At 70.2% G+C, this 57,671-nt stretch carries 22 protein-coding genes (1 of these 22 only partly in view); 8 read left to right on the plus strand and 14 right to left on the minus strand.

Going from position 1 to position 57,671, the window contains the following annotated elements:
- Nucleotides 1-364: 364 nt before the first annotated feature.
- The 4 genes from ACIRGA_RS22245 to ACIRGA_RS22260 all read right to left on the minus strand — a co-directional run bounded on the left by ACIRGA_RS22245 (nt 365) and on the right by ACIRGA_RS22260 (nt 7,777).
- Nucleotides 365-3,058, minus strand: a complete 2,694-nt coding sequence (locus tag ACIRGA_RS22245) for a LuxR C-terminal-related transcriptional regulator (protein WP_400943916.1) — start codon at nt 3,056-3,058, stop codon at nt 365-367.
- Between the two features lie 299 nt (nt 3,059-3,357).
- Nucleotides 3,358-3,999, minus strand: a complete 642-nt coding sequence (locus tag ACIRGA_RS22250; RefSeq protein WP_400943919.1) for an FMN-binding negative transcriptional regulator — start codon at nt 3,997-3,999, stop codon at nt 3,358-3,360.
- The gene (locus ACIRGA_RS22255; protein ID WP_400943922.1) at nt 3,999-5,540 is read right to left on the minus strand and encodes an FAD-dependent oxidoreductase; all 1,542 of its coding nucleotides are present in this window, start codon (nt 5,538-5,540) and stop codon (nt 3,999-4,001) included. The genes ACIRGA_RS22250 and ACIRGA_RS22255 overlap by 1 nt, the downstream gene beginning before the upstream one ends.
- Nucleotides 5,541-5,659: 119 nt before the next feature.
- On the minus strand, nt 5,660-7,777 hold the full coding sequence (locus ACIRGA_RS22260; RefSeq protein WP_400943925.1) for a HelD family protein: 2,118 nt from the start codon (nt 7,775-7,777) through the stop codon (nt 5,660-5,662).
- A gap of 76 nt (nt 7,778-7,853) precedes the next feature.
- On the opposite strand from ACIRGA_RS22260, the gene ACIRGA_RS22265 reads away from it, so the two are divergent.
- Nucleotides 7,854-8,423: a PadR family transcriptional regulator gene (locus tag ACIRGA_RS22265; RefSeq protein ID WP_400943928.1), complete on the plus strand. Its 570-nt coding sequence runs from the start codon at nt 7,854-7,856 to the stop codon at nt 8,421-8,423.
- Nucleotides 8,424-8,504: 81 nt separating this feature from the next.
- Here the strand turns inward: ACIRGA_RS22265 and ACIRGA_RS22270 are convergent, their stop codons facing one another.
- Genes ACIRGA_RS22270 through ACIRGA_RS22295 form a run of 6 tightly spaced genes read right to left on the minus strand, consistent with a single transcriptional unit; the run spans nt 8,505 to nt 46,923 of the window.
- Nucleotides 8,505-9,341: a family 16 glycosylhydrolase gene (locus ACIRGA_RS22270; RefSeq protein WP_400943931.1), complete on the minus strand. Its 837-nt coding sequence runs from the start codon at nt 9,339-9,341 to the stop codon at nt 8,505-8,507.
- 15 nt (nt 9,342-9,356) lie between these two features.
- The gene (locus tag ACIRGA_RS22275) at nt 9,357-17,120 is read right to left on the minus strand and encodes an SDR family NAD(P)-dependent oxidoreductase (protein WP_400943934.1); all 7,764 of its coding nucleotides are present in this window, start codon (nt 17,118-17,120) and stop codon (nt 9,357-9,359) included.
- Nucleotides 17,117-22,375, minus strand: coding sequence for a type I polyketide synthase (locus ACIRGA_RS22280; protein WP_400943937.1), 5,259 nt, complete (start codon nt 22,373-22,375; stop codon nt 17,117-17,119). Before ACIRGA_RS22280 ends, ACIRGA_RS22275 begins: the two co-directional genes overlap by 4 nt.
- Before the next feature lie 16 nt (nt 22,376-22,391).
- The gene (locus ACIRGA_RS22285) at nt 22,392-27,020 is read right to left on the minus strand and encodes a type I polyketide synthase (protein ID WP_400943940.1); all 4,629 of its coding nucleotides are present in this window, start codon (nt 27,018-27,020) and stop codon (nt 22,392-22,394) included.
- Complete coding sequence (locus ACIRGA_RS22290; RefSeq protein WP_400944023.1) at nt 27,017-32,149, minus strand: SDR family NAD(P)-dependent oxidoreductase; 5,133 nt, start codon at nt 32,147-32,149, stop codon at nt 27,017-27,019. The genes ACIRGA_RS22285 and ACIRGA_RS22290 overlap by 4 nt, the downstream gene beginning before the upstream one ends.
- Entirely contained in the window at nt 32,146-46,923 is a 14,778-nt protein-coding gene (locus ACIRGA_RS22295) for a type I polyketide synthase (protein ID WP_400943943.1), read from the minus strand. Before ACIRGA_RS22295 ends, ACIRGA_RS22290 begins: the two co-directional genes overlap by 4 nt.
- 291 nt (nt 46,924-47,214) lie before the next feature.
- Here ACIRGA_RS22295 and ACIRGA_RS22300 point away from each other — a divergent pair, with 291 nt between their 5' ends.
- Together ACIRGA_RS22300 and ACIRGA_RS22305 are read left to right on the plus strand one after the other, a co-directional pair.
- Nucleotides 47,215-48,024, plus strand: coding sequence for an SDR family NAD(P)-dependent oxidoreductase (locus ACIRGA_RS22300; RefSeq protein WP_400943946.1), 810 nt, complete (start codon nt 47,215-47,217; stop codon nt 48,022-48,024).
- Between the two features lie 76 nt (nt 48,025-48,100).
- Nucleotides 48,101-50,041, plus strand: a complete 1,941-nt coding sequence (locus ACIRGA_RS22305; RefSeq protein WP_400943949.1) for an NPCBM/NEW2 domain-containing protein — start codon at nt 48,101-48,103, stop codon at nt 50,039-50,041.
- A 199-nt stretch (nt 50,042-50,240) separates the two neighbouring features.
- Here the strand turns inward: ACIRGA_RS22305 and ACIRGA_RS22310 are convergent, their stop codons facing one another.
- Nucleotides 50,241-51,215, minus strand: coding sequence for a GlxA family transcriptional regulator (locus ACIRGA_RS22310; RefSeq protein WP_400943952.1), 975 nt, complete (start codon nt 51,213-51,215; stop codon nt 50,241-50,243).
- A gap of 72 nt (nt 51,216-51,287) precedes the next feature.
- Here ACIRGA_RS22310 and ACIRGA_RS22315 point away from each other — a divergent pair, with 72 nt between their 5' ends.
- Nucleotides 51,288-52,103: a dienelactone hydrolase family protein gene (locus ACIRGA_RS22315; protein WP_400943955.1), complete on the plus strand. Its 816-nt coding sequence runs from the start codon at nt 51,288-51,290 to the stop codon at nt 52,101-52,103.
- Nucleotides 52,104-52,149: 46 nt separating this feature from the next.
- Nucleotides 52,150-52,650 (plus strand): GNAT family N-acetyltransferase, encoded by a 501-nt coding sequence (locus ACIRGA_RS22320; RefSeq protein ID WP_400943958.1) that lies wholly within the window; start codon nt 52,150-52,152, stop codon nt 52,648-52,650.
- A gap of 10 nt (nt 52,651-52,660) precedes the next feature.
- Here ACIRGA_RS22320 and ACIRGA_RS22325 read toward each other — a convergent pair whose 3' ends face one another.
- Nucleotides 52,661-53,440 carry an endonuclease I family protein gene (locus ACIRGA_RS22325; RefSeq protein ID WP_400943961.1) on the minus strand — a complete coding sequence of 260 codons (780 nt, stop codon included), beginning with the start codon at nt 53,438-53,440 and terminating at the stop codon, nt 52,661-52,663.
- 175 nt (nt 53,441-53,615) lie between these two features.
- On the opposite strand from ACIRGA_RS22325, the gene ACIRGA_RS22330 reads away from it, so the two are divergent.
- Complete coding sequence (locus ACIRGA_RS22330; protein ID WP_400943964.1) at nt 53,616-54,056, plus strand: PPOX class F420-dependent oxidoreductase; 441 nt, start codon at nt 53,616-53,618, stop codon at nt 54,054-54,056.
- 171 nt (nt 54,057-54,227) lie between these two features.
- On the plus strand, nt 54,228-54,578 hold the full coding sequence (locus ACIRGA_RS22335) for a hypothetical protein (RefSeq protein ID WP_400943967.1): 351 nt from the start codon (nt 54,228-54,230) through the stop codon (nt 54,576-54,578).
- Between the two features lie 2 nt (nt 54,579-54,580).
- On the opposite strand, the gene ACIRGA_RS22340 is transcribed toward ACIRGA_RS22335, so the two are convergent.
- Nucleotides 54,581-55,756: an FAD-dependent monooxygenase gene (locus ACIRGA_RS22340; protein ID WP_400943970.1), complete on the minus strand. Its 1,176-nt coding sequence runs from the start codon at nt 55,754-55,756 to the stop codon at nt 54,581-54,583.
- Between the two features lie 17 nt (nt 55,757-55,773).
- Complete coding sequence (locus ACIRGA_RS22345; RefSeq protein ID WP_400943972.1) at nt 55,774-57,255, minus strand: MFS transporter; 1,482 nt, start codon at nt 57,253-57,255, stop codon at nt 55,774-55,776.
- Nucleotides 57,256-57,307: 52 nt separating this feature from the next.
- Here ACIRGA_RS22345 and ACIRGA_RS22350 point away from each other — a divergent pair, with 52 nt between their 5' ends.
- Nucleotides 57,308-57,671 carry the 5' portion of a TetR/AcrR family transcriptional regulator gene (locus tag ACIRGA_RS22350; RefSeq protein ID WP_400943975.1) on the plus strand. The gene runs 266 nt beyond the window's last position, so the window shows 364 of its 630 coding nt (coding positions 1-364); it begins with the start codon at nt 57,308-57,310; its stop codon lies off the right edge, out of view.

Here is a 57,671-nt window from a genome sequence, read left to right on the forward strand (position 1 = left end):
ACTCAAATATAACTCTCGTGGGGGGGGTGCGCGGGGGGGGGTTCTCGCGTTTGCCAAACACACTTTTGGCGCATATGTTTGTCCCCTTTGTGGGGTTCCCCGACACCCTGCACCTTTGCCTCACTCCTCAAGGGAAACGACCGGCGGACCGGCCCTTCCCGGAAACGATTATGTCGCCGTCACCGCGGCACCGTCACCATTCCCGCCGCCCCTAAGCGACCCCTACCCGACTCCTATCGGCCTTGCGGAACCACGGGGCTCCACAGCGGACGCAAGACTCGTGGGTGACGCGAAGGGAGCTTTCCCCGCATCGCGTGCGGGGAAAGCTCCCTTCGCGTCACCTGAAGGCCGGGCTATCCGACTCTTATCGGCCTTGCGGTGAAGCGGCGGACCGGGCATAGGCCTCCACCCGGCTTTGCAGATCGCGCCGGGTGGCCGGCCCCGCCTGGGCCGGCAGGCCGAGGTCGGCGGGCAGATCACTCCGGCTCACGTTGAGCTTGCGGTAGACCCGGGTGAGATGCTGCTCGACCGTGCTGATGGTGACGTGCAGACTGCGGGCGATCTCCCGGTTCGTATTGCCCCAGGAGGCCAGCTCGGCCACCAGCCGTTCGGCGTCGCTGAGCGATTCCAGCCCCTGCTCGGCTCCTGTGCCGCCGGCGCGGGCGGGCCGTTGCTGCCCGGTGAGCCCGGACACCAAGGGCTCGGCGCGGCACAACGTGGCCAGGTGCAGCGCGCGGCGGGTCACCATCCGAGCTCTGCGGCCGTCCCCGGAAGCGCGATGGGCGTCGCCCAGCACGGCCAGCGCCTTGGCCAGTTCCAGCCGGTCCTGCGCCGCCTCCAGATGCTCCACCGCCACCGCGGCGGTCCGGGCGCGGCTGCGGTCTCCCCGATCCGTGTTGCTCGCCCGGATGCGGGCCTCGACCCCGCGCAGCTTGCCGCAGTCACCGCCGGGCAGGCTCGCCTGCTCGTCCAGCAGCCGCACCACTTCCGCGCCCTCGCCGAGTTGCAAGTGGACCTCGGCGGCGTCGGACCGCCAGGGCAGCAAGACCGGGCTGTCCAGCTCCCATTCGGCCATCAGCGAACCGATCGACCGGAAGTCGCCGAGAGCGGCACGGAAACCCCCGGTGTGGAGGTAGTAGTAGCCGCGCGAGCGCAGATACCGCAGGCCCCAAACGGTGCGGAACATGGCGGCGGGCACCGGCCTGCCCAGCTCTGCGGCCGCGTCCTCGAACCGGCCCATGCCCACCAGCGCGGCGACGAGCGTGCTCAGCGGGCCGCCGATGGCGGTCCCCCAGCCTTCGGCGGGCAGGACGTCGAGCGCCCGCCGGGCGTGCGTCTCGGCCGCGGGCAGGTCGCCCGCCGTCAACGCGATATGCGCGCGGGACCCGAGAAGCGTCGCCTCCAGCGACAGGATGCCGCGCCGTTCCGCCTCTTCGAGCAGCTGATCACACCAATGCGCCGCACTGCCCAGCTCGTCGGCGTAGACCAGGGACAGCAACGCGAACAGGCACGGTTCGAGCGGCATCCGCCGGAGAGCGCAGACTTCCAGCAGGCGCAGCGCTTCGCGCACCAGATCCTCGCTCGGGCCGTTGACGATCACGGCACGCAGGACGTGCATCGAATGCAGCAGCGCGTCGCTGGCCCTGGTCACCACGTCGTTGCGGGCCTGCTCGGGATCGACGGAGGCGAGGTGCCCGGTCATCCCCGGATGGGTGATCGCGATATGCAGCGAGAGGGTCTGCACATCCGCGGCGTCGTCCGGGGCGAACTTGTCCTCGTTGGTGGCCAGCCAGTCCAGGATCGGGCCCGCCTCGTCGTACCAGCCGTGCCAGAGCAGCTGCCCGGCCAGCATGATCGCCTCGCGGGCGGTGAATCCGCCGCTTTCGACGGCCTCGACGGCACTTCCGAGCCAGCGCGGAACGGTCGCCGGGTCGAGCAGCCAGCCCAGCGAGATCGCGCGGGCGTCGACACGGGAGGACTCGCGGCCCGGGCGAGGGTGCGCCGCCAGATGCAGGTACCGGCGCGCGAGGTCGACGTCGCCCTCGTCGAGGCAGCGTCCTGCCGCGTCGAACAACGCGGTGACCGCCCATTCGTCCGGCGCGCAACCCGCTTCCAGCAGGAGCGCGGCGACCTCGCCGTCCTCCGCGCCACGCGAGCGCAGCGCGGAGGCCGTGCGGACTCGCAGATCGGTGGCACGAGCCGCGCTGACCACGGAGTGCACGGCGGCGGCCAGCCCCGGCGACCGGAACGCGGGCACGTCCCCGTCGGCGAACAGGCCGATGCCGCCCAGAGCGCGCACGAGCGCGGGCAACTGTGCTTCGTCGACACCGAGGACGGCGGCGAGCACGGCCGGATCCATCGTGTCGCCGAGCACCGCGACGCACTCCGCGAGCTCGGCCGCCTGCGGCGCGATCCGGCCGAGGCAGACCGACACCACCTCACGGAAGGCGTGGCCCGGTGACACCGGCAGCCGATCTTCCGGGTCGACCGCGAGCAGGTCTTCCACGAGAGCGCGTACCAGCAGCGGGTTTCCGGCGGTCATGGCGTACACCTCGGCGACGAGCTCGGGATCGCCGGGGCCGTCCAGGTGGCCGGAGAGCACCTCCAGCACCCCGGACGGCGTCAGCGCGGGCAGTCTGATCGACCGGAAACCGGGCAGCCGCAACAGTTCCGCGTACATCGCGGCCCAGGACGGCGTGGCCTCGACGTCACCGGCCAGCACGACCAGCACGCCGAGGGCACTCAACCGCGCCGCGGCGGCGGGCAGCCCCACCGGCGCGGCGCCCACCCGGTGCAGATCGTCCACGAACACGGCCAGCGGACCCTCAGCGACCAGCTCGGCGAGTGCCGCCACCGGGTCTTTCCCCGGGTGCCCCGCCGCGGCGGCCACCTCGGCCACAAGGTCCCAAGGGTCCGTACCGCTCGAAGCGGCCGCGACTGTGACACAACGCACGCCGGCCTCGGCGGCCAGCCGGGCGAATTCGGCCAGCAGCACGGTCTTTCCGCTGCCGATGGAACCGCGCACCGTCACGACACCGCCAAGGCCGGCTTTCACCATCCCTTCCAAGGTCACCAATTGCCGATTACGTTCGACCAGCGCAACCACAAAGACCCCCACGGCACATTTATTTTTGCACAGCGGAGCCAGACCGACATATTCGCCGGCCAAGAGACCCCAGACACACCCCAGTCATCGGGAAATTGAGACCCAGTCCCGATGCTACGTGTTGATCACGATACCAGAGGAGTTGCCGGGATGTCAGGTCACACAGAGCGATCCGACTTATCACCCATTTGATCTATTGATATGCGTCAGCCGATTCAAGCACGCCGATAAACGACTGTGCTTTACCTCATTCATGAATATTTGGGAAACGGGTTGTGCTGTTCCAGTGCTTCTGCCATGCGCAGCGAACTCTCCGTTCCCCGTGCCCGAAATGCCTTCGCTTGGGCGGACATGTCACGCGGTGTCTTGTTCTGCCCCAGTTTGAATATGCCGTCGATCCGGCCGATGAAGATCTCGAAACCCTGGATGAGTTGCAGATACTCGTCGAATAGCTCCGAGGACTCGCGAGGCAGCACGTACGGCTCTTTGGGAGCCAGACGGGCCTCCTGATCGGCGATCAGATCGGTCAGCTGACGCACTGTCCTCGCGTCGTCGAGCAGCCGTGGCCGCCCCTTCACGTGCACCGCCGCGTAGGCCCAAGTCGGGAAATGCGGCTGGCTTTCGTAGTGATCCGGCGAGATGTACGAACTCGGGCCGGTGAAGGCCACCAGCACTTCGACGTTCTCGGACAATGCCTTCGCGATCGGATTGCCCCGCGACAGGTGACCGCGCAGCTTGCCGTACGGCCAGGAATCGCGGTCGAGCACGAACGGGAGATGCACGGCGGCGGGCGAGCCGAACATGGACAGGGTGAGCAGACCGAACGGGTACTCCTCGATGAGGTCGTGCTGCGCCTCCAGATCGGGGGCGCGGAAGTACTCGGGCCGGTACATCAGTCCTCCACCAGTGCGAAACTGTCCAGAGCGGACAGATAGTCGAGTACCGCCTGAGCGTCGTCCGCGGGCGCGACGAGGCCGATGTAGCCGTCGGGCCGCACCAGGACGAGCCGGTCGTCCGGCGCGGCGTACGCCTCGGGATGTTCGGCCAGCAGAACCGTGCGCACGTCGCCGGGCTGGCTGTCGGCCACGACGCCGAGCGCGGCGGCGGTACTCGCGCCGACACCCACCAGCGTCAGATGCGGGCCGCGGAAGACATCGAACAGCGTGGTCGCGCCGTCACCGGCTCCCGGGCACGGCGAATCGGGCGCCCGGTCACCCGCGCGGAGGGCACCCCCGCTGACGAGGTCGCGGCTGAGCGGACCTTCCCGGTAGTTCAGGCCGAGTTGCAAAGAGGCCTCGGTCAGCCCCTTCTCGGCGCCTCCCTTGCCGGCCAGCATCGCCTCGAAGATCAGGTCGCCCGCGTCGCAGGCGGTCTTGAGCGTCCACTCGGCGATGGGCACCCGCTCGCGCTCATAGGTGTCGAGCAGCCCGTCCTCGGCGCCGCCGAGCACCCTGGCCAGCTTCCAGCTCAGGTTGTACGCGTCCTGCACGCCGGTGTTCGCGCCGAGCGCGGCCGTGACCGGGTGCACGTGGGCGGCGTCGCCCGCCAGGAAGACGCGGTCGACGCGCAGGGTGTCGACCATCCGCACGTTCCGTTTCATGGTCGACATCCAGGTCGGGTTGCCGAGCCGGATCGGCATCCCGGTGATCCGGTCCACCGCGGACTGCAGGGCCTCGAGCGACGGACCCATCGGCGTGCCGTCGGCGTCCATCGGCGGTGACGCCTGGATCTGCCAGGTGCCGGTGTCCGCGAGCGGGCACAGCAAGAGGATGCCGCGTTCCATGTCGTACCACTGGTACCAGGCGTCGGGCTCCAGCCCGTCGACCTCGACGTCCCCGACGAGCAGCTTGCGGTCTTCCTCGGTGAATCCGCGGAACTCCAGCCCGAGCGACTTGCGCACGGTGCTCGCCCCGCCGTCGCACCCGACCAGGTAATCGGCGGTGACCTCTTCGGACCCCTCGGCCGAGCCGAGCGTCGCCTTCACTCCTTCGGCGCCCTGCTCGAACCGAAGCAGTTCGACACCGGACTCGACCGTGTATCCGGTTCCCGCGAGCCGATCCCGGAGGATTCCCTCCACCAAGGACTGCCGGACGAACAGCAGCCGCCGGTACGGGGCGTCCGGCCGCGGATCGTTGGCCTCGTAAGGAACCGCTTCACTGACGATCTGATCGCGGTGATAACGCCGGAACGGCAACCGGGTGGTGCCCACGCGCATGACCTGGTCGACGACGCCGAAGTCGTCGAACACTTCCTGGGTGCGTGGCTGGATCCCGGCTTTACCGCGGGACGCGGTGGTGAACTTCGCGTCCCGGTCGATGATGCGCACCGAGACACCTCGCCGTGCGAGGTCGTAGGCCAGTGTGAGACCGGTGGGACCGGCGCCCACGACAAGAACATTGACAGAATTCATTGTTATTCCACATCCAGAATTCATGAGATCTCGCCGACAAGGAGAATCGCCTCAACGATTCACTCACGCTATCCAGCCGCCGAATCCAACCCCACCCCTAACCGACCCTTACGATCGCCGCCGAAACCGGATTCCACGGTGGACTAATGGACGTCGGCGAGCACGCGTTCGTCCGCGAGAGCCGCCGGGAGCGGCCGGGCGTGCACGACGTGAAGCCTGCTCACCGCCCGGGTCAGTGCCACGTACAAACGCTGCAGCCCGCGAGGCTCCGCGTCGACGATGCGGCTCGGCTCGATGACCAGGACCGTGTCGTATTCAAGACCTTTCGCCAGGGTCACCGGTGCCAGCGTCACGCGTTCCGCCTCCAGGGCGTCGCCGCCGAGGACCGTGTGCCCGATACCCTCGGCCGTCAAGGCCGCGTGCAATTCCGGAATCTCTTCGTCTGCGGCGATGAGGCAAACGGAGCCTTCACGGGCCAGTGCGTTTTCGCATGACTCGATGATCGTTCGGGTCCGCTCGTCCTCGCTGGTCCTGGTCACGTGCAGGGCGTCCGCGCTGTGCCGGAAGGAAGTCGGGCCCGTCAGGTCCGGGGCGATATGCGGCAGGAGGCGGGCCGCGTAATCCAGCACCTCGGCCGGCACCCGATAGCCGCGGTCGAGGACTTCGATCCGCCCGCGGAGACGGTCGAGGTGGGCGAGCACCTCCGACCAGTCCCGCACCGCCGACGGGCTCGTCGCCTGCGCCAGGTCTCCCAGCACCGTGCAGGCTCCCGCGACCCGGCGGGAGATCGCCCGGAAATGCATCGGACTGAGATCCTGGGCCTCGTCGATCACGATGTGCCCCAGCCGGACCGGCCGATCGACCAGGCCCGCGGCTTCGTCGAGCAGGGCCAGGTCGAGTGTCGACCAGATCATCGCCTTGGCACTGCGCGGACGCGGGCTCAGCAGAATGGTCTGCTGCTGCTCCGCCGATAGGACCCCGTCGGCCGCGGCGGCCAGCCGGTCCGGGTCGGTGAGAAGGTCGAAGACCAGGCGGGCGGGGTCGATGGCGGGCCACATTTGGCGGACGGCCTGGCCGATCGCCCTGTTCCGGCAGAGCTGGGTCAACGTGGTCCCCGCCCGGCCGACCCGTTCCATCTGGCGCAGCACGCGATGCGCCAGGCGCTGGACGAGCAGTTCGCGGCCGGCGCCGTAGCCGGTTCGCCTGCTGAGCACGTCCTCGAGTTCGGCGGCCTGCTCCTCGACGGACACCCGCCAGGTGCGGTGCTGGTGTTTGAGCTCGAGGGCCTCCGTCGGCTGAGTGATCTGAGACCACAGATGGCGCTTGAGCACCTCCGCCATCTCCAGGCTGCCCTTGACGCGTGCCGCCGCCGGGTCGTCGACGCGACCGACAGTGCGGCCCTGGCCGGTGAGGTCGTCGATGGTGACCTGGGAGACCTCGATCTCGCCCAGCGCGGGCAGGACGTTGCGGATGTAGGCGAGGAACGAACTGTTGGGGCCGATGACGGCGACGCCGCCCTCCTTGCGCAGCCTGTCTCTTTCGGAGAAGAGCAGGTACGCCAACCGGTGCAGGCCCACCGCGGTCTTGCCGGTGCCCGGCGCGCCCTGGATGCACAGCGTCTGGTCGGCGGAGGCGCGCACCAGGCGCATCTGCTCGGGCTGGATCGTGGCCACGATGTCGCGCATCGGTCCCTGGCGGGGACGCTCGATCTCCGCCGCCAGCAGGCCGCCCCCGTCGTCGGAGTTGTGCTCGCCGGTGAACGGTTCGTCTTCGTAGGCGGTCAGCACGCCGTTCTGGTCGAAGCCGTACCGGCGGCGGACGCGCACGCCCATCGGGTCCAGGGAGGACGCTTCGTAGAAGGCGCGGGAAAGCATGGCGCGCCAGTCGATCACGATGGGCTCGCCGTCTTCGTCACGGACACCGCGACGGCCGACGTACACGAGGTCGCTGTCCTCGGTGCGCGTATGGGAGTCGCCGCCGCGCACCAGGTCGGCCTTGATGTCGAAGACATCGCCCGCCGGGTAGTCGAGGCGGCCGAAGAACAGCGGCACGTCGTCGAAGCCGGACAGGTCCTTGACCACCTGCTTGCGGAACTCGCGCAGCGCGTGGTTGAAGTACTTGTCCGTGACGGCGTCGCCCTCGGCCGCGCCGCTGTCGAGCATCGCGGTGGCCTCGCCGCGCATGCGGTTCAGCTTCGCGCGGCAGTGCTCCATGAAATCGCGCTCGACGCGGATCTCCGGCTCGACGGCCTGCCCGTCCATGTTCGCCCCCTGAAGCCGTCCGTGCAAAATAGTACAATCAGACTATACTTGCCGGACCAAGTTACGGGGAGCAGGAGTGCGGACTCTCACTGCGCTGGGCCTCACGGTGCTGCGCCTGCTCACCGATCGGCCACAGCACGCGTACGAGCTGCGGCAGCGGATGCGGGAACAGGGCCTGGACCAGATCGTCAAGGTCACGCACGGCGCGCTGTACAACACGGTGGACACCCTGGCGAAGGCCGGGCTGATCGAGCCGGTCGAGACCGTCCGCGAAGGCAGGCGCCCCGAACGCACCGTCTACTCGATCACCACGGCAGGCCGCGAGCTCGCCCGCGAACGGTTGCGCGAGCTACTGGTCACCCTCACCCCGGAGTACCCCGCCTACTGCGCCGCGCTGGCGTTCATGTCCCTGCTGACGGCGGAGGACGCCGCGAGCAGGCTCGAGCATCGCTGCGTACTGCTCGAAGGCAGGCTCGCGGCGTCGCAGGCCGAGTACGACGCGCTGACCGGACGCGACGTGCCGCGTGTGGCCCTGGTGGAGATGCGACACTTGCGCGCCCATCTGCGGGCGGACCTCGACCTCACGCGGGCCCTCATCGACGAGATCCACAGTGGACGGCTGGAGCTGGGCACATCTGCCGTTTGAGGGCCTCTGGCCCAGTGGGTCGTGAGTGGCATTTCGGGTTCTAACCCGAAACGCCACTCACGAGGTCCGGCACCGCCGATTTCACGTGATCGACCGGACGACACGCGGCGCCAGCTCCGCGACGGTGACGCGGTCGACGAGCATCGTCGTCGGGAAGGCGGCGGGGTCGGGCTCTCCCGGCATGACCGGGCCGCCCGGGCTGCCGACCACCACGAGCAGTCCGACGAAGACCTCCTGGTTGAACAGCCAGCCCTTCGGGGTGGTGTCGGCCGGGGTGAGCCGCAGGTATTCGTGGCCGTCGAGGTACCAGGTGATCGAGTCCGGGTCGCGGGTCCACACGACGGAGTAGGTGTGGAAGTCCTCGCTCAGCGGCCGTCCGTCCGGCGTGGCGGTGGCGGTGCCCATCCCCAGCGACGGCAGCTGGTGGCACTCGGGCGAGTGCACGACGCCGTACACGTTGGCGGGCTCGGAGTTGACCACTTCGAAGATGTCCAGCTCGCCGGAGAGATACCAGCCCTGCAGCGGTTCGGTGTCCCCGAGGTGGCGCATCCGGTTCGCCCACGCGAACATCGCGCAGTCGAGGCCCAGTCCCGGCGCGGTCTTGACCACGGCCTCGACCTTGAGCGCGCCGCCCGGCGCCGGGACGAAGTCCTCGCGCACCGTCTCGATCCAGGCCGAGACGTAGCCGTCTTCTTCGCTGTGCGTGGCCGTCATCCGCAGGTGCCCGTCGCCGTCCAGGCTCAGGTGGCCGGTGTCGTCCGAGTAGGACTCGATCCCGGCCGCCCACGGCTTGCCGGTGATCACCTTCCAGCGGTCGCGGTCGAGCGGTGCGCCCCGCGGGCCGTCGAAATCGTCCTGCCACAGGATCTGCCAGTCCGCCGAAGTGGGCTGCGAGCCGGGCGAGTTCAGCGTGTCCATGATTCCTCTTTCTTCTTACGGGGTGGCCAGCTCGGCACGCAGGTAGCGCATGAGCTCGAGGGGGGTCGCGTGGTCGAAGACCAGCGTCGGTGCCAAGTCCAGGCCGGTCGCCGTGGCCAGCCGGTTGCTCAGCTCGACCGCGGTCAGCGACGCGAAGCCGAGGTCGAGCAGGTCGGCCTCCGGTGGCACCTCGTCCGGAGAGTCGTGGCCCAGCACGGCCGCGATGGCGGCTCGCAGCAGGTCCAGCACGGCCTTGTCGCGGCCGCTCTGGTCCAGTGAGTCGAGCTCCTGGCGGAGATCGGCGACGACGACTTCGTCCGGCTCAGTGGCCGGGCCGACCGTGGCCGGCTCGGCGTCCAGCCAGAAACGCTTGCGCTGGAACGGATAGGTGGGCAGCTCGACCCGGGGAGCTTCGATTCCTTCGAGTACCGCGGGCCACTCCACGCCGACGCCGCGGACATGCAGGGCGCCGAGCGCGGCCAGCACCGACTCCGGTTCGGGCCGGTCCGCCCGCAGCAACGCGGTGGCGCCCGGCGTCAGCGCGGAAAGCGGCCCGTCCGGGCCGATCTCGACGAAGGTCGTCACGCCGGCGGCCTTTGCCGCGGCCACGCCGTCGGCGAAGCGGACCGTCTCGCGCACGTGGCGGACCCAGTACTCGGGCGAGCGCAGTTCCTCGCCGCCCACCTGCCCGGTCAGGTTCGACACGATGGGCATCGACGGCTCGCGGAATTCGACGTCGTCGAGCACCCGGCGGAAGTCGGCCAGCATGGGCTCCATCAGCGGCGAGTGGAACGCGTGGCTCACCCGCAGCCGCTTGGTCCGGCGGCCCCAGGCGCGGACGGTCTCGGCGATCCACGTGACCGCCTCGTCCGCTCCGGAGACGACCACCGCCGACGACCGGTTCACCGCGGCGAGGCTCACCGACTCGGTGAGCAAGGGCGCCACCTCGGCTTCGGTGGCCTCGACAGCGACCATCGCGCCGCCTTCCGGCAACGCCTGCATCAGCCTGCCGCGGGCCGCGACCACCCGGCAGGCGTCGGCGGTCGACCAGAGCCCGGCGACGTGAGCCGCCACGAGTTCACCGATCGAGTGCCCGGCCAGCATTTTCGCCGTCACGCCCCATGATTCGAGCAGCCGGTGGAGCGCCACCTCGAACGCGAACAGCGCGGGCTGGGCGAATTCGGTGCGGTCGAGGAGTTCGGGCTTCTCCCATACGACGTCGGCCAGCGGGCCGAATTCGCCGCAGATCTCGTCGAAGGTCTTGGCGAACACGGGGAACCGGGCGGCCAGTTCCCTGCCCATCCCGGCTCGCTGGGAACCCTGACCGGAGAACAGGAAACAGACCGCGCCGGGTTCGGGCACGCCGACGCTGACCTGCGCGGCCGGAGTGCCGGTCGCGATCGCGGTCAGGCCGCGCTCCAACTCGGCGCGGTCACGGGCGATCACCACCGCCCGGTGGTCGAAGACGGTCCGCGTGGTCGCCGACGACCACGCGATACCCGCCAGGTCCCGATCGGCCACGAGCCGGAAGCGCTCGGCCTGCTCGCGCAAGGCCTGCTCGCTCTTCGCGGACAGCAGCACGGGGACGGCGACATCGTCGCGAGGCTCCGGCGCCGACGCGACTTCGGCGGGCGGGGCTTCGAGGATGACGTGCGCGTTCGTCCCGCTGATGCCGAAGGACGACACCGCGGCGCGGCGCGCCCGGCCTGCTTCAGGCCATTCCTGTCGCCGGGTCAGCAGAGCGACCTCGCCGGCCGTCCAGTCGACGTGGGAGGAGGGCTCGTCCACGTGCAGGGTCTCGGGCAGCACGCCGTGCCGCATGGCCTCCACCATCTTGATGACCCCGGCGACGCCGGCCGCGGCCTGGGTGTGCCCGAGGTTCGACTTCACCGAACCCAGCCACAGCGGGTGTTCGCGGTCCTGGCCGTAGGTGGCGAGCAGCGCCTGTGCCTCGATCGGGTCACCCAATGTCGTACCCGTGCCGTGCGCTTCCACGGCGTCCACGTCGCGGGCGGACAGGCCCGCGCTGTCGAGCGCCTGACGGATGACTCGCTGCTGTGACGGTCCGTTCGGCGCGGTGAGGCCGTTCGAGGCGCCGTCGGAGTTGACCGCGCTCCCCCGCACGACCGCCAGCACGGGATGGCCGAGGCGCCGGGCGTCCGACAGCCGTTCCACCAGCACGGCGCCCGCGCCCTCGCCCCAAGCGGTCCCGTCGGCGGCTTCGGCGAAGGATTTGCAGCGGCCATCCACCGCGAGCCCTCGCTGGCGGCTGAAGTCCACGAACGCCGCGGGCGTCGCCATCACCGTCACACCGGAGGCGATGGCGGAGTCGCACTCCCCCTGCCGCACGGCTTGCGCCGCCAGGTGCAGTGCCACCAGCGACGACGAGCACGCGGTGTCGATCGTGAGCACGGGACCTTCGAGCCCCAGTGTGTAGGCGAGCCTACCGGAGGCGACGCTGCCCGCGTTGCCGCTGCCCAGATAGCCCTCGACGTCCTCCGGGACGACCAGCAGCCGGGCGGCGTAGTCGTGGTACATCATCCCGGTGAACACGCCGGTCCGGCTGCCGCGCATAGAGCGTGGGTCGATCCCGGCGCGCTCGAAGAGCTCCCAGGTGATCTCCAGCAGCAGCCGCTGCTGAGGGTCCATCGCGATCGCTTCGCGCGGCGAAATGCCGAAGAACGCTGCGTCGAACTGGGCCGCGTCGTGCAGGAACCCGCCTTCGCGGACGTAAGACCGGCCGCGGCGATCCGGGTCCGGGTCGTAGAGCCCCTCGACGTCCCACCCGCGGTCCGCCGGGAACGGCGTGATCGCGTCCCGGCCCGCCGAGACGAGGTCCCACAGCTCCGACGGCGACGTGACACCGCCCGGATAACGGCAGCTCATCGCCACGATGACGACCGGATCGTCGTCGGCGGGTGCCTGCCGTGCCCGCTCGGCCGGCTCGGGCGAGGCGCCGTGCAGTTCCCGGCGCAGGTGCTCGGCCAGCGCGGCCGGCGTCGGATGGTCGAAGACCAGGGTCGCCGTCAGCCGCAGGCCGAGCGCGGCGTTGAGCTGGTTGCGCAGCTCGACGGCGGTCAGCGAATCGAAACCGAGCTCCTTGAAGGCTCGGTCCGGGTCGATGGCGCCGGCGCCGCCGTGGCCGAGTACCGCCGCGACTTCGGCCAGCACCAGGTCCAGCAGTTCGGCTTCGCCGGGAACGCCGGTGGCGCGGGGCGCCGGAGTCCGGGCCGGGACCCGGACCAGGTCCCGCACCAACGGATGGGGCTCGGATTGGTCACGCAGGACGGCGAGGTCGAGTTTGATCGGGACGAGGGCGGGGTGGTCCGCGGCGCGCGCGGCGTCGAAGAGCGTGAGGCCTTCTTCGGCTGTCAGCGCGGCGGTGCCCCCTCGCGTCATCCTGGCCAGATCGTTCGCCCCGAGGCCGCCGGCCATCCCGCCCTGTTCCCATAGTCCCCATGCCAGGGACGTCGCCGGGAGGCCACGGGCGCGGCGGGACTGCGCGAACGCGTCGAGGAAGGCGTTGGCCGCGGCGTAGCCGGCTTGACCCGCTCCGCCGAAGACACCGGCGGCCGAAGAGAACACCACGAATTCGGTGTCGTCGTCGGTGAGCTCTTCGAGGTGCAGAGCACCGTCGACCTTCGCGCGCAGCACCCGGTCGACCTGGTCCGCGGACAGACCGCCGACGACGCCGTCGTCCAGGATCCCGGCCGCGTGCACCACCATGCCGACGCGTCCCACCCGGGACAGCGCGTCGGCCAGTGCGGCGCGGTCGGCGACATCGCAGGCGATGACCTCGACGCCGTCGCTGATCCCCTCCGGCACCGTGCCCGTGCGGCTGAGCAGCACGAGGTCGCGGACTCCGTGCTCGGCGGCCAGATGCCGGGCCACCAGCAGACCGAGACCACCGGTGCCCCCGGTGATCAGCACCTTGCCCCGAGGTCCGCGGCCGTCCGGTTCGTTCGGCACAGCGGCTCTGGTCAGCCGGGGCGCCAGCACCGCGTCGCCGCGGACCGCCAGCTGCGGTTCGGCCGAGGCGGGCACGATCCCGCGTTCGTCGAGGTCGACGAGCTGGAAGCGGCCGGGATGTTCGGTCTGTGCCGACCGGACCAGGCCCCAGACCGCGGCGTTGGTCAGATCCGGCTCGTCACCTGGCCCGGTGGAGACCGCGCCGCGCGTGGCGAACACGAGCCGCTCGGGGCGGTCTTCGGCCAGCCAAACCTGGATCAGGTGCAGCGCGCGGTTGGTCGCCGCGTGGATCTCGTCGACGGTGCCGCCACCGGCCGGGAACTCCTCGACGACAGTGTCCTGTTCCGCTGCTTCGCCCGGCTGGGCGGGCTTCCACTCGAGTGTGAAGAGCGAGTCATGGCCCGCGGGGAGCGGACGCGGGACCAGTGAGCCGATCGACAGCACCGGACGTCCGGCATCGTCGGTGGCGAGCAGCGAGATCCCTTCCGGTGCCGACGGCGTGATCCGGACCCGGAGCGCGGTGGCGCCGGTCGAGTGCAGCGTCACCCCTCGCCAGGCGAACGGCAGCCCGCTGCCCGCGTACTCCGCCAGCGCCGCGGCGTGCAGCGCGGCGTCGAACAGCGCCGGATGCAAACCCTGGCCGCCGCTTTGCCCGCCAGGCAGCCGAATTTCGGCGAAGATCTCCTCGCCGCGGGTCCACACCGCTTCCGCACCACGGAAAGCGGGCCCATACGCGATGCCATGGTCGGCGAACCGGCCGTACAACTCGTCGATGTCGGCAGGCTCCGCTCCGCGCGGCGGCCACTCGTGCACGGCGTCGAAGGACGAAGGATCGCCCGTCGCCGTCAGTGAACCGGTCGCGTGGCGGGTCCATGGCACGTCGCTCTGGCGCGCGAAGAGGTTCAGCTCGCGGCGCCCCGATCCGTCCGGCTCGTCAGCGGTCAGCTGGAGCTCCACCGCACCTTCGGCGGGCACGACGAGCGGGGCTTCGAGCACGAGGTCGTGGAGGTGGCCCGAGCCGATCCGGGCCGCGGCCTGCAGCGCGAAGTCGACGAGTGCCGTACCGGGAGCGACGGCCGCTCCGTGCACGGTGTGATCGCGCAACCAGGGCTGCCCGGCGACCGAGAGTTCACCGGTGCACACGAAGCGATCGCGGCCGGCTATCTCCACCACCGAGGTGAAGGTGGCGGGCTCGTCAGAGGCGTCGCGCAGCCAGTAACGCTCGCGCTGGAACGGGTACGTCGGAAGGTCGATCCGGCGGGCGCCGTCGAACAGCGGCGCCCAGTCGATCGGCACCCCACGGACGAACAACCGGCCCAACGCGGCCATCAGGGCGGGCTCTTCCGGGCGATCCGCGCGCAAGGCCGCGACGGCACCTTCGTCCGCCATCGCCGTCAAAGCGCCGCCTGGCCCGATTTCCAGGAACGTGGTGACACCGCGCGCCCTGGCCGTGGCGACCCCATCGGCGAACCGGACCGGCTCACGGACATGCCGCACCCAGTACTCCGGCGTGCACAACTCCTCCCCCGCCACCTCACCGGACAGGTTGGACACGATCACCTTCGACGGTGCGCGGAACTCCACTTCTTCAAGCACACGACGGAATTCCGCCAGCATCGGCTCCATCAACGCCGAATGGAAAGCGTGACTCACGTGCAACCGCTTCACCTTGCGACCGAGCCCGGCGAACTCCGCGGCGACCGCCAACACGGCCTCTTCCCCACCGGAGATCACCACTGACGCAGGACCGTTGACCGCCGCGATACCCACGCCGTCGATCAACAACGGGACGACTTCCGCTTCCGAAGCCTGCACCGCCACCATCGCGCCACCCGAAGGCAACGCCTGCATCAGTTTTCCGCGCGCTGCCACCACCCGGCACGCGTCATCCAACGACCACACACCGGCGACATACGCCGCGGCGAGTTCACCGATCGAATGCCCGACGAGAACATCCGCGACGACACCCCACGACTCCAACAACCGATACAGGGCAACCTCGAACGCGAACAACGCGGGCTGCGTGAATTCCGTGCGGTGCAAGTCATCCGAAGACCACACGACGTCCCGCAAAGACTCGAAACGGGAACACACCTCGTCGAAAGCCTCTGCGAACACCTGGAACCGAGCAGCCAGCTCACGACCCATCCCCACCCGCTGCGAACCCTGACCCGCGAACAGGAAACCCAGCCGGCCGTCCGCGATCGCGGTGCCAATGGTGCCGCCGTCGGCGATGGTGTCGAGGCCGAGCAGCAGCTCGTCCCGGTCGGCGGCGACGAACGCCGCCCTGCGTTCCAAGCCCGCCCTCGTGGTCGCCAGTGAGAAGGCCACGTCGGCGGGCTCCAGGTCCCGCGCGGCCGCGCGTACCCGCCGGGCCGACTCGCGGACCGCCGCGACGTCGCGTCCGGACAGGACCACCGGAAGAGGCGCCGCGACAACGGATTCCCTCGGCTCCACGGCTGGTTCTTCGACGGCTTCGAGGATCACGTGCGCGTTGGCACCGCTCACCCCGAACGACGACACACCGGCCCGGCGCGGCTCGGCGGTCTCCGGCCAGTCGCGTGCTTCGGTGAGCAGCCGGACATCGCCGGCCGACCAGTCGACGTGGGTGGAGGGCCGGTCGACGTGCAAAGTCTTCGGCAGCAAGCCGTGCCGCATGGCGAGCACCATCTTGATGACGCCCGCCATCCCGGCGGCGGCCTGCGTGTGGCCGATGTTGGACTTCACCGACCCGAGCCACAGCGGGCGTTCGCGCTCCTGCCCGTAGGTGTCGAGGATGGCCTGCGCCTCGATCGGGTCGCCGAGGGTCGTGCCGGTGCCGTGCGCCTCGACCACGTCGACCTGTCCGGCGGTCACCCGTGCGTTCGCCAGCGCCTGCCGGATCATCCGTTGCTGCGAAGGGCCGTTGGGCGCCGTCAGCCCGTTCGAAGCGCCGTCGGAGTTGATCGCCGAACCGCGTACGACCGCCAGCACGGGGTGCCCGTTGCGCCGGGCGTCGGAAAGGCGTTCCAGCAGCAGCACACCCGCGCCCTCGGCCAGGCTGGTGCCGTCGGCGGAGTCGGCGAACGTCTTGCACCGGCCATCGGGGGCGAGTGCCTGCTGGCGGCCGAATTCGGCGAACGTGCCCGCCGTGGCCATGACCGTCACCCCGGCGGCCAGGGCGAGGGTGCACTCGTCCTGTCGCAGGGACCGGCACGCCAGGTGCAGCGCGATCAGCGACGACGAGCACGCGGTGTCGACGGTCAGGGACGGGCCTTCGAAGCCGAAGGTGTACGACACCCGGCCGGAGGCGATGCTGCCCGCGCTGCCGTTGCCGACGTACCCGGCCACCCCGGGCGGGATCGACCGCAGCCGCGAGCCGTACTCGTTGTTGAGCACGCCCGCGAACACGCCGGTCCGGCTGCCGCGCAGGGTGCGGGGATCGATCGCGGCGCGTTCGAGCACCTCCCACGATGTCTCCAGCAGCAGCCGCTGCTGCGGGTCCATCGCGAGCGCCTCGCGCGGGGAAATCTCGAAGAAGGCGGGGTCGAAGTCCGCCGCGTCATAAAGGAAACCGCCGTGGCGGACTTCGCCGATGCCGCGTCCGTCGGCGCCCCAGCCGCGGTCGTCCGGGAACTCCGAGATGGCGTCGGTCCCGCCGGCCAGCAGGTCCCAGAACTGCTCCGGGGACCGCACGCCACCGGGAAACCGGCAGCTCATCGCCACGATCGCGATGGGCTCCTCGGCCGCGGCGGTGAGCTGCCGGAGCCGTTCGGTCTCCTTGAGCGAGGCTCGCAGTGCCTCGACGACCTTCTCCTGCGACGTGGTCATCGGCCCGCTCCCGCTTCCAGCGCCAGGTCGATCAGACCGGCGACGTCCAGTTCGTCGATCTCCGCCGCCGCGTCGCGCACGGGTGCCGTCACGGGGGCGGGCTCAGCCGGGAACAGCCGCTCGCGCAGGAAACCGGCCAGTGCCGCGGAGGTCGGGTGGTCGAACACGAGGGTCGCCGGCAGGCGCAGCCCGGTGGCCGAGCTGAGCCGGTTGCGCAGTTCGACGGCGGTGAGCGACTCGAACCCCAGGTCCGTGAAAGCGCGTCCGGACTCGATCTCCTGCGGCGACGAGTGCCCGAGCACGCTCGCGACGTGCCCCCGCACCAAGTCGACAAGTGCCCATTCCCGCTCGCCCTCGGGAAGCCCGGCGAGCCGCTGCTTCAAGCCGCCTTCGATGGCCACGCCCGCCGAGGCGCGGCGCACCGGCGCCCGGACGAGATCGCGCAGCAGCGTCGGGACGGTTTCCGGGCGGGCACGCAGTTTGGCGGTGTCGAACTTGACCGGCACCAGCACCGGGTGGGCCGAATTCAGTGCCGCGTCGAACAACGTCAGCCCGTCCCGCGAAGCCAGCGGGATCATGCCGCCCTTCATCATCCGCGCGACGTCGGTGTCGCCGAGGTGCTCGGTCATCGCGCTGCGCTGCGCCCACAACGCCCACGCCAGGGAAACGGCGGGGAGGCCCTGCGCGCGGCGGTGGCAGGCGAAGGCGTCGAGGAACGCGTTGGCGGCGGCGTAGTTCGCCTGTCCCACGCTGCCGAACGTGCCGGCCGCCGAAGAGAACACCACGAAGGCCGAGAGCCCGGCGTCCTTGGTCAGCTCGTGCAGGTTGACCACGGCGTCGACCTTCGGCGTGAACACCCGGTCCACCCGGTCCGGGGACTGGGCGGTGACGACGCCGTCGTCCAGGACGCCTGCGACGTGCACGACCGCGGACAACCGCCCTTCCAGCCCGGACAGCACCTCCGCGAGATCGGCGCGGTCGCCGACGTCGCAGGCAAGGATCTTCACCTTCGCCCCGAGCCGCTCGAGCTCCTCGGCCCCTTCGATGGCGCCGCGACGGCTGAGCAGCACGAGGCTCCGCGCCCCGTGCGCCTCGACGAGGTGCCGGGCGACGAGCCTGCCGAGCGTCCCGGTCCCGCCGGTGACCAGCACCGTCCCCGTGAGGTCGACGGGGTTGTCTTGGCCGGCCGAAGCGCGGGCCAGTCGCGGGCAGTGGATCTCTCCCGCGCGGATCGCCAGCTGGGGCTCGCCGGTCGCCAGCGCGGCCGGGAGCGCCGACGCGGACGCCGGATGCTCGTCGATGTCGAGCAGGACGAACCGGCCGGGGTGCTCGGTCTGCGCGGTCCTGAGCAGCCCCCACACCGTGGCCGCGGCCAGGTCCTGATCGGGGTCGCCGCTCCCGGTGAGCACCGCGCCGCGCGTGCAGAACACCAGCGTGCTCTCGGAAAGCCGGTCGTCGGCCAGCCACTGCTGGACGAGCTCCAGTGCCCGCCCGGTGATCGCCCGGGCCTCGGCCGCCAAGTCCCCGGTCCCTCCGGCCAGCGTGACGAGCACGATGGCGGGCGGGGACCCGGCCGCTTCCGCCGGCGAGCCGTAGCGCTCGACGCGCAGGCCGGTGAGCCCGAGGTCGTCGCGGAGCACGCCGATCGCCTGATCGTGTGGCAGATTCCCTTGCCGCACCGGCTTCCAGGCGACGTGGAACAGCGAGTCGTGGCCCGTGCGCAACCGGTCCTTGGTCACCGGGCGGACCGTCAGTGACTCGACGGTCAGCACCGGCGCACCGCTCTCGTCGGTCAATGCCACCTGGTAGGTCTCCGGTCCGGTCGCCGCGACCCGCACCCGGACCGCGGCCGCTCCGGCGGCGTGCAGTGTCACGCCCTGCCACGAGAACGGCAGATGGGCCTGGTCCTGTTCGGACGCGGTGAGCGCGACCGCGTGCGACGCCGCGTCGAGCAGCGCCGGGTGCAGGCCGTACTGCCCGGCCTGCCCGGCATGTTCTTCGGGCAGGCGGACCTCGGCGAACACCTCGTCGCCGCGGCGCCACGCGGCACGCAGACCCTGGAACGCGGGCCCGTGGCCGTAGCCGCGCTCTGCGAACGCGGTGTAGAAGCCGTCGACCGGCACGGGATCCGCGTCCGGCGGCGGCCAGGCCGCGGCCGTGTCGAACCCGGATTCGCCGGGTTCCGGACTCATCACGCCGGTGGCGTTACGCACCCATTCGCCCGCGTCGCCGTTCCGGGTGTGCACCTGGAACGCCCGGCCGCCCTCCTCGCCCTCCGGTTCCGTCACCACTTGGATCTGCACGCCGCCGCTTTCCGGAAGCACCAGCGGCGCCTCCAGCACCAGCTCGTCGACCCGGCCGCAGCCGGCGAGATCGGCCGCGTGCACGGCGAGCTCGACGAACCCGGTGCCGGGCAGCAGTACCGAGCCGAAGACCCGGTGCTCGGCCAGCCAGCCGTGGTCGCGCAGGGAAATCCGGCCGGTGAGGACCAGCGCGCCGTCCGGCGTTTCGACGGCCGCGCCCAGCAACGGATGACCGGCCTGCCGCAAACCGGCCGATTCGAGATCCGCGCCCGTCGATCCCGACACCGGAAGACGGTGGCGCTGTCGCTGGAACGGATAGGTGGGAAGGTCGACGCGGTGCGCGCCGGTGAAGGCCGGTGTCCAATCGACCTCGACACCGTGGACGTAGGCCTCGCCGAGTGACAGCAATACGCGGTCCAGGCCGCCTTCGTCACGACGAAGGGTGCCGACAGCGACGGCTTCTTCGGCGGTCTGCTGAATGGCCATGGTCAAGACCGGATGGGCGCTCGCTTCGACGAACACACCGAAACCCTGCTCCGACAACGACCTGATCGCGTTCCCGAACTCCACCGTCTGGCGCAAGTTCCGGTACCAGTACTCGGCATCCAGACCCGAACCGTCGACCAGCTCGCCACTGACGGTGGAGAACAACGGAATCCTGCCGGACGTCGGCTTGACCCCAGCGAGAACGTCCAGCAACTCCGCGCGGATCTGCTCCACCTGAACCGAATGCGACGCATAATCCACCGGAATCCGCTTCGCCCGAACCCCGTCTCGTTCACACGCCGCCATCAGCTCGTCCAGCGCCGCGGGATCACCCGACACCACCGTCGCCGTCGAACCATTCACCGCGGCAACCGACAAGCCCTCGGCCAAACGCACCTCGCCCACCGGCAGAGCAACCGAAACCATCCCGCCCTTACCAGCCAGTGCGGTGATCGCCTTACTCCGCAACGCAACCACCCGCGCACCATCAACCAACGACAGAGCACCACTCACACACGCGGCCGCGATCTCACCCTGCGAATGACCCACCACCACATCAGGGCGAACACCGTACGACTCCCACACCGCAGCCAACGACACCATCACCGCCCACAACACCGGCTGAACCACATCAACCCGCGCCAACGCGGCCTCATCACCCAAAACGTCGACAAGAGACCAGTCCACAAAGGACGACAACGCCTCCGCACACTCATCCAAACGCGCAGCGAAAACCGGAGAAGACCCATACAGCTCCAGGCCCATCCCAGCCCACTGCGAACCCTGACCCGGGAACACGAACACGACCTTGCCCGGATCACCCGCCACACCGCGCACCAGACCGGCGACCTCCTCGCCGTCGGCCAGCGCCCGGAGCCCCTTCTCGGCCGAGCGCTCCTCGCGGGTCACCAGAACGGCGCGACATTCGAAACCGGAGCGGGTAGTGGAGAGAGAGAAGCCGATGTCGGGCAGTCCGGTGTCCACAAGGGAGGACAGCTGCCAGGCCGCTTCGCGCAGCGCGGGCTCGGTCTTGGCAGAGAGGACCAGCGGCACAAAGGAGTCCACAGTGGACGGCTCCGGCGTCTCGGCCGGAACGTGTTCCAGGATCACGTGGGCGTTGGTTCCACTGACCCCGAACGACGACACACCGGCCCGACGCGGACGATCCACCTCCGGCCACGGCCGCGCTTCGGTCAGCAGCGACACCTTGCCCGCCGACCAGTCCACATGCGACGAAGGTTCGTCGACGTGCAAAGTCTTCGGTAGCAGGCCGTTCCGCATGGCCATCACCATCTTGATCACACCGGCGACCCCGGAGGCGGTCTGGGCGTGGCCGATGTTGGACTTGATCGACCCGAGCCACAACGGCCGCTCGCGGCCCTGTCCATACGTCGCCAGCAACGCCTGCGCCTCGATCGGATCGCCCAGCGTGGTGCCCGTGCCGTGCGCTTCCACGGCGTCGACCTGGTCGGCCGAGAGCCGGGCGTTGACGAGTGCCTGCCGGATGACCTCCTGCTGGGACGTGCCGTTCGGCGCGGTCAGCCCGTTCGACGCGCCGTCCTGGTTGATCGCCGAACCCCGCACGATCGCCAGCACCGGATGCCCGAGACGACGCGCCTCCGACAGCCGCTCGACGAGGACGAGGCCGACGCCTTCGGACAGGCCCATCCCGTCGGCGGCGTCGGCGAACGCCTTGCAGCGCCCGTCGTGGGCGAGCCCGCGTTGCCTGCTGAACCCGGTGAATGAAGCCGGGGTGGCCATCACCGCGACCCCGCCCGCCAGCGCGCGCTCGCACTCGCCGTGCCGCACCGCCTGGACCGCGAGGTGGAGTGCGGTCAGCGAAGACGAGCACGCGGTGTCGATGGTGACCGCCGGGCCTTCGAGCCCCAGCACATAGGCGATCCGGCCGGACACCACGCTCGGATTGCTCGCGGTGACCACGTAACCCTCGTAGCTGTCCGGCGCCTGCTTCAGCAGCACGCCGTGGTCCTGGTAGTGACAGCCGACGTAGACGCCGGTGCGGCTGCCCTTGAGCGACAGCGGGTCGATGCCCGCGCGTTCGAGGGTTTCCCACGCGGTTTCCAGCAGCAGCCGCTGCTGCGGATCGGTGGCGGCCGCTTCGCGTGGCGAGATCCCGAAGAAGCCCGCGTCGAAATCGTCCACATCGGACAGGAAGCCGCCCTCTCGCACGTAGGTCCGGCCCGGTGTGTCGGGGTCCGGGTCGTAGAGCGCGTCGGCGTCCCAGCCGCGATCGGCCGGGAATCCGGAGATCAGATCGGCTTCGGCCACCAGCAGCCGCCACAACTGCTCCGGCGAGCGCACCCCGCCGGGGAAGCGGCAGCCCATGGCGACCACCGCGACCGGGTCGGGTGCCCGGTCCTGCACCTCGGCCAGCCTGCGGCGGGTCTGCCGCAGCTCCGCGGTCACTCGTTTGAGATAGTCCCGGAGTTTCTGTTCCTCAGCCATTTGCGCGGATCCCCCGTCAGGCACTGCCGAATTCGGCGTCGATCAGGTCGAATATCTCGTCGTCGGTGGCGATGTCGAGGCCTTCGTCGGCCGCCGGGTCCGCCGCACCGGCGAGGTCGTTCCACTTCCACACCATCGACCGGAGCCGCTCGACGATCTTGGCGCCCGCCTCGTCCCCGGTCTCGGCGCCGAACAGCGCCGCCTCGATCCGGTCGAGTTCGTCGAGCACGGGTGTGGCGCACGGGACGAGCTGGGCGTGGACATACCGGGCCAGCGCCGCCGGGCTCGGGTGGTCGTAGACCATCGTGGCCGGCAACCGGACCCCGGTCGCCGCGGTCAGCTTGTTGCGCAGTTCGACCGCGGTCAGCGAGTCGAACCCCATCTCCTTGAACGGACGGCCGGGCACCACGGCGCCGGGTGCGGCGTGCCCGAGCACGACCGTCACCTGCGCGCGGACGAGGTCGAGGACGACACGTTCGCCGTCGGCCGCCTCGGCCACCCTCCGCACGAGATCGGACTCGGCCACTTCGGGAACGGTGTCAGCCTGAACGTCGGGCAGGTCGTCGAGCAGCGGTCGCGCCCTGGTCGAGGTGAAGACCGGGACGAACTTCGCCCAGTCCACGTGGGCGACGGTCAGGGTGGTCTCGTCGTGGTCGAGAACGTGTTGAAGCGCGGTGAAGGCGAGCTCGGGATCCATCAGCGGCAAGCCGCGGCGGCGCAGCTGATCGTTGTCGATACCCTCGATGGCCCGGTCGGTGTCCCAGGGGTTCGCCGCGGCCCAGACGCCCCAGGCGATCGAGGTCGCGGTCCGCCCCTCCGCCCGGCGACGCGCCGCGAGCGCGTCGAGGAAGGCATTGGCCGCTGCGTAGGCACCGTGGTCGCCGCTCCCCCACACCCCGGCGATGGAGGAGAACAGCACGAACGCGTCGAGGTCGTCGTCACTGAAGATCTCGTCGAGGTGCGCGGCGCCGTCGGCCTTCGCGCCGACGACGTCGGCGAAGTCGGCCAAGGTCGTCTCGGCGAGGGAACCGAGGCCGATCTGGGCGGCGGCGTGGATGACGGCGCGGATCGGCGGACCGCTGCGCCGCACTCGCGACACGAGGTCCTCCAGCGCCGCTCGGTCGGCCACGTCGCACTCGGCCGGTATCAGCTCGACGCCCTGCTCGGCCAGCTCCGCCGTCAGCTCGGACATACCCGGCGCGGCCGGTCCGCGCCGGGACGGCAGCACGATGCGGGCCGCGCCGTTGCCCGCGAGCCACCGCACGATATGCGTGCCCAGCACGCCGGTCCCGCCGGTCAGCAGGACGGTGTCACGCGGCCGCCAGGTCCGAGCCGGTTTGCCTCGCCGCGCGGCCCTGGCCAAGCGGCGGACGAGGACACCCGCCTGCCTGATCGCCAGCTGATCCTCGGTGCCCGCGCCCGCCAGCACCGCGCAAAGACGGCCGGCGGCAGGCTCGTCGAACTCGGCGGGCAGGTCGATCAGGCCGCCCCAGCGGCTCGCGTGCTCCAGCCCGGCGACGCGCCCGACGCCCCATGCCTGGGCCTGTACGGGGTTGGTCAGCTTGTCCCGCGGCCCGGTGGTCACGGCGCCGCGGGTGACGATCCACAGCGGAGCCTCGTGCTCGGCGTCGCCGAGTGCCTGGATGAGCTGGATGGTCCTGGCCAGGCCGTCGGCCAGCGCCGGGGTGCCGGTGTCCGGCCGTTCGTCGAGGGCCAGCAGGCTCACCACTCCGCTGAGCGCGCCGAGCCCGCGGAGCCGGTCCGCGAGGGCGTCCCGGCCGGCGCTGACGGGCAGGACCAGGGTCTCCGCGCCGTGGGCTTCGAGACTTCGGACGACAGGGTCCGCGAGGTCGCAGTCGATACCGGCGGGAACGGCGACCAGCCAGCGCCCGGTCAGCGACGGCTCGGGAAGAGCATCGATGGTCTTCCACGTCACCCGGTACCGGATGTCGTCCAGCGGGTCCGCGGTCATGCTGCCCGCCGTTCGCTGGAGCCAGAACCGCTCGCGCTGGAACGGATACGCGGGAAGGTCGACGCGGTGCGCACCGGTGAAGGCTCGGGTCCAGTCGACCTCGACGCCCTGGACGTACGCCTCGCCGAGTGACAACAGCACCCGGTCCAGACCGCCCTCGTCACGACGGAGAGTGCCGACGGCCACGGCTTCGTCCGCTGTCTGCTGGATGGCCATGGTCAGCACCGGATGCGCGCTCGTCTCCACGAAAGCACCGAAACCCTGCTCTGACAATGACTTGATCGCGTTCTCGAACTCCACCGTCTGCCGCAGATTCCGGTACCAGTACTCGGCGTCCAAGCCCGAGCCATCGACCAACTCGCCGGTCACCGTGGAGAACAACGGAACCCTGCCCGCCACCGGACGAACCCCGCTGAGAACGTCCAGCAACTCCGCTCGGATCTGCTCCACCTGAACCGAATGCGACGCATAATCCACCGGAATCCGCTTCGCCCGAACCCCGTCTCGTTCACAACTGGCCATCAGTTCGTCCAGTGCCGAGAGGTCACCCGACACCACCGTCGCCCCGGAACCATTCACCGCGGCGATCGATAGCCCCTCGGCCAAACGCACCTCATCCACCGGCAACGCGACCGAGACCATTCCACCCTTACCCGCCAACGCCGTGATCGCCTTACTCCGCAACGCAACCACCCGCGCACCGTCGACCAAAGACAGAGCGCCACTCACACACGCGGCTGCGATCTCGCCCTGTGAATGACCGACAACGGCGTCCGGGCGAACACCGTAGGACTCCCATACGGCCGCCAACGACACCATCACCGCCCACAACACCGGCTGCACCACGTCGACCCGCGCCAACGCGGCCTCGTCGCCGAGCACATCCAGGAGCGACCAGTCCACAAAGGACGACAGTGCCTCCGCGCACTCGTCCAGCCGGGCGGCGAAACTCGGAGAAGATTGATACAACTCCAGCCCCATACCGGCCCACTGCGAACCCTGACCCGGGAACACGAACACGACCTTGCCCGGATCACCCGCCACTCCCTGAACCAGACCAGGGACGTCCTGACCGTCAGCGAGGGCGGTGAGACGCTCACGGTCGGGCGCCACCACCGCCGCGCGGTACTCCCACGCCGAGCGAGTGGTGGCCAGGGAAAGGCCGACGTCCGCCAGACCCGCGTCGAGCACGGGGACGAGCTGACGCGCAGTCTCCCGGAGCGCGGTTTCACTCTTGGCCGAGAACGCCCAGGGCACGACCGAGTCCACAGTAGACGGTTCTGGTTCCTCGGCGGGAACCTGCTCCAGGATTACATGGGCGTTGGTACCGCTCACCCCGAACGACGACACACCGGCACGGCGCGGGCGATCCACCTCCGGCCACGGCCGCGCTTCGGTCAGCAGCGACACCTTCCCCGCGGACCAGTCCACATGCGACGAAGGCTCATCCACATGCAAGGTCTTCGGCAGCACGCCGTTCCGCATGGCCTGGACCATCTTGATCACACCGGCGACCCCGGCAGCTGCTTGGGTATGACCGAGATTCGACTTGACCGAGCCCAGCCACAACGGCCGTTCACGACCCTGGCCGTACGTCGCCAGCAACGCTTGCGCCTCGATCGGATCACCCAAGGTGGTGCCCGTGCCGTGCGCCTCCACCGCGTCCACTTCCGCCGCGGAAAGACCCGCATTCGCCAACGCGGAAACGATCACTCGACGCTGAGAAGGACCATTCGGCGCGGTCAAACCATTCGACGCACCATCCTGATTCACCGCCGAACCACGCACCACCGCCAACACCGGATGCCCGTTACGACGCGCGTCCGACAAGCGTTCCAGCACCAGCACTCCGGCACCTTCGGCCAGACCGGTGCCGTCGGCTGCCTCCGCGAACGCCTTGCAGCGCGCGTCTTCGGCGAGTCCGCGCTGGCGGCTGAACTCGACGAGGAACCCCGGTGTCGACATGACCGTCACCCCGGCCGCCAGTGCCATGGTGCAGTCCCCGTGTCGCAGCCCCTGGCACGCGAGGTGCAGTGCGACCAGTGAAGCCGAGCACGCGGTGTCGATCGTGAGGGCCGGGCCCTCCAGCCCGAAGGTGTACGCGAGCCTGCCGGACGCGACCGAGGCGGCGCTGCCGATGCCGAGATACCCGGCGACACCGTCCGGTGTCTCCTGCAGGACCTCGGAATAGTCGGTGCCGTTGCCGCCGACGTAGACGCCGGTCCGGCTGCCGCGCAGTGCGGCGACGGCGAGGCCGGCGCGCTCGAACGCCTCCCAGGCGGTTTCCAGCAGCAACCGGTGCTGCGGGTCCATGGCGAGCGCCTCGCGCGGGCTGATCCCGAAGAATCCGGGGTCGAACCGGTCGGCGTCGTACAGGAAACCGCCGTCCTGGACGTAGCACTTGCCGGGCTTGTCCGGGTCCGGATCGTACAGCGACGCCAGGTCCCAGCCCCGGTTGTCCGGGAAGCCGGACACCGCGTCATGTTCCCGCGCCAGCAGCTCCCACAGGTCCTCGGGAGACCGGACACCGCCGGGGAACCGGCAGCTCATCCCGATGATCGCGATCGGCTCCTTGTCCCGGCGCTCGTGGGCCCGGATCCGGTCGTGCGCGTCATCCAGCTCGGTCGTGACCCGCTTGAGGTAGTCCCGCAGCCTGCCTTCGTTCGCCGTCACAGCGCGCCCAACTTCCGGTCGATGAGATCGAACAACTCGTCGTCAGTGGCCGCTTCGATCCGTTCCGCCCCCGGGGAGGAACCGGCACAGGCCGACGCGGCGCCACGCAGCCGGGCGGCGACGTCCTCTCGCTCGGCGGCGCTCAGCTCGACGGCCGCGAGCGCGTTCTCGAGCTGGTCGAGCAGCTCGGTCAGCGGGGCGGGCTCGTCGGCGACCAGTTCCGCGCGGAGCCTGCTCGCCAGCGCCCGCGGTGTCGGATGGTCGAAGACCAGCGTCGCCGTCAGCCGGACACCGGTCGCGGCGGCGAGCCGGTTGCGCAGGTCGACCCCGGTGAGCGAGTCGAAACCCAGCTCCTTGAACGCCTGTTCCGCGGCGATCGCGCGCGGGTTCGCGTGCCCGAGCACCGCCGAGGCGTGCCGCCGGACCAGATCGAGCAGCAGGCTTTCCTGCTCCGGCCCGGTCAGCCCGGCCAGCCCCCGGGCGAACCCGGGGTCATCCTCTCCGGCCGCCTCCGCACGCCGCGTCCGCCGCGGCGCCGATCCACGCAGCAGCAAGGGAAGTTCGTGCGCCCGTTCGCGCATTACCGTGGTGTCAAGCCGGATCGGCAGCACCACGTCCGCCTCCGACCGGCGAGCCGCGTCGAAGAGCGCGAGCCCCTCGGTCTCGGACATCGCCGCGACGCCGTCCCGGCCCATCCGGGCGAGGTCGGCCGCGCCGAGCCTGCCCGCCATTCCGCCGGTCCGTGCCCAGAGCCCCCACGCCAGCGACTGGCCGGGCAGTCCGGCGGCGCGGCGGTGCCGCATGAACGCGTCGAGGAAGGCGTTGGCCGCCGCGTAGCTGCCCATCCCCGGCCCGCCGAAGGTGCCCGCGGCCGAGGAGAACACGATGAAGGCGTCGAGATCGCCTGCCAGCTCGTGGAAGTTGAGCACGGCGTCGACCTTGGCGCGCAGCACCCGGTCGAGCCCGTCGGCGGTGAGCGAGGTGAGCATGCCGTCCTCGAGGACGGCCGCCGTGTGCACCACGGCGCTCAGCGGTCCGGTCCGTTCGAGCAACGCCGCCAGTGCGGAGCGGTCCGCGACGTCGCAGGCGGCGACCGTCACCTCCGCGCCCAAGCCGGTGAGCTCCTGCCGCAGCGCGGTCACGCCGTCGGCGTCCTCGCCCCGGCGGCTGGTGAACACCAGGCGCCGCACCCCGTGCTCGGCGACCAGGTGCCGGGCGACGAGCCCGCCGAGGCCTTCGGCGGATCCGGTCACCAGCACGGTGCCGGTGATCGGAGCCGTCTCGGTGGTTTGTCCGGCGCTGGTGAGCCGGGGCCGGTACACTGCACCGGCCCGCAGCGCGAGCTCGGGCTCGCCCAGCGCCGCCGCGGTGGGCAGCATCCGGAGCGAGTCCTCGTGGCCGTCCGTGTCGACGAGCACGAACCGCCCGGGGTGCTCCCGCTGGGCGGAGCGGACCAGGCCCCACACCGCCGCGGCCGCGGGGGCCGGCGTGTCGAGTACCGCGCCGCGGGTGACGACGGCGAGCGTCCCCCGCCGGTCCGCGGAGAGCCAGTCCTGCAGCAACCGCAAGGCCTGCCGGGCGACCTGGTGGGTCACCGCGCCCAGGTCGCCGGGTGGCTGGTCACAGGAGGCGATGGTGATCTCCGCCGGGACGTCCTCCGTCGAGCCCAGGTCGGTGATCTCGGTCCATTCGAGGACGAACAGCGATTCCTGCCGGTCGAGCACGCCCGCCGAGACCGGCCGGGACACCAGCGAGTCGACCGTGGCGACCGGAGCACCGGTGACGTCGGTGGCGAGGATGGCCAGTTTGTCCACCCCCGCCGGGCTCAGCCGCAGGCGCAGCGTGGCCGCGCCCGTGGCGTGCAGGGTGAAACCGTTCCATTCGAAGGGGCGGCGGCCTTCGTGGCCGTTGACCACGGCCATCGCCGCGAGTCCCGCGTCGAGCAGCGCGGGGTGCAGCCCGAACCGCTCGGCAGCCGCCCGCTCCTCGCCCGCCAGTGCCACCTCCGCGAACACCTCGTCATCGCGTCGCCACAACGCGCGTACACCGGCGGGCGCGCCGTCGACCGGCAGCCGGTCCGCTCCCGGCGGTGGCCAAGGCTCGGCCGCCGGGCGTTCCGCTCCGCCTCGGCCGAGCACACCGGTGGCGTGCCGGGTCCACTCGGCGAGTTCCGGCCTCCGGGAGCGGACCTCGATCCGCCTGGTCTCGCTTTCCGGGCCGACCACGACCTGGACCTCGACCGCGCCGTGCTCGGGCAGCACCAGCGGTGTCTCCAGGGTGAGCTCGTCGACCCGGCCGCATCCCGCGGTGTCGCCGGCTCGCACCGCCAGCTCGAGGAACGCCGTGCCCGGCAGCACGACCGACCCGCCGAGTACGTGCTCGGTGTACCAGGGCTGAACTCCCAGCTGGCAGGCCAGGACGACGCCACCGTCGGGCAGTTCGGCGATCACGTCGAGACCGTCCACATCGCCGCCGGAACCGGTCGGCCAGAACCGCTCGTACTGGAACGGATACGTGGGAAGGTCGACGCGGTGCGCACCGGTGAAGGCCGGTGTCCAATCGACGCCGACTCCGTGGACGTAAGACTCGCCCAGCGACAGCAACAAGCGATCCAGACCGCCCTCGTCACGACGGAGAGTGCCGACAGCCACGGCGTCTTCGGCGGTCTGCTGGATGGCCATGGTCAAGACCGGATGGGCGCTCGTCTCGACGAACACACCGAAACCCTGCTCCGACAACGACCTGATCGCGTTCCCGAACTCCACCGTCTGCCGCAGATTCCGGTACCAGTACTCGGCATCCAGACCCGAACCGTCGACCAGCTCGCCACTGACGGTGGAGAACAACGGAATCCTGCCGGACGTCGGCTTGACCCCAGCGAGAACGTCCAGCAACTCCGCTCGGATCTGCTCCACCTGAACCGAATGCGACGCATAATCCACCGGAATCCGCTTCGCCCGAACCCCATCCCGCTCACACGCCGCCATCAGCTCGTCCAGCGCCGCGGGATCACCCGACACCACCGTCACCGCCGAACCATTCACCGCGGCAACCGACAAACCCTCGACCAAACGCACCTCGCCCACCGGCAGCGCAACCGAAACCATCCCGCCCTTACCAGCCAGTGCGGTGATCGCCTTACTCCGCAACGCAACCACCCGCGCACCGTCGACCAACGACAGAGCACCACTCACACACGCAGCCGCGATCTCACCCTGCGAATGACCCACCACCACATCAGGTCGAACACCGTACGACTCCCACACCGCCGCCAACGACACCATCACCGCCCACAACACCGGCTGAACCACATCAACCCGCGCCAATGCCGCTTCGTCACCGAGCACATCCAGCAGCGACCAGTCCACAAAGGACGAAAGCGCCTCCGCACACTCATCCAAACGCGCAGCGAAAACCGGAGAAGACCCATACAGCTCCAGGCCCATCCCAGCCCACTGCGAACCCTGACCAGGAAAGACAAAGGCGACCTTGCCCCGCGCGCCCGCGACACCGCGCACCACGCCGGGCTCCTCCTGCCCCGATGCCAGCGCCCTGAGCCCGTCCGGGTCGGTCACCACCGCGCGGTGGTCCCACTCCGAGCGGGTCGAGACGAGCGAGAAGCCGACGTCCGCGATACCGGCATCGAGTGCCGGGACCAGCTGCCGAGCCGCCTCGCGCAGCGCTGCTTCGTTCTTCGCCGACAGCACCAGCGGTACAGCCGAGTCCACAAGGGACGGTTCCGGCTCTTCCGGCGAAACCCCTTCGAGGATCACATGCGCGTTGGTACCGCTCACCCCGAACGACGACACACCGGCCCGACGCGGACGATCCACCGCAGGCCAAGGCCGAGCCTCACTCAGCAGCGACACCTTCCCCGCGGACCAGTCCACATGCGACGACGGCTCATCCACATGCAAAGTCTTCGGCAGCAAGCCATTCCGCATCGCCAGCACCATCTTCATCACACCCACGACACCGGCCGCGGCCTGGGTGTGACCGAGATTCGACTTCACCGACCCCAACCACAACGGCCGCTCACGACCCTGCCCATACGTCGCCAGCAACGCCTGCGCCTCGATCGGATCACCCAACGTCGTACCCGTGCCATGCGCCTCCACCGCGTCGACCTCCGCAGCGGAAAGCCCGGCATTCGCCAACGCCGCAACAATCACCCGACGCTGAGAAGGACCATTCGGCGCCGTCAAACCATTCGACGCACCATCCTGATTCACTGCAGAACCACGCACCACCGCCAACACCGGATGCCCATTACGACGCGCGTCCGACAACCGCTCCAACAGCAACACGCCCACGCCCTCGCCCCAGCCGGTGCCGTCGGCGGCGTCCGCGAAAGCCTTACAGCGACCGTCTTCCGCCAGCCCGCGCTGGCGGCTGAACTCGACGAACGTGCCGGGGGTGGCCATCACCGTCGCGCCACCCGCGAGGGCGAGCGAACATTCCCGCTGTCTGAGCGACTGGCACGCGAGATGCAGTGCGACGAGCGACGACGAGCACGCGGTGTCGACGCTGAGCGCCGGTCCCTCCAGCCCGAGGCTGTACGCGACGCGGCCGGAGAACACGCTCGCCGCGTTGCCGGTGCCGGCGTATCCCTCGACGTCTTGCGCGGCCCCGTCCAGCAACGCCGGGTAGTCCTGGCCGTTGGTACCCGCGAAGACACCGGTCCGGCTGCCGCGCAACGACTTCGGGGCGATCCCGGCCCGCTCGACCGCCTCCCAGGCGGCCGTCAGCAGCAGGCGTTGCTGCGGGTCCATGGCGAGCGCCTCGCGGGGCGAGATCTCGAAGAACGCGGCGTCGAAACCCGCCACGTCGTCGAGGAAACCGCCCTCCCGGACGTAAGAGGTGCCCCGGCGGTCCGGATCGGGATGATGGAGCGAGCCGGTGTCCCAGCCGCGGTCCGCCGGGAACTCGGCGACGGCGTCCACCCCGTCGGCGAGCAACCGCCACAGGTCTTCCGGGGAGCGCACACCGCCGGGGAACCGGCAGCTCATCCCGATGATCGCGATCGGCTCGTGGTCGGCGGCCTCGGCCGCGCGCAGGCGTTCCTTCACCGACTGAAGTTCGGCGGTGACCCGCCGGAGGTAGTCGAGCAGTTTCGGGTCATCCATCAGTCCGACACTCCGAGTTCGTTGTCGATGAGATCGAGCAGTTCGTCCCGGTCGGCGTCCCACACGTCGCTCGCGGCCACCGGCGCCCCCGACCACCTGGCCAGCAGGCCATTGAGCCGGGTGGCCACATCCGCGCGGACCTCGTCGCCCGCCGCGGCCATCGCGGCCTCCAGCCGGTCCAGCTCGGTGAACGGATCGGGCCGCCCGCCGTCCTCGTCCGGCAGCAACGTGACCCGCAGGTAGTCCGCGAGTGCCTCCGCCGTCGGATGGTCGAAGACGAGCGTGGCCGGCAGCCGCAGCCCGGTCGCGGTGGACAGCCGGTTGCGCAGTTCGACAGCGGTGAGCGAGTCGAAACCGAGGTCCTTGAACGCCCGCTCGGCACGCACCGAGTCCGGCGAGTGGCCGAGTACGGTGGCCGCGCTCGCGGTCACGAAGCGCACCAGCATGGCGTGCCGTTCCGCGGGTCCGGCCGCGGTGAGCCGGTCCAGCAAGGACTCCGGCTCGCCGTGCACCGCCCGTACATTCGGCAGGTCCAGCAGCAGCCGGTTCGGGCGGGGCAGTCCGTCGGCGAACCGCGCCCAGTCGATGTCGGCGACGACGGCGAATGGGTCGTCCTGCCCGGCGGCGCGCCACAGCGCGTCGAGTGCCCGGTCCGGGTCCATCGGGGACACGCCGTCGCGCCGCAGCCGCTCGGCCGCGGTGGCGTCGGCCGCCATGCCCGCCCCGGCCCAAGCGCCCCACGCCACGGTGGTCGCCGGAAGTCCGAGCCCACGCCGGTATTGGGCGAAAGCGTCCAGGAAGGCGTTCGCGGCGGCGTAGTTGCCCTGCCCGGCGTTGCCCAGCGTGCCCGCGGCCGAGGAGAACAACACGAACGCGGACAGGTCGAACCCGCGGGTCAGCTCGTGCAGTTCGATCGTCGCGGCGATCTTGGGCGCGAGCACCTCGTCGAGCCGGGCCGGCGACAGCGAGTCGATGACGCCGTCGTCCAGCACGCCCGCCGTGTGCACCACCGCGTCGAGCTCCGGCAGCCGCCCGATGAGCGCGGCCAGCGACTCATGATCGGTGACGTCGCAGGCTGCGACGGTCACCTGGACGCCGAGACCGCCCAGCTCGGCCGCCAGCTCGGCCGCGCCCGGCGCGTCCGGCCCTTGCCTGCTGGTCAGTACGAGGTGCTCGGCACCTTGGGCGGCCAACGACCTCGCGACGTGCGCGCCGAGCGCACCCGTGCCGCCGGTGACCAGGACCGTGCCCCGCGGCCGCCAGCTCTCGTCCCTGGCGGCCGCGGTGGGGACGAGTCGTTTGGCCAGCACTGACGACCGGATCGCGACCTGGTCCTCTTCACCGTCGGCGAGAACGGCACACACCCGGTCCCACGTGCGCTCGTCCGGCTGCTCCGGCAGGTCGATCAGGCCTCCCCAGAGTTCCGGGTGTTCGAGCGCGAGCACGCTGCCGAGGCCCCAGACCGTCGCTTGCCCCGGGTGCAGCGGCGTCTGCGAGCCGGCCGCCGTCGCGCCGTTCGTGACACACCACAGCGGGATCTCGGTCCCGCTCAGCGCCTGGACCAGCGCGGTGGTGAGGGCGAGCCCGGTGGACAGCGCCCGGTGGCCGGGCAGGGTCTCCCCCGCCAGCGCGAGCAGCGAGACCACGCCGTCGATCCCGGTCGCCGCGATCTTGGCCGCGACCGCTTCACGTTCGGTGTCGGCAGCGGTGAGCACCACCTCGGTGAGCCGGGCGCCGCCGAGCGCGCGCCGCATGCCCGCTACGGCCGGGTCGCCGGTGTGGCCCTCCGGCACGACCAGCAGCCACGTCCCGGTCAGGTCGCGGTCCACCGGTTCGGCCAGCGGCTTCCAGACCACGCGATGGGTCCAGTCGTCCGCGGTCGCCCTGGCAGTCGGCCCGGCCGTGAGCCAATAGTGCTTGCGCTGGAAGGGATACGTGGGCAGGTCGACGCGGTTGGCGCCGGTGCCGTCGAAGAACCGGCTCCACGCGACGGGCACGCCGCGCACATGGAGCCTGCCCAGCGCGGCCAGCAACGTCTCGACCTCGGGACGGCCGTCACGCGACACGGTGATCACGTCCGCCTCAGTCGCGAGACCGCCCAGCACGCCGCCGGGGCCGATCTCGACGAACACCGTGACGCCGTCCGCTTCCGCCGCGGCGATCCCGTCACCGAACCGGACGGCCTCACGGACGTGGCGGATCCAGTACTCGGCGGTGCACAGCTCGCCCCCCGCCACCCGGCCGGTCAGGTTCGACACGAGCACCTTGTCCGGCGCGTGGAACTCGACTTGTTCGAGCACTTCGCGGAAGTCGTCGAGCATCGGTTCCATCAGCCCGGAGTGGAACGCGTGGCTCACCCGGAGGCGTTTGGTCTTGCGCCCCAAGGCTTCGAGCGCCGCGGCGACCGCGAGCACCGGTTCCTCCTCGCCGGAGACGACCACCGAATCGGGGCCGTTCACCGCGGCGATGTCGACGCCGCCGGTCAGCAGCGGCGTGACCTCGTCCTCCGACGCCTGCACGGCGACCATCGCGCCGCCTTCGGGCAGCGCCTGCATCAGCCTGCCGCGCGCGCCCACCACCAGGCAGGCGTCCGCCAGCGACCACACCCCGGCGACGTACGCCGCGGCCAGCTCGCCGATCGAGTGCCCGGCGACCACGTCGGCCGTGACACCCCAGGACTCCAGCAGCCGGTAGAGGGCGACCTCGAAGGCGAACAATCCCGGCTGGGTGAACTCGGTCCGGTGCAGCCGGTCGTCGGTGAAGATCAGCTCCCGCAACCCTTCGAAGTGCTCGCACACCTCGTCGAAGGCGGCGGCGAAAACCGGGAATCGTTCGCAGAGCTCACGTCCCATGCCGACACGCTGGGATCCCTGGCCGGCGAACAGGAACCCGATCCGGTGCTCGGCGCCGGTCTCGGTGCCGAGCACCACGGCCGGGTGCTGCTCCGCGCGCCCGATCGACTGCAGTGCTTCGCGCACCAGGTCCACCGAATCCGCGACGACGACCGCCCGGTACTCCAGCGACGCCCTCGTGGTGGCCGCCGAAAACGCCACGTCGGCCAGGCTGGGCTCCGCGTCGAGGTGGGCACGGAACCGGTCTGCCTGGTCCCGCAACGCTTTCTCGTCCGCGCCGGACACCAGCAGCGGCAGCGCACCGGCGTGCGGCGAAGGAATCGGCTCGACGGTTTCGACCGCCTCGATGATCGCGTGCGCGTTCGTCCCGCTCACCCCGAAGGAGGAGATGCCCGCCCGGCGCGGCCTTCCCGTCTCCGGCCAGTCCTCAGCGTCGGTCAGCAGCCGGACGTCACCGCGGGACCAGTCCACCTCCGGCGTCGGCTCGTCCGCGTGCAGGGTCCTCGGCAGGACACCGTTCCGCATCGCCTGCACCATCTTGATCACGCCGCCGATACCGGACGCGGACTGCGTGTGCCCGATATTGGATTTGAGCGAGCCCAGCCACAGCGGGCGATCCCGGTCCTGGCCGTAGGTGGCGATGATCGCCTCGGCCTCGATCGGATCGCCCAGCCGGGTGCCGGTGCCGTGTGCCTCGACCGCGTCGACGTCGTTCGCGGACAGCCCCGCGGCAGCCAGCGCCTGGCGGATCACCCGCTGCTGGGCCCCGCCGTTCGGCGCGGTCAGCCCGTTGGACGCGCCGTCCTGGTTGATCGCCGACCCGCGCAGCACCGCCAGCACCGGATGCCCGTTGCGGCGCGCGTCGGACAGCCGCTCCAGCAACACCATGCCGACGCCCTCGGCCCAGCTCGTGCCGTCGCCGCCCGCCCCGAACGACTTGCTGCGCCCGTCCGGCGCCAGGCCGCGCTGCCTGCTGAACTCGACGAACACCCCCGGCGTCGCCATCACCGCCGCCCCGCCCGCCAGCGCCAGCGAGCATTCGCCCTGCCGCAGCGACTGGGCGGCGAAGTGCAGCGCCACCAAGGACGACGAGCAAGCGGTGTCGATCGTGACCGCGGGACCCTCCAGGCCGAAGGTGTAGGCGATCCGGCCGGAGGCGACGGCCGACAGGTTGCCGGTCATCAGGTAGCCCTCGACGCCGTCGGCCGCCTCGTGCATCCGCGGCCCGTAGTCCTGGCCGACGGTGCCCACGAACACCCCGGATCGGCTGCCCCGCACCGTTCCCGGGTCGATCCCCGCGCGTTCCAGCACCTCCCACGCGGTCTCCATGAGGAGCCGCTGCTGGGGATCCATGGCGAGGGCTTCGCGGGGCGAGATGCCGAAGAACTCGGGGTCGAATTCGGCCGCGTCGTGCAGGAAGCCGCCGTGCCGGACGTAGGACCGGCCCGCGCGGTCCGGGTCGGGGTCGTACAGCCCGGCCACGTCCCAGCCTCGGTCGACGGGGAACTCCGAGATGGCGTCGCGGCCTTCGAGCACCAGTTCCCACAGGTCTTCCGGGGACCGCACGCCGCCCGGGTACCGGCAGCTCATCGCGACCAGCGCGATCGGCTCGTCGGTGGCGCCGGCGACGGCGGCGCTCGTGTCCGCCGCGCCGCCGGCCAGCTCGGCGGCGAGGAACTCCGCCATCGCCACGGGGTTGGAGTGATCGAAGACCGCCGACGTGGGCAGTTTGAGACCGGTGGCGGCACCGAGCCGGTTACGCAGTTCCAAGGCCATCAAGGAATCGAAACCCGCCTCGGCGAACGCACGGGTGGACCGGACCGCGTCCGGCCCGGCGTGCCCGAGGATCGCGGCGACCTCAGTGCGCACCAGGTGCAGCAGGCGGCGATCCCGTTCGGCGTCCGAGGCCCCGGTCAGCCGGGCGACGGACGGAGGCGCCGCCTCGGGCTTGCGTACGCGCGGCACGGCCGACGGGGTGGCGGACGAGGTCTCCAGCCAGAACCGCTCGCGCTGGAACGGATACGTGGGCAGATCGACCCGGCGGCCACCGTCGAACGTGCCCGCCCAGTCGACCTCGACGCCCTGAACATGCGCTTCGGCCAGTGACAGCCGTACGCGGTCCAGACCGCCTTCGTTCCGGCGAAGAGTGCCGAGCGCCACCGCGTCTCCGGCGGTCTGCTGAATGGCCATGGTCAGCACCGGATGCGCGCTCGCTTCCACGAACACACCGAAACCCAGCTCCGACAACGACCGGAGCGCGTACTCGAATTCCACGGTCTGCCGTAGATTCCGGTACCAATACGCGGCGTCCAGACCCGAACCGTCGGTCAGCTCGCCCGACACCGTCGAGAACAACGGAACCCGGCCGGACATCGGGCGCACCGCCTCGAGGACGTCCAGCAACTCGGCACGGATCTGTTCCACCTGAACCGAATGCGACGCGTAGTCCACCGGGATCCGTTTCGCGCGAACCCCGTCCTGGCCACAAACCGCCATGAACTCGTCCAGCGCGGCGACGTCACCCGACACCACCGTCGCCTCGGCACCGTTCACCGCGGCGATCGACAGCGACTCACCGAGCCGGGCGCGCACCTCCTCGACCGGCAGCGCGACGGAAACCATGCCACCCTTGCCCGCCAACGCCGTGATCGCCTTACTCCGCAACGCGACCACCCGCGCACCGTCGGCCAAAGACAAGGCGCCACTCACACACGCGGCCGCGATCTCACCCTGCGAATGACCCACCACCACATCGGGGCGAACACCGTAGGACTCCCACACCGCCGCCAGGGACACCATCACCGCCCACAGCACCGGCTGCACGACATCGACCCTCGCCAACGCGGCTTCGTCACCGAGCACATCCAGCAGCGACCAGTCCACAAAGGACGAAAGCGCTTGCGCACACTCATCCAACCGCGCCGCGAAAACCGGAGAAGATTCGTACAACTCCAGGCCCATACCGGCCCACTGCGAACCCTGACCAGGGAAGACGAACACGACCTTGCCCGGGTCGGCCGCGACACCGCGCACCACACCCAGCGCACCCACACCGTCGGCGATGGCGCGCACCCCGGCGTGGAATCCCTCCCGGTCCCCCGCCACAACGGCGGCCCGGTACTCGAAATCCGGCCTGCCGGTGACGAGCGACCAGCCGACGTCCAGCACTCGCTCGTTTCGCACCGCCGCGTCGAGCCGGGCCGCCTGCTCCTGGAGCGCGGCCTCGGTCTTGGCGGAGAGCAGCCACGGGACCATCGCCTCACCGGACGGCGGTTCGGCCTCTTCGTCGGGCGCTTGCTCGAGGATGGCGTGCGCGTTGGTGCCGCTGACCCCGAAGGCCGACACCCCCGCACGGCGGACCCGGCCGGTTTCCGGCCACGGGCGCGACTCGGTCAGCAGCGACACCTTCCCCGCCGACCAGTCCACATGCGACGAAGGCTCGTCGACGTGCAAAGTCTTCGGCAGGATGCCGTGGCGCAGTGCCAGCACCATCTTGATGACCCCGGCGACGCCGGCGGCCGCCTGCGGATGGGCGATGTTCGACTTCAACGAGCCGAGCCACAACGGCTCGTCGCGGCCCTGACCATAGGTGGCCAGCAGCGCCTGCGCCTCGATCGGATCGCCCAGTGTGGTGCCGGTTCCGTGTGCCTCCACGACGTCGACGTCCACTGTGGACAGACTGGCGTTCGCCAGCGCGTCCTTGATCACCCGCTGCTGGGACGGCCCGCTCGGCGCGGTCAGCCCGTTGGACGCGCCGTCCTGATTGATCGCCGACCCGCGCAGCACCGCCAGCACCGGATGCCCGTTGCGGCGCGCGTCGGACAGCCGCTCCAGCAACACCATGCCCGCGCCCTCGCCCCACGCCGTTCCGTCGGCCGCGGCGGCGAAGGGTTTGCACCGGCCGTCGGGGGCGAGCCCGCGCTGCCTGCTGAACTCGATGAACATGCCGGGCGCCGCCATCACCGTCGTGCCACCGGCCAGTGCCAGCGAGCAGTCGCCCTGCCGCAGCGCCTGAGCGGCCAGGTGGAGGGTGACCAGTGAGGACGAACAGGCGGTGTCGACCGTGACCGCGGGCCCTTCCAGGCCGAGGCTGTAGGCGACCCGGCCGGAGACGACGCTCGACGATTTGCCGGTGACGAGGAAGCCCTCCAGGCCCTCCGGCGCCTCGTGCAAACGGGAGCCGTAATCCTGGTACACCATCCCGGCGAAGACCCCGGTCCGGCTGCCGCGCAACGAAACCGGGTCGATCCCGGACCGCTCGATCGTCTCCCAGGACGTCTCCAGCAGCAGCCGCTGCTGCGGGTCGATCGTCAATGCCTCGCGCGGCGAGATCCCGAAGAACTCGGCGTCGAAATCGGCCGCGTCGTAGAGGAAACCGCCTTCGCGGACATAGGACTTGCCCTGCGCGTCGGGATCCGGGTCGTACAAGCCGGCCACGTCCCAGCCGCGGTCGTCCGGCAGGGCGCCGACGACGTCGCGTTCGGCGACCAGCAGTTCCCAGAGCTCGTCGGGGTTGGTCACGCCGCCGGGGAACCGGCAACCCATCCCGATGATCGCGATCGGCTCGTCGGCCGGGCCCCGGCTGACGACGACCGGCGCGGCCGCCTGCTCGGTGCCCACGAGCTCGTCGCGGATATACCCGGCCAGCGCGGTCACCGTCGGGTGGTCGAACAGGACGGTCGACGGCAGGCGCAGCCCGGTGGCGGCGGCGAGCCGGTTGCGCATCTCGACCACGGTCAGGGAGTCGAAGCCGATCTCCCGGAACGCGCGGGTGGTGTCGACGGATCCGGCGTCCTGGTGCCGCAGGGTCGACGCCGCGTGCGCGCGGACCAGGTCGACCAGAACGCGGAGCTGCTCGGCCTCGCCGAGCCCGGCCAGTCGCTCCGGCAGCGCCGCTTGCTGCCCGCTCGACTGGTCGGCCACCTCCGGCAGGTCGCCGATCAGCGAGCTCGCCCTGGCCGCGGTGAACGCGGGAGCGAACCGGTCCCAGCGCACGTCGGCGATGACCACGCAGTCGTCGCCACGGCTCAGCGCGTCCCGCAGACCGGCGATCGCGCGTTCCGGCGCCATGCCGGGGAGGCCGCGGCCACCCATCCGGTCTTCGACGGAACCGTCCACCATGCCGCCGCCCGCCCAGATACCCCACGCCACGGACAGCGCGGGCAGGCCGAGGTCGCGGCGGTGCCGGGCGAGGGCGTCGAGGTAGGCGTTGGCGGCGGCGTACGCGGCCTGACCGCCGTTGCCCAGCACCCCGATGACGGACGAGAACAACACGAACGCGTCGAGGTCGAGGTGCGCGGTCAGCTCGTGCAGATTCTCGGCGGCGGTGACTTTCGGCCTGGCGACCCCGGCGAGCTGTTCCGGGGTCAGGGTCTCGATGATGCCGTCGTCCAGCACGCCCGCGGTGTGGACGACCGCGTTCGGGGTGACCGTGTCGAGCAATGCGGCGAGCGCGTCCCGGTCCGCCGCGTCGCAGGCGGCCAAGGTCACCCGCACGCCGAGCGCGCTCAGTTCGTCGCGCAGCTCCTCCGCGCCGGGCGCGTCCGGCCCGCGCCTGCCCGCCAGCACGAGGTGTTCGGCGCCGGAGGCGGCCAGCCACCGCGCGACGTGCGCGCCCAGCGCGCCGGTGCCGCCGGTGACGAGCACCGTGCCGCGCGGGACCCAGGCCTTCGCCGCGGCCGGTGTCGTCGCATGCGCGAGCCGCCTGGCGAACACTCCGGAATCGCGCACCGCGACCTGGTCTTCGCGGCGCCAGGCCAGCACCGAACCCACCCGTCGCCACATCCGGTCGTCGGCGTCCACCGGCAGATCGATCAGACCGCCCCAGCGTTCCGGATGTTCCTGGGCGACGACCTGCCCGAGGCCCCACAGCTGGGCCTGTGCCGGGTTGTCCAGCGTCTCCCCGGGGCCGGTGGACACCGCACTCCGGGTGACGCACCAGAGCGGCGCGGCGATGCCGGTGTCGCCGAGCGCCTGCACCAGTGCCACGGTGTCGGCCGGGTCTTCGAGCAAGGAGAGCACGCCGGTCACTTCGCGTCCGGCGAGCCGCTGAGCGAGCCGCTCCCGTCCCTCGCCGGGTTCGACGATCACGACGTCGGCTTCGTCGAGCGGTGAAGCGGTGTGCGCGGACGGTGTCACGACCAGCCAGGTGCCGGGCAGCGCCGCGGTCGCGGGCTCGGTGACCGGCTTCCAGGTCACCGTGTAGCGCCAAGCGTCGGTCGTGGACCGGCCGCGAGCGCGACGGCGCCAGGCCGACAGCACGGGCAGCGCGGCCGCGAGCTCGTCCCGGTCCGCGTGCTCGACCACGGCGGCCAGCGCGTCGAGGTCCTCGCTGTCGACCGCGTCCCACAGCTCGCCGTCGGCGGACGCCGAGGCGGGTGCTTCGAGCCAGTACCGCTCGTGCTGGAAGGCGTAGGTGGGCAGCTCGACGCGGTTGCCGGACTGCACCGCGGTCCAGTCCACCGCGAGACCGGCGACGTGCGCTTCGGCCATCGAGGTCAGCAACCGCCGCCTGCCACCGTCTTCGCGACGCAGCGAGCCTAGGACGACGGCCGGCGCGCCGTGGTCGCCGATCGTCTCCTGCACCCCGACGGTGAGCACCGGGTGCGGGCTGGTCTCGATGAACGCGTCGTGGCCGTCGTCCAGCAGCGCGCGGACGGCCTGCTCGAAGCGCACGGTGTGCCGCAGGTTGCGGAACCAGTACCCGGTGTCCAGCTCCGTGGTGTCGATCCGGGCGCCGGTGACGGTGGAGTAGAAGGGGATTTCGCCGGGCCGCGCCGTGGTTCCCGCCAGCGCGGCCATCAGGGTGTCGTGGATGATGTCGACCTGCGGCGAGTGGGAGGCGTAATCCACCGGGATCGCCTTGGCCTGAACGCCGTCGCGCGTGCATTCGGCGAGCACTTCGGCCAGCGCTTCCGGTTCGCCCGCGACCACGGTCGAAGCCGGGCCGTTGATCGTCGCGACGCCGACCCGGTCCCCCTTGCCTTCGATCCGGGCACGTACCTCGTCGACCGGGAGCGGAACCGAGACCATGCCGCCCTTGCCCGCCAGCGCGGACAGCGCCTGGCTGCGCAAGGTCACGATCTTGGCCGCGTCCGCCAGGCTCAGCGCGCCCGCCACGTGCGCGGCCGCGATCTCGCCCTGGGAATGGCCGACCACGGCGGCCGGGCGGATCCCGAGCGAACGCCACAGCTCGGCGAGCGACACCATGACCGCGAACAGCGCGGGCTGCACGACATCGACCCGTTCGAGTGCCTCGGCGCTGTGGAGCACCTCGGTGAGCCGCCAGTCCACATACGGCTCGAACGCCGCCTCGCAGTCCCGCAGCTTGTCCGCGAACACCGTCGAGGTCTCCATCAACTCGACGGCCATGCCGCACCATTGCGAGCCCTGGCCGGGAAAGACGAACACCGGCTTGTCGTGACGGCTCGCGACGCCTTCGACCACCAGGCCGTCGGGTTCACCGGCGGCGAGCGCGCGCAATCCCGCTTCGAGCTCGTCGCGGTCGCCGACGATCACCGCGCGCGTGTCGAACGCCGGCCGGGCCGCCAGCGACACCGCGACGTCCGCCGGATGCGCGCCGGTCACGCCGAGCAGTCGCGCGGCCTGATCACGAAGAGCCTGGCCGGTCCGCGCGGAGACCGGCCACGCCAGCAGGCCGTCCGTCCGCGGCTGCGGTGCCGGGGGCTCCGGAGCGGCTTCGAGTATGAGGTGGGCGTTGGTACCGCTGATGCCGAACGAGGAAACGGCGGCGCGGCGGCTCCGGCCGGCGTCGGCCCAGTCGCGGTTCTCGGTGAGCAACGACACCGCTCCCGCCGACCAGTCCACGTGCGGCGACGGCTCGTCCACGTGCAGGGTCTTCGGCAGGGTGCCCGCCCGCAGCGCCATCACCATCTTGATCACGCCGCCGACCCCGGCGGCCGCCTGCGCGTGGCCGATGTTGGACTTCAGCGAACCGAGCCACAGCGGCGTTTCGCGGTCCTGGCCGTAGGTGGCCAGCAGCGCCTGTGCCTCGATCGGGTCACCGAGCGCGGTTCCCGTGCCGTGCGCTTCGACGACGTCGACCTCGGCGGCGGTGACCCCCGAGCGGGCGAGCGCCTGCCGGATCACCTGTTCCTGCGCGGGTCCGTTGGGCGCGGTCAGCCCGTTGCTCGTGCCGTCCTGGTTGACCGCGGAACCGCGGATCACCGCCAGCACCGGATGGCCGTTCCGCCGCGCGTCCGACAGCCGTTCCAGCACGACCATGCCGGCGCCCTCTGCCCAGGCGGTGCCGTCCGCGGCGGCGGCGAACGCCTTGCAGCGCCCGTCCGCGGCCAGCCCGCGCTGCCTGCTGAACTCGACGAACATGCCGGGCGTCGCGAGCACCGCCACGCCGCCGGTGACCGCGAGCGAACATTCGCCGTCACGCAGCGCCTTCGCCGCGAGGTGCAGAGCGACCAGCGAAGAGGAGCACGCCGTGTCGACGGTCACCGCAGGGCCGGAAAACCCGAGTGTGTAAGAAATCCGGCCCGAGGCGACGCTGACCGTGCTGCCCGTCAACGAGTAGCCCTCGAACCCTTCGAGCCCTTCGTGCAGCCGGGGACCGTAGTCCTGGGCCATCGCGCCGACGAAGACTCCCGTGTCGCTGCCGCGCAGGGCTCGCGGGTCGATACCCGCCCGTTCCAGTGCCTCCCAGGAGGTTTCCAGCAGCAGCCGCTGCTGCGGGTCCATCGCGGTGGCTTCGCGCGGGCTGATCCCGAAGAAGACAGGGTCGAAATCGCCCGCGTCGTAAAGGAAACCGCCTTCGCGCGTGTAGGTTTTGCCGCTGCGCTCCGGATCCGGGTCGTACAGGCCTTCGAGGTCCCAGCCGCGGTCGGCGGGGAAACCACCGATCGCGTCCCGGCCGTCGAGCACGAGCCGCCACAGCTCGTCCGGGGTGGTCACGCCGCCGGGGAACCGGCAGCCCATCCCCACGATCGCGATCGGCTCGTCCGCGGAGCCGCGCACCACCGTGCCGGTTTCGCGCGGGGCTTCGGTGAGCTCGGCCCGCAAGTGGCGGACGAGCGCGGCCGGTGTCGGATGGTTGAACAGCAACGCGGCGGGCAGGGAAAGCCCGGTCGTCTCGGCCAGCGCGTCACGGAGTTCGACCGCGGTCAGCGAGTCGAAACCGAGGTCCTTGAACGTCAGCGCGGTGTCCACGGTGTCCGTCGCGGCGTGGCCGAGTACCGCGGCGACGTGGGTGTGCACCTGGTCGAGCAGCAACCGGTCCTGTTCCACTTCGGACAGTCCCGAAAGCCGCTGCCGCAACGGTGAGCCGTCCTCGGCGAGCCGGGGCGCGGCCGTGACCGCATCGTCGAGCCAGTACCGCTGCCGCTGGAATCCGTAGGTCGGCAAGGCCACCCGCCGGGCGCCACTGCCGTCGAACAGCTTCGCCCACTCGACGGTGGCGCCGCGGACGTACAGCCCGGCGACGGCCGTGACCAGTGCCCGTACTTCCGGCCGGTCCGCGCGCTGGGCGGGGTGGATCGCGACGTCGGTGCCAGCGAGGCGTTCGCGTGCCATCGAACTCAGCGTGCCGTCCGGCCCGACCTCCAGGAATGTGGTGACCCCGCGCGCCTCGGCCGCGGCCACGCCATCCGCGAATCGGACCGGCTCACGCACATGCCGCACCCAATACTCCGGCGAGCACAGCTCCTCCCCCGCCACCGCGCCCGACAGGTTCGACACGATCACCTTCGACGGTGCGCGGAACTCCACTTCTTCCAGCACACCAAGGAATTCCGCCAGCATCGGCTCCATCAACGCCGAATGAAACGCATGACTCACCCGCAACCGCTTCACCTTGCGGCCACGATCAGCGAACTCCGCGCCGACCGCGAGGACCGCGCTCTCCTCGCCGGAGACCACCACCGACGAAGGTCCATTGACCGCCGCGATACCGGCCCCCTCGGTCAGCAGCGGAACAACTTCCGCTTCCGAGGCCTGCACCGCCATCATCGCGCCACCCGAAGGCAACGCCTGCATCAACCTTCCGCGAGCGGCCACCACCCGGCACGCATCATCGAGCGACCACACACCGGCCACATACGCGGCAGCGAGTTCACCGATCGAATGCCCCACCAGCACATCCGCGACAACACCCCACGACTCCAACAACCGATACAGCGCGACCTCGAACGCGAACAACCCCGGCTGAGTGAACTCCGTCCGATGCAACCGATCGTCAGTGAAAACCAGCTCCCGCAACGACCCGAAACGCGCACACACCTCATCGAAAGCCTCAGCGAACACCGGGAACCGAGCCGACAACTCACGGCCCATCCCCACCCGCTGAGAACCCTGACCCGCGAACAGGAAACCCAGCCGGCCATCCGCGACGACCCTGCCGCGTACCACCTGCGCGGCGGGCGTTCCGTCGACGACCGCCGCCAAGCCACTGTCCAATTCGGACAGTTCCGCGCCGAGCACGACCGCCCGATGGCTGTGTGCCGCCCGGGTGGCGGCCAAGGACAGGCCCACGTCCGCCGGATCGAGCGCCTCGACGTGCTCCCGCAACCGAGCGGCCTGCGCCCTGAGCGCCTGGTCCCCCACTCCGGAAACCAGCCAGGGCACGATGTCCAGCCCGGTTTTCGGCTCGTCGGGGCGCGCGGGCAGTGAGACGTCGGACAGCACCACGTGGCAGTTCGTGCCGCCCATGCCGAACGACGAAACCCCCGCCACCAGCGACTCGTCGGGCCGGGGCCAGCCGGACAACGATTTCTGGACGGACAAATTGAGCCGATCCAGCGGGATCTCGGGGTTCGGCGTCTCGAAGTTCAAGCTGGCGGGCAGTTCCCGGTGCCGGATGCTCAGCGCGGTCTTCACCAGCCCGGTGATGCCCGCGCCCGCCTCCAAGTGACCGACGTTCGTCTTCGCCGAGCCGACGAGCAGCGGCGAGTCCGCCGGGCGGTGCCGTCCCAGCGCCGCGCCGAGCGCCGAGGCCTCGATCGGGTCGCCGAGCCGGGTACCAGTCCCGTGCAGCTCGACGTACTGGACCTCCTCCGGACGCACCCCGGCGCGCTCGCAGGCGAGCCGGACGGCCTCCTCCTGGGCGGCGGCGTCCGGCACGGTGAGCCCGGGCGTGGCACCGTCGTTGTTGACCGCGCTCCCCCGGATGACGCAGTGGATCTCGTCGCCGTCGGCGATCGCGGCGGACAACGGCTTCAGCACGACGACGGCGCCGCCCTCGCCACGGACGTAACCGTTCGCCCTGGCGTCGAAGGTGAAGCACCTGCCGTCCGGTGACAGCGCGCCGAACTTCGCGGCCCCGATCGTGCTCTCCGGCGCCAGGTTCAGGTTCACCCCCCCGGCGATGGCCACAGTGGACTCGCCGTGCCGCAGGCTCTCGCAGGCCAGGTGCACGGCGACGAGCGAGGAGGACTGGGCGGTGTCGACGGTCAGGCTCGGGCCGTTCACGCCGAGCGTGAACGAGATCCGGTTGGCGAGGATCCCGCGGTTGAGGCCGGTCAGGGTGTGCGGCCCGATGGCCTCCGTGCCGCGCAGATTCCCCAGCGCGGCGTAGTCGCTCGCGGTCGCGCCGACGAACACGCCCGTCTTCGTGCCGGCCAGACCGGTGGGCACGATCCCGGCGTCCTCGAGCGCCTCCCAGCTCAGTTCGAGCATGAGCCGCTGCTGGGGGTCCATCGCCGCGGCTTCCCGCGGCGAAATACCGAAGAACGCCGGGTCGAATTCGTCGACCCGGTCGAGGAAACCGCCCCGCTCGACGGGAACCCGGCCCGCCGCGTCCACGTCCCAGCGGTCCGCGGGTACCTCGGAGATCGCGTCCCCGCCCTCGCGCAGCAACCGCCAGAACTCGTTCACCCCGGGCGCGCCGGGCAACCGGCAGGACAGCCCGACAATGGCGATCGAATCATCAGTACCGACACCGACCTGCGTCAGAAAGTCCATCTTCCCCAGTCTTTCGGAACGAATTGGCGAAAATGCGCCATCAGGCGTACTCGCACGGCTCCCGAATTTCGAGGCTACTGGCGCCCGCGGGCGCGGAATCACCCCAACGTCACCCCCAAAGCACCCCTAGAGCGCCGCTGAAGCGCCCCTACAAGACCTCTCCTCCACCCCTCTACCAGCGCTTTTACCGCCGGTAACCCCTAGACCCACCGGCAGGCGAACCATTTCTTCACCTCGCCACTTGTGACAGGATCGCCTCTAAAGTCTTCGCGCCGATCCAGGGGAGAAATCATGCGGGAATTGCAAGGAAGAATTGCCGCCGTCACCGGCGCGGCGAGCGGCATCGGGCGGGCGCTGGCCGTCGAGTTCGCGGCACAGGGGATGCACGTGGCGATCGCCGACGTCGACACCGCCGGTCTCGCCGGCACCGCCGACGCGGTGCGCGCCCACGGCGGGCGGGCGCTGGCCGTGCCCACCGACGTCCGTGACGCCGCGGCCGTGGAGCGGTTCGCCGAAGCGGTGGTGACCGAATTCGGCGCGGTGCACGTGGTCTGCAACAACGCGGGCGTCTCGCGGATGGGGCTCTCCTGGGAGATCCCGCTCGAGGACTGGGAGTGGGTGCTCGACGTCGCGTTCTGGGGCGTGGTGCACGGGGTCCGCTCCTTCGTGCCCCGGCTGCTCGCGCACGGAGAGCCCGGCCACCTGGTCAACACCTCCTCGGTCGGCGGCCTGGCCCAGGTGCCCTACATCGCCCCCTACACGGCGGCCAAGCACGCTGTCGTCGGGCTGACGAGGTCACTCCGGGCCGAGCTCACCGGCACCCCGGTCGGTGTGAGCCTGCTGTGCCCCGGCCCGGTGGTGAGCAACATGGATCCGAACACCCCGCGGCCGGGTGAGGTCGAGCAGCTGGCGGACGGCCCGGCCGCACTGGCGCGGCACGCGCGCGAAGCGCATCCCCAAGGCATGCCCGCCGAACACGTGGCACGGATGACCGTCACGGCCGTCCGAGAGGAACAGTTCTACGTGCTGCCCAACCTCGCCGACTTCCTCCCCGCGTTGGAAAGCGACTTCAAAGCGCAGCTTTCCGCCCCCACGCGCTAGGGCAAAACCGCTCTTGACCCGGGTCGCGCGGCGAGACGATGCTGGGAGTCTTGTCTGTTTTTCCGGAGGGGAACAAATGCGACGACTCTTCGTGCTTCTCTGCGCCCTTTTCCTGACCGCGACGGCCATCCCCGCGTGGGCCGATACGCCGCCCGAACCGGTTCCGGGCGAAAGACCCCCGCTGGGGATCACCTGGGCGACCGGGCATCCCTACTGCGTCTACCAGTACAGCGAGAACGCCGTGAAGGCCGCGGCTGACCAGCTGGTCACCTCGGGGCTGCGTGACGCCGGGTACGAATACGTCATGCTCGGCGACTGCTGGCAGGCGGCTCAGCGCGACGCCGACGGCAAGCTCACCGCCCGCGCCAGTTTCCCGTCGGGCATCCCGGCGCTGGTGGACTACGTGCACTCGCGCGGGCTCAAGATCGGTTTCTACAGCGGCACGGGAGCGACGACCTGCAGCGGCCAGGCGGCGGGCTCGCTCGACCACGAAGACCTCGACGCCCAGACCTTCGCCGCCTGGGGCGCGGACTATCTGCGTTACGACACCTGTCACAGCGTCAACGGCGACGCGCCCGCGCGGGTCAAGAAGATGGCGGACGCGATCAAACGCACCGGCCGTCCGATCACCCTCGAAGTCGACGATTACGACCGCGACCAGAAGCAGTGGCTGTGGGCACGGGCGGCGGGCGCACAGGTTTGGCGCACCTACAAGAACTCGACCTTCAACTTCGGTTACTCGGCGGGCAGTCTCGACAAGCAGTACGGGCTCGACGGCCTCCAAGGCCCGGGTGGCTGGAACATGCCGGGGCCGTTCACCTTCAGCTACCTCGACACCGCTGAGCGCCAGGCCAAACTCGGGTTGTGGGCGGTGCTCAACGCACCGCTGGTCGCCGATATGGCGCTGGCGGCCGACACCACGCTCCCGGCCGCCGAGATGAACAATCCCGACATCATCGCCGTCCAGCAGGACTGGGCGGGCGTCGGCGGGCACAAGGTCCGCGACACGGGCTGGACCGAGGTGTGGACGAAACCGATGTCCGACGGCTCGGCCGTCTTGGTGCTGTTCAACCGCGGCGAATTGGCCGCGCCGATCACCACCTCCGTGGCCGACGCCGGACTTCCCGCCTCGTCGGGCTACCGCGTGCGCGATCTGTGGACCGGCGACGAGACTGTGACGACCGGCGCACTCGGCGGCACCGTCGGGCGGCACGCCGCCACCGTGCTGCGGGTGTGGCCCGCGAACGTGACCGCCGCGCCGCGGACGTCGCTGACCGTCGAACTGCCCGACTCCGTGCCGCCGTCCCAGCCGGTGACCACCACGGTCAAGTTCACCAACGCCGGCACGACGCCGATCACCGGCGCTCACCTGAACTTGACCGCGCCCGCGCAGTGGCAGTTCGACGGCCCCGCCGAGGCGACCACCGAGACCGTCGAACCGGGTGACACCTGGGAAACCGCGGTGACGCTGCATCCGGTTTCGACCGCCACCGAGCCGTTCAAGATGCCGGCCACGGTGACGTACACGACCGCGCAGGGCCCGCGGACCGCGACCGCGTCGGCCGAGTCGCCGCTCATGCTCGCGCCGAACCCGCCGTACACCAGCGGGTCGCTCAACACCCTCCGGTGGATCTCGACGGAGAACGGCCTCGGCCCGGTCGAGCGGGACAGCACCGACAACGGCCACCCGTTCACGATCAACGGCAAGGTCGACACGCGTGGCGGGTTCGGCGCGCACGCGCCGTCGGTCGTGCGGTACTACCTCGGCGGCAAATGCAAGCAGTTCACCGCGACCGTCGGGATCGACGACCGCGGGCCGAACGGGACGGTCGGGTTCCGCGTGCTCGGCGACGGCGTCGAACTGGAGGCCACGGGGAACATGCGGCACGGGGATGCCACGCAGCATCTCGTCGTGCCGTTGACGGGCGTGCAGGTACTCGCGCTTGCCGTGGACGACGCGAGCGACGGCTCCGCCGGGGACTGGGGAGACTGGCTGTCTCCGTACATCAGCTGCTGACAGCCTCGTTCCGTGAAGGCCTCCTTGAGGGACTCTGGGACCCTCAAGGAGGCCTTCATTTCCTTACCCACCCCAGAGTCGCGGCACCACCCGGCGCCGAGACCATCCGGTGCGCCCAATGTGGCATCGGAGACGCCCAGAGTCCCCAATGCCACATTGGGGACACTGGTCCGCCGAGACGAGTCCCTCAAGGAGTCCTTCACGGAACGTCGGCCGGTGAACGCCGGAAGGCCGCGCGATAGTCCCTGGGGCGCTGTCCCGTGTGCTTCGCGAAAAGAGCGGCGAAAGTCCCGGGGTCCCGGTAACCGACGGCGGCACAGATTCCGGCGACCGTGCGGTCCGTCGTCTCCAGGAGGTGGCGGGCGCGCCGGACACGGGAGGAATGCAGGTATTCGAGCGGGCTTTGCCCGGCCTCCTCCGCGAACCGTCGCAGCATCGTCCGGGTGCTGACGTTGAACCGTCCGGACAGGGCGGCGAGGTCGTATCGAACGGTCAGATTCTGGTCGAGCCAGCGCATCACCGGGCGGGCGAATCCGTTGCCCGGCCGCGGAAGGAGCCGCGTGTCGACGTACGGGGTCTGCGAGGAGCGCGCGTCGTCGACGAGCGCCACCCGCGCCGTTCTCCGTGCCACTTCGGCACCGCTGTGTTCCCGGATCAGCCCGAGCGCGAAGTCGTACATGGCGCTGAAAGCGGCCGTCGTCGTCACTCCCCTGTCCGTGACCACGAGATGCTCAGGCCGGACTCGGGCTTCAGGACGACGTCGAGCCAGTTCGTCGGCGAAGAGCCACGAGGTGGTGGCACTGCGATGGTCGAGGAGCCCGGCCTCGGCGAGCAGGAACGCGCCGACGCAGATCGAGACGACGACGTTGCCCGCGGCCGCGTGGGACCGGATCGACTCGACCTCTCCCGCGAGGCTCGCGATCGTCGCGTCGATGTTCTGACCGAGGAGGTACTCGAATCCCGGCACGACGAGGACGTCGACCTCCCGCAGCGGCGAGACCGTCAAGGTGACACCGCCCGACGCGACGACTCGGCGGCGCGGCGAGACGACGGAAACCTCGTACCCGGCATGGTCCGGACCGGCGACGTGCGTGGCCATGGTGAGCAGGTCAGGGACGCCGAACACTTCGGACGCGAAACAGCCCGGGTACGCCAGGACACCGATTCGAAGCACGTGGCGAGATTACCCCGATATCCGGCGATCCGGCCCGTTCCCTCGGCGCCCGCACTGGTCGAAGCTGCTGCCATGCGCGAAAACCGGGACGATGCGATCACCGATTTCTCCCACCGCCCGCTGGGGGTGGACGGCGTGACGAAGACGGTTCACGTCGCGGGTTCCGGACCCGGCGTGGTGCTGATGCCGGAAATGCCCGGCATCAGTCCTGACGTCCTCCGGTTCGCGCGGTGGGTGCGAGACGCCGGGTTCACCGTCTACGTCCCCTCGCTCTTCGGGATCGACGGGGCCTATCCCACCGCCGAAGCCGGCGCGGAAGTGGTCCGCCGCGCTTGCGTCAGCGCCGAATTCCGGGCGTTCGCCGGGGGCGGCACGAGTCCCGTCACGCACTGGCTGCGGGGGCTCGCGCGGATCGCCCACGCGGAGTGCGGCGGCCCCGGAGTCGGCGCGATCGGCCTGTGCTTCACCGGCAACTTCGCCCTCACCATGGCACTCGAACCCGCCGTCATCGCCCCCGTGGTCAACCACCCGTCACTGCCGCTGGACGACCCCGGCGTGCTCGAACTCGGCGACGAGGACGCGGCCGAGCTCCGTGACCGGATCTCGCGCGACGGCCTGAAGGTGCTCGCCTACCGCTTCGAGGGCGACCGCTGGTGCACGGGACAGCGCTTCGCCGCCTACCAGGCCCTGCTCGGTGACGCCTTCGACGGCCGTGTCCTGCCGGACGACGCCGCGAACACCGCCCCGCCACCGTTCTTCCGTGACGTGGTCGGCACCCCGCACAGCGTCGTCACCGCCCACCTCGTCGACGCCGAAGGTCATCCCACACTGCGGGCCAAGGACGAGATCCTCGCCTTCCTCACCGAGCGGCTGACGGCGATTCCTTGATAGAACGAAAGATCATCTCCGTCCATGACCCCGAGAGGAGAACGACATGCGCGAACCGCGGCGAGCCGACGTCTCCGACCACGGCCCGATCGTCGACCGGGTCCAGCGGTGGTGGGGCGACTCCCGCACTCCCGCCCAGGCCCGCGAACTCTCCCTGCTGCTCCCCAAGCTGTTCCTTCAGTTCTTCGCCAGCACGAGCCTGGTCCTGGAAGACGAAGGCGGGATCAGGGCGTTCCTCGTCGGTTTCCACGCCCCCGACAACGACTTCGAGGCGTACATCCACTTCGTCGGCGTGGACCCGGAACTCCGCGGGCAGGGGACGGCGCGTCACCTGTACACGACCTTCTTCCAGCGCGCCGCCGAGGCGGGCCGCACGGAAGTCCGCGCGGTCACCTCGCCGGGGAACACCGGGTCCATCGCCTTTCACCGTGCCATGAGATTCACGCTCGAGCCCGGCGACCGGACGGTCGACGGTCTTCCCGTGCACGGCGACTACGACGGCCCCGGTCAGGACCGGGTGTGCTTCCTGAAGAAGATCGCCCGCTGACCCGGAATCGCTAGCCGTAGATGGAAGCTGCCCATTCAGGGTGGTCGATGAACGGGTTGCGGTTGTGCTGGAACTGGTCGTAGATGACCTGGTTACGGCGCTGCTCGGTGGCGTCGGGCGGGTCCTGGGTGTTCCAGGTCAGCAGCACCGAGAGCCGGCCGATGTTCGGTTTGGAGCCGTTGTCGACGGCGTCGTTGGGTTCGAGATCGGGGAAACCGTCTGTACCGTCGTAGCGGACGGCCATGTACAGGATCATGCGGGCCACGTCGCCCTTGACCGCGTCCCGCGGCTCGAACGAGTCGTCGTCGGTCAGGCTCCCGGGCGCCTCTTCGACCGGGGAGCCACCGGCGTCGAAGTCCTTGTTCCCGCGGGTGCTGTTGACGGAAGCGTCCTCCGCGCGCAGGTGGTGCAAGTCGGTACCGGGACCGACGGCCGTGCCGAAATCGCCGTGCGACTTGGCCCAGACGTGTTCCCGGTTCCAGTCGTCGACTCCCCCGCCGTTGGCGGTCTTCGCCTGCGAGCGACCGCTGTAGAGCAGCACGACGTTCGCCTTGTTGGCCGGATCCTCGTCGGTGGCCCTGATCCCGTCCCACACCTGTTCGTAGGTCAGTTTGGTGTTGGTACTGATGATCTTGTGCAACGCGGCCTTGAGTTCGGGGCCGGTCTTGCCCAGCGCGTCCTGGTAGTAGTCGTCACCGGACACCGGTCCCGCGAGAGCCGGTGGCGCGAAGGCGATCCCCAAAGCGGCACCGAGCGCGAGGACGGCTCGGATACGGCGGGCTGGCTGCATGGACAGTTCCTCTCCCCAGAGGCGCCGGCCCGGGTAGTCGTCCGGTCGACCACGACCCCGGCAACGCACTAGTCATCTAGTTGGAAAAATACTGTCATGGCTGTCAATAGTCCTCAGTGACATCCGCGGCCGGGCACGCGACAATCATCCTGATCGTGACTCAGGGGAGGGCCGCGTGGCCGAGTTGAGCGAGCAGATCCGGGGCTGGGTCCTGGCGCCGAACTTCTGGCACCTGGCCACGGTTAACGAGGACGGTTCACCTCAGGTCTCCCCCATGTGGATCGACGTCGAAGGCGACCACATCGTGTTCAACACCGCCGTCGGCCGGGTGAAGGAGGAGAACCTGCGCCGCGATCCTCGTGTGTCGCTGTCCTGCCTGGACACGGACGATCCCTACGACCGGGTCGTGATCCACGGCCGGGCCGTCGAGTTCGTCGAAGGCGACGAGGCGGATCGCTGCATGGACCGGTTGGCGAAGAAGTACGTCGGCACCGACCGGTTCGAATGGCGGATCCCGGGAGAACGACGGGTGAAGGTACTCGTCGAACCGACCCGCGTCCGGCATGTCGTCGGCGTCGAGCCTTTCCGGCGCGGACGTCTCGGCCCCGAGAGGTAGGGCACCGACGGCAGGTTGCGAACGCGGACGGATATCGGTTCGAGACCACGGCGACGCAACCGGAGCACCGGACCGCTACGTCCTCGCCGCATGAGATGGATAGCAGTGTGTCTCCTCCTGCTCATGGCGGGTTGCGGGGCGGGGACCGGCCAAGCGCGGCTGGAGGCGTTTGTGAAACTCGGCTCGGCCGCCGGCCTGGCAGGTGTGAAGCCCGCGGAACTGAGAACGGCCGACGCCGAGGAGCTCCAGCGAGCCCTGGAGCGCGCCAAGATCTCGAAGCCGGACGACGTCCGTGCCGCTATGTCGTTCGCACCACCGGCCGATCGGCGCGGTTTCGCCTTCGTCGTGCCCGGTTGCGCCGAGGACGGCGCCGAACTGGCCGTCGGGCAAGGCACGCTGACCGCGGATCTCACCGGCGGTGAGAACGTCAATTGCGCTACGGCGAACTACTTCCTCGCCGTCTTCTCCGTCGACCGCGGCTCGATCCCGGCGGCACCGACATTGCTGCCGATGCCGCGCTAGGCCTACGCCGTCTCGTCGATCGGATCAGGCAGCACCAAGGCGGTGTGCGCCGGACGTCCGGTGTCCGGCGCCGAAGCGGTCAGACCTCGGAGCCGGCTGTCGCGTCGCGCCAGGGCTTCGGCGGTGACCGGGAAGAGCGCCGCCTCCCCCACTCCGACCTGCGCTTGGTTCAGTTCGACGAACTCCCGCGTTTCCCTTTCGTAGACGTCGAAAGCCCCGGTGGTCGCGAGTGACCTGGCGAGCATGTAGGCACCGACGAGAGCGAGGCTGGACCCCTGTCCGGTCAAGAACGACGGCGCGTACGCGGCGTCGCCCACCAAGCCGACCCGGCCCTGGGACCAGCGTGGCAGGTGGATCTGGCTGACGGTGTCGAAGAACAGGTCGCCAGCGTCGCGCAGAGCGCCGATCATGGCCGGGATTTCCCAGCCGTCACCGGCGAAAGTCGTGGCGATGAGATCACGTTGTGCTTGGAGATCGCGGACTACCTCGATCGGCGGTTCGGGGCGGGCGGCGACCAGGAACCCGTGGACGTTGTCGCTTCCCTTGACCGCGTAGAGCGCCGCCCCTCGGCCGGGCGCGTTCCAGATCACGCCTTCCCGCGAGAGGCCGAATTCGTTGGGCATGGTGAATCCGGCGAAGCAATATCCCAGGTACCGGTGATACTGGTGCTCCGGGCCGAAAACGAGCTCCCTGGTGCGCGAGTGCAGGCCGTCGGCTCCCACCACCAGATCGAACTCGCGCCGCGCTCCACTGCGGAAGATGACCTCGACGCCGTGCTCGTGTTCGGTGAGCGTTTCGATCGAGTCGTCGAAGACGTATTCGATGTCGTCGCGGGTGGCTCCATAAAGGATTTCCGCCAGATCACCGCGCCGCACTTCGACGTCGCTTCCTTCGACTCCGCCGGTCACCGTCTCCGGATGCAGCGAAGCCACGTCGCGGCCCTCGGTGTCGACGAAGGTCAGCGACCGCGTCTCGATATGCGCTTCCCGAAGCCGCGGCAGGATTCCCATCCGGCGGGCCACCTCCAGCGCCGTACCGCGGACGTCGATCGGATATCCGCCGCCGCGCAGCCCGCCCGCCTTTTCCACCACCGTCACGGAGAATCCGTACCGCTGGAGCCAGAACGCGACCGCCGGTCCCGCGATGCTCGCGCCCGAGACCAGAACCGTGCCTGTCATGTGTTTCCCCACTTCTCTCAGAGAGACGTCAGTGCTTGCGTTTCGTTGCTGGAGCGCGACTTTCGCACCAGCAGGACGACGAGGACCGCGGCCATCGCGAAGGCGACGGAAGCGATCGTGATGTAGCTGAACACGCCCGTACCCGAGTTCACCGTTTCGCCGCCGACGGACAGGGTGGTCGACTTGAGTACCGCGGCGCCCACGAAGTCCATGACCACCGAGCCGATCGCGACGACGACCATGACCAGGCTGGAGACGACGCCTTGCCGTTCGGCGGGCGCCAGGCCACCCGCGAGGTTGAAGCCGGAGGTGCCGAGCGCGCCGACCGTGAAACCCAGCAGGAAGGCGAAGAACACCGCGACGGGGAACTGCGAGACACCGGCGAACATCCCGATGGTTCCCACGGTTCCGAGCGCGATTCCGCCGGCCAGCGTCATCGCCGGTCCGACCCGGGTGGCGAGCACCCCGGCGACCGGGCCGCCGATCATGACCCCGACGCCAGGCGCCGCGAGCAGCAACGCCAGCGTTCCCTGGCCGGCCAGCCCGTATCCGAGGCCCTGCTCCGCCGAGACGTCGCTGACCAGGGGAATGAGCTGGAGCATGCTCTGGTACGAACCGGTTCCGAGTACGAGCACGAGCAACGTGAGCGCCAAGGGCGCCCCCATGTTCCGGACGTCGATCAGCGCATCGGGTTTCCGGCTCGAAACCAGGAACCATCTGGACAAGGCCGCGACGCCGCCGGCGAGCAGAACCAGCGGAACGAAGGCGAACCAGCCGAGCTCCGAGCCCAGGCTGATGTAGCCGAGCACGCCGGCCAGGCCACCGCCGAGGAGCAGCGCGCCTGAAACGTCGATCCGGCCCGGTGTCCTGACCACGGACTCGGGAATGACAGCGCGGACGCAGATCGCCATCGCGATCGCGACGACGGCCGACACGACGAACAAGATCTGGAAGCCGAACTCGACGGCCAGTTTCTCGGTGAGGAAACGGGAACCGATGTTGAGCACCGCGGACCCGGAGGTCACGATGCCCACCACGATCATCGCGATCCGGGGCGCGCAGAGCTCGCGGACGATCGCGACGGAAAGGAACAACGCGGCCACGGCCGCTCCTTGCAGCAGGCGCCCGGGCACGAAGACCCACAGATTCGGCGCCACCGCGCAGACGAGCGCGCCCGCGCAGCTGATCAGCAAGGTCAGCACGAGCACTTTGCGCTTGCCGTACACGTCGGCGCTCTTGCCGAGCAGCGGCGCCCACATCACGCCGGCCAGCATCGCGCCGGCGTTGAGCCACGCCGTCTGATCAGTGCCGAAGTGGTCGAGCATCTCCGGAAGGACGAGCAGCGGCGCGGTGATCGCCGTGTCGACCATGAAGTTGACGAGCACCAAGACCGCGACGAGGCCGACGAGCCGCCCGGTCCACCTGGTGTGCGCGCCGATCCTGCTCTCCTGCATGAAGAACTCCTTGTGCGGGATCCAGGGAGGCGGTTCGTCCGCCACAAAAACTACACTACACGGTGCAGTTTTCTACGGCTGAGAATACGATGAGAACATGGCGACCCCGAAAGCGACCGCGCGAACACCGGGCCGTCGGCTGCGGGCCGAGGCCAAGCAGGCGGCGATCCTCGACGCCGCCGAGGCGTTGTTCGTCTCGGACGGATACGAACTCACCAGCGTCGACGCGATCTCCGCTCGGGCCGGGGTGTCCAAACGCACCGTCTACGACCACTTCGGCGACAAGCAGACCCTCTTCCGCGGCGTTCTGGGCCGCGCCAACGACGCCGTCGTGGCGACCGTGCGCAAGGCGATCGACGAAGAGCTCACCGACGACCGCGATCTCCGCGACGCGTTGCTCGGCTTCGCGCAGCGGGTGACGACCGGGATGTTCCCGACGTCGGACTACGCGACGTTCCGGC

This window comes from Amycolatopsis sp. NPDC102389 (genome assembly GCF_044765885.1).
GTDB lineage: Bacteria > Actinomycetota > Actinomycetes > Mycobacteriales > Pseudonocardiaceae > Amycolatopsis.

What these genes read in the sequence shown, in the direction of transcription:
- ACIRGA_RS22260 (WP_400943925.1), bottom strand. Translation starts at nt 7,777, where the DNA reads ATGGACGGGCAGGCCGTCGAGCCGGAGATCCGCGTCGAGCGCGATTTC.
- ACIRGA_RS22280 (WP_400943937.1), bottom strand. Translation starts at nt 22,375, where the DNA reads ATGGCTGAGGAACAGAAACTCCGGGACTATCTCAAACGAGTGACCGCG.
- ACIRGA_RS22250 (WP_400943919.1), bottom strand. Translation starts at nt 3,999, where the DNA reads ATGTACCGGCCCGAGTACTTCCGCGCCCCCGATCTGGAGGCGCAGCAC.
- ACIRGA_RS22340 (WP_400943970.1), bottom strand. Translation starts at nt 55,756, where the DNA reads ATGACAGGCACGGTTCTGGTCTCGGGCGCGAGCATCGCGGGACCGGCG.
- ACIRGA_RS22300 (WP_400943946.1), top strand. Translation starts at nt 47,215, where the DNA reads ATGCGGGAATTGCAAGGAAGAATTGCCGCCGTCACCGGCGCGGCGAGC.
- ACIRGA_RS22295 (WP_400943943.1), bottom strand. Translation starts at nt 46,923, where the DNA reads ATGGACTTTCTGACGCAGGTCGGTGTCGGTACTGATGATTCGATCGCC.
- ACIRGA_RS22320 (WP_400943958.1), top strand. Translation starts at nt 52,150, where the DNA reads ATGCGCGAACCGCGGCGAGCCGACGTCTCCGACCACGGCCCGATCGTC.
- ACIRGA_RS22325 (WP_400943961.1), bottom strand. Translation starts at nt 53,440, where the DNA reads ATGCAGCCAGCCCGCCGTATCCGAGCCGTCCTCGCGCTCGGTGCCGCT.
- ACIRGA_RS22270 (WP_400943931.1), bottom strand. Translation starts at nt 9,341, where the DNA reads ATGGACACGCTGAACTCGCCCGGCTCGCAGCCCACTTCGGCGGACTGG.
- ACIRGA_RS22305 (WP_400943949.1), top strand. Translation starts at nt 48,101, where the DNA reads ATGCGACGACTCTTCGTGCTTCTCTGCGCCCTTTTCCTGACCGCGACG.
- ACIRGA_RS22255 (WP_400943922.1), bottom strand. Translation starts at nt 5,540, where the DNA reads ATGAATTCTGGATGTGGAATAACAATGAATTCTGTCAATGTTCTTGTC.
- ACIRGA_RS22275 (WP_400943934.1), bottom strand. Translation starts at nt 17,120, where the DNA reads ATGACCACGTCGCAGGAGAAGGTCGTCGAGGCACTGCGAGCCTCGCTC.
- ACIRGA_RS22245 (WP_400943916.1), bottom strand. Translation starts at nt 3,058, where the DNA reads ATGGTGAAAGCCGGCCTTGGCGGTGTCGTGACGGTGCGCGGTTCCATC.
- ACIRGA_RS22315 (WP_400943955.1), top strand. Translation starts at nt 51,288, where the DNA reads ATGCGCGAAAACCGGGACGATGCGATCACCGATTTCTCCCACCGCCCG.